Genomic DNA, 57671 nt, shown 5'->3' with positions numbered 1-57671 from the left:
TGCCTGAAATCATATCGAATATATCTTCCGATTTTTGTTTGCGTGTATGATGAACAATAAGCATTGAAACCTTGTAACTGTCTGCCAACGCTTTCAGCCTTGCCACAACATCATAATCACTTGCGTAGCTGTAATCTGCTCCGCCTGCTTCACGCACACGCTTTAAGGTGTCTATGATAATCAAGCCTGTGTCTGGGTGTTCCCTCATAAACCCTCTTATCTGTTCTTCCAGTCCGCCATTGACCGTTTTACATTCCGTTGCGAAATACAGATTGCCTGTCTCCTTTGCACCGAACATCTGAAACAATCGCTTCTGCAAACGTGGGTAATCATCTTCAAGGGCAAAATAAAGCACCGTTGCCTTACGCACCTTATACTCCCAAAGCGGTGTGCCTGTGCTGATATGATAGGCAAGCTGTGCCATCATAAAGCTCTTTCCCACTTTCGGGGAACCTACGAAAAGGTAAGTTCCCCTTTGGAGCAGACCGTCGATAAGTGGTGTCTGAACCTCAAACACCGTATCATACAGCGTTGTCATTGATACTGTTTTCAGATAGGAAGGGTCTAACTGTCTGAGTATTTCCCTTTGCATTTCTTCAAAAGATTGCTCGTACCCCTTGAAATCCGTATCCTGATTGACTATACTATTGTCAGTACATTTGGAAAGTGACTGTTCCGCATCTGTTGCCGCAGATACATTTGGAATAGTCATTTCTTTTTTATTCTCCATTCGCATCCTCTCCTTTCAAACCGCCGAGAATAATGGAAATCAGTTCTATTACACTCAGCAGTTCATCATCCACACCTTTTCCTGCTTCAATCCTTTTCAGTTCCGCAAGGACTGTGGCAAATTCCGTTTTCAACGCCTTATACACTCTCGGATTGCCCTGTACCACCACATCCTGATTTAAGCAACGGCGGTAACAATACTCCTGTTTTGGCAATCCTGATAGAGCTACAGCTCTGTTAATGAGTTCGTTTTCTTCGGGCGATACTCGAAACCCTACTGTGATATTCCTCCAACGATTTTTGTTATCTCTGTTCTTAGCTGACATTTTCAAAATCTCCTTTCCCTAAATCATCTAATTTTTCTGCCATCTCAATCTGCTTTGACGGAAAGAGGTGTGCGTACTGATAAGTAATATCAATACTTTCGTGACCAACTCGGTCAGCAATCGCCACCGCAGAAAAGCCCATATCAATCAAGAGTGAAATGTGGCTGTGACGGAGATCGTGAATGCGGATACGCTTCACGCCTGCCGCCTTTGCCCCTCTGTCCATCTCGTGATGAAGATAGCTTTTCGTCACCGTAAAGATACGGTCTTTCTTCTTCAATCCGTAAAGCATACCGAGATATTCTTTCATTTCCTCACACAGAAACTTCGGCATTTTAATCGTGCGGTTGCTCTTTTTCGTTTTCGGAGAAGTAATCACATCCTGCCCTTTCAAACGCTGATAGGATTTATTGATTGTGACTGTTTCCTTATCAAAGTTGAAATCTGCCGGAGTCAAAGCTAACAGCTCGCCCTCTCGGATACCGCACCAGTAAAGCATTTCAAACGCATAAAAGGAAACAGGCTTGTCCATCATCTCAAAAGAGAATTTCTTGTATTCTTCCTTTGTCCAGAACAGCATTTCCTTGTGTTCCTCACGTCCCATATTTCCCACCTTTGCCGCAGGATTGGAACGCAGTTCATAGTAGCGGACAGCGTGATTGAAAATGGCGGACAACTGATTGTGCAGCGTTTTCAGATACGTCTGTGAATAAGGCTTTTTCTTCTCATCACGATAGGCAAGCATTTCATTCTGCCAAGTAATAATCTCCTTTGTGGAAATCTCGCTGATTTTCAGTTTCCCGAAATACGGAAGTATCTTTGTGCGTATGATATGCTCTTTGGTAAGCCACGTGTTTTCCTTCAAACGGTTCTTCACATCATTGATATAAAGCTCCGTAAAGGCTTCAAAACTCATATCAAGGTCTGAAGAAGTCTGCAATTTGAACATTCTTTCCCATTCCTGTGCTTCTCGTTTGGTAGCAAAGCCACGCTTGCATTTCTGCTTGCGTTCCCCTTTCCAGTTCACATACCTTGCCATCACATACCAAGTACCGTTATCTTCATTCTTAAATACCGGCATTTACATTTCCCCCTTTCCTGCTCCGTAGAGCCTTTCGTAAAAATACTGGCGATTTACACGCCCTGCAATCGTAATAAAGCCCTTTGCTTTCAATTCCTCATTTAATTGTCTGATGAGTTTATATGCATAAGGTTTTGATACGTTTAGTTCCTGAGCCACATCTTCGGCTCGGATAAATCTGTTTTCCATATCCTTTTTCTTCCTTTCTTAAAATAATTTTTTGCTTGCCGCTTTCTCCGTGTTAAAGTTCCAACAGGCACTCCTGCTTGTCGGCAGGCGCTGTGCTGTCCCAATGCACCGCAGTACATCAGGCGCTCGCTCGTATAGGGGTTCCCGAAAAGTCGGAGACTTTTGGGGAAGAGGAGGAGCAGTGCAGCGAATGAGCTTTTGTGCTTGCACACAAGCGAACGATACGGAACTTGCTCCGACGAGGTCTTGGCGGTTTGGCTTTTCGGACGGTCATTCAGTTGTCGCATTAAGCATATTTGTTTAATTCGTAATTTATTTTACTAAACATATTTGCTATTGTCAAGTGGTTGCAAAGAAAATATTAAACATTTTTGTTTCGGTTTTTCTTGACTTCCACTAAACATTTCTGCTATACTTATTTCACTAAATATAAAAGGAGCGTATCATTATGGCTATCAGCGAAAGAATACATTTTTTCAGACTAATGCGTGGTATGACACAAAAGTATCTCGGTACAGCAATCGGTTTTCCAGAAAAGAGTGCTGATGTGCGTTTGGCACAGTACGAAACTGGTACACGCAAACCGAAAGCAGACCTTACAAATGCATTGGCACAGGTGCTTGATGTTTCTCCACAGGCTCTTGATGTTCCTGACATAGACAGCTATATCGGTCTTATGCACACTCTGTTTACCCTTGAAGATATTTACGGTCTTACTGTCAGTGAAGCAGACGGAGAGGTATGCTTAAAGGTCAACAAGGACAAAGGCAGAGAAGCATATGAACTCCTCAAAATGCTGTATGCTTGGAAAGAACAGGCAGACAAGCTATCTTCCGAAGAAATCAACAGAGAAGAATACGATAACTGGCGTTACCATTATCCAGAGTTCGACACCACACAGCGTTGGGCAAAAGTTCCATCACAGGAATTAAGTGACGCTCTCGTGGAAGCATTCAAAGACCACTTGAAAGATAAATAAGCACCTACAGGACCTGCCACTGGCAGCTCCCTACAGATGCTTTGGCAACGACAAAAAAGCCCTTAACTATGGTTATTAACCACAGCTAAGGGCTTAGTTTATAATATGGAATTTGTTCAGAGCCAAGCTCCGAACTTTAGTCTGCAAGCCACCTGTTAATTGTTCCGTTACCCATAAACCACTGGATAACAAGAATAATGGCACTTGCTATGACTGTTATCAATTTGTTATCAAAAGACTAATCGAAATCGCTGAAACCCGCATAAACACTGGCTTTTTTAAGCAACTCGATTTATTCAAACTCAATTGTTGCAGGGGGCTTACCTGTGCAATCGTACATGACACGATTTACGCCCTTTACTTCATTTACAATACGGTTCGTAACTTTGGCCAGGACTTCCCACGGGATCTGAGCGGCATCGGCAGTCATAAAATCAGAGGTGTTGACAGCACGAAGAGCAACTGCATAATCGTAGGTACGGAAATCACCCATAACACCTACGGAACGCATGTTGGTCAGGGCTGCGAAATACTGACCAAGACCTTTGTCGATTCCTGCTTTTGCGATCTCTTCGCGGTAGATGGCATCGGCTTCCTGAACGATTTTTACTTTTTCCTCGGTTACTTCTCCAATGATACGGATTCCAAGGCCGGGACCCGGGAAGGGCTGACGGTACACCAGATACTCGGGGATACCAAGCTCCAGACCGGCGCGCCGAACCTCATCTTTAAAAAGAAGACGTAAGGGCTCGATAATTTCTTTGAAATCAACTACGGACGGAAGTCCCCCTACATTATGATGAGATTTGATGACTGCGGATTTTCCAAGGCCGGACTCGATCACATCCGGATAAATGGTTCCCTGAACGAGATAATCCACGGCGCCAATCTTTTTTGCCTCTTCTTCAAATACGCGGATAAACTCTTCGCCAATGATCTTTCTCTTCTGCTCCGGCTCGGTAACACCTTTCAGCTTATCATAGTAACGCTGCTGGGCATTGACACGGATGAAATTCAGCTCGTAAGGGCCGTTGGGGCCGAAAACAGCTTCCACTTCATCTCCTTCATTTTTACGAAGAAGACCATGGTCAACAAAAACGCAGGTCAGCTGTTTGCCGATCGCTTTGGAAAGCAGAACGGCTGCAACAGAGGAATCCACGCCGCCGGACAGAGCGCAGAGCACCTTACCGGTACCGATCTTTTCACGAAGCTGTTTGATCGTGGTCTCCACGAAAGAAGCCATCTGCCAACTTCCGCTGCATCCGCAGACTTTATATACAAAGTTGCTGAGCATCTTCTTTCCTTCTGCTGTATGCATTACTTCCGGATGGAACTGCGTTGCATAAAACTTTTTCTCCGGACAGGACATGGCTGCTACCGGACATACACTGGTATGAGCCGTGATCTTAAAGCCCTCGGGAGCCTGCGCAATATAATCCGTATGGCTCATCCAAGCTACTGTTTCTTTGGAAACGCCATCAAACAGAATATCGTCGGTATCTACTGTCACATCTGTATGACCATACTCACTGACAGGCGCTGTCTCCACTTTTCCGCCAAGCATATAAGCCATCAGCTGAGAACCATAACAAATACCCAAAACAGGAATACCCAACTCAAAAATTTCTTTTGAACAGCGCGGTGAATCCTCACCATATACACTGTTCGGTCCACCTGTAAAAATAATCCCTTTCGGATTCATCTCTTTGATCTTTTCCAGGCTGAGTGTATAAGGATGCACCTCTGCATATACATTGCATTCTCTGACTCTTCTTGCAATCAACTGATTATACTGACCACCAAAGTCCAATACGATAATCATTTCCTTTTCCACTGATATTCCTCCATTTTTTCTTCTGAGAAGCGTTATTTCTAGTCTTAACCATTATAAAAGATTCATCAAATCATGACAAGCCATTTTTTTCGCTGTCAAGTCGCTTTTTGTCGAAATCTTTTCCTTCCCTTTTGCAAAATTTTCTGATATAATACAGTTGTCGTCAGGAAACGACAGCATTTACGAAAGAAAATTTTTCACAAGGCACAAAAGAATTTCTTACCAATGAGAAATCTTTCAAGATCAAAATACAAAAGAAAAGGCAGGGGATCATCGTTTGAAACGAAGATTCCCTTTTCATTTCTCTGATTATTCCTGAAGGATTACGCTCCAGGCCTCTTTCAGGCGATCCATCTGCCAGGCTGCATTGGCAGGACTTGTGGATGGAAGTTTTTCTATCGGACGGCCGGTCAGAGGAAAGGCATATTTCTGATAAAGCTCAAAAGCTTTTCCTCCATTGGCATAGATTTTCCGTATGGGTGCCGACTGAAGGATACGGTTCAGATCCGCCGGCACAACATTTCGGATGCTGCTGTCGCTGGATCCAATAATCTCACAACTGGCAACCACATCCCAGATGGCAATCTCATTTTCAAGCAATAATTTCTTTTTCTCCGGAATCGTCTGCGGCGTTTCATAACCAGTCAGTACTGCCAGAAGTTTCCAGAAACGATTCTGCGGATGACCGTAATAGAATTGCTGCTCCCGGGATTTTACGGACGGAAATGTCCCCAGAATCAGAATCCTGGAATTCTCATCATATACCGGCTCAAAAGTATGTGCCACTTTTTCATATGTTTTCGTCATTCTTTTATCCTCACAGGTCCGAACCCAGACCATCTGCAAAGGCAAGAAGGCGCTGCTGCTGTTCCGGAGTCATCTGTTCAAAAAGGTGCATCAGTTCTTCCTGATCTTCCGTAAAATAATCAAAACAACCATCCCGGAAAAAATCTGCAATTGTCGTTCCCATCGCTTCACAAATGATCTCCAGAGTAGAAAAATTGGGTGTGGTTCCGTTTTCATAGTTCTGCAGTGTGCTGTCAGGAATGCCAGTCCGTTTGCTTAAGGAATATCGGCTGATCCCTTTTTCTTTGCATATTCTGGATAGTTCTTTTGCTATGTCAGTTTTTTCATTCTTCATGGTCTGCAGTCCTTTCTCAGGATTTCTATAGTAGTATTTTCAGGCTCTCTGCCGGACTGTTTTCATTATAACCTTTGCCCCGATTTTTGGCAACATTCCGTATTTTTACGCAGGGGCAGTCTGATGTTCATGCAGATGAAGGTATTTCTCTTTTGTCGCCATTCCACCGCGGATATGGCGCTCGGATTTATTGACATCCAGAACTCTCCGTACCTCCGAGGCCAGGGAGGGATTGATTTCCCGCAGGCGCTCCACACAGTCTTTGTGAACGGTGCTTTTACTCACGCCAAACTTTTTTGCCGCCTGGCGCACGGTTGCGTTAGTTGCTATGATATAATCTGCGATCTCAACGGCTCGCTCTTCAATATAATCCTTCAAGAAAATCCCCCGATAGTGGCTGTTTTTACAGTGTATGCGGGGAATTTGGGAGTTACTATAAAATTTTATATTGTTTTCTATTCGGGAAATCCTGAACAATATGAGATTGCTTGAAATCCCTATTCTTTTACATCATTCTCATTTCTACTCACACGCCTATAAAAGGCGTGACTTCTCTGTAATCCATAACAGAAATTCCCCAGTCATTTCTACTCTCACGCCCTGTACCTTACCGATCATATTATCCACCATATCATTTCTACTCACATACTCGCAAAGGGAGTGACCATGCCTCATATAACTTAACACGTCCTTTTCTGCATTTCTACTCTTACGCCCATGTGGGACATGACAAGAGTCTGTTGATAATATTCCAGAGACTCTGAAATTTCTACTCACACGCCTGCTTGGGGCGTGACAACATTGTTTTTCCTTCCTTTCTATTCTCTTGTAATATTTCTACTCACATGCCCGCGGGGCGTGACGTTTCGGTGTCTCATCTGATACCTTACCGAACTGATTTCTACTCTCACGCCCGCAAGGGACGTGACAAATTCGCTGAAATATCCGGCAATCAATTCCGCGATCTTTACTCACACACCCACATGAGGCATGACCAGGACTTCCTGGCGGCGCAGACCGCATCCGTAATTTCTACTCTCACGCCCACAGGGGGCGTGACCGGACACGACGGCAACGTGTTCACTGATGATGGCATTTCTACTCACACGCCCGCGAGGGGCGTAACGTTAATAGCATTGGTGAGGTAAACCTTTTAGGAATTTCTACTCACACGCCCGCAAGGGGCGTGACCATTGGAATCCCGTACTGCGATATGTAGTTAATAATTTCTACTCACACGCCCGCGAGGGGCGTGACGAATGCATGAAATTTCTTGCAATCCACATCAAAATTTCTACTCACACGCCCGCGAGGGGCGTGACAAGGTTTAGCTGACACAGTAGACGAGACGTTTAGAATTTCTACTCACACGCCCGCGAGGGGCGTGACTCATACAGCATCTGCTTCGTTCCCCGGTTCCCGGCAATTTCTACTCACACGCCCGCGAGGGGCGTGACATGGAGCGTTATGGACGCAATCAACCGGAACAGCAATTTCTACTCACACGCCCGCGAGGGGCGTGACACGATCTACACGGTCAGAAGATACGGTGTGGAAAATTTCTACTCACACGCCCGCGAGGGGCGTGACGAAAAAACAGGCTGATGCTGAAAAAAAAGCTGTAGATTTCTACTCACACGCCCGCGAGGGGCGTGACCTGCTGTGGCTGGATGCAGGAATTTGGTCGAAAGATTTCTACTCACACGCCCGCGAGGGGCGTGACTGAACGGGGATATTTCCGGTCTGAAATCATTTCAATTTCTACTCACACGCCCGCGAGGGGCGTGACACCTATATTTTGTATTTTAGGGAGGTCACGCCACCATATAACGCAAGGCGGACTTATTTTTTTTTAATGATTCTTAATCATACTAGCATAAAAAACTATATTTTTCCAGGCGAACCTTCTAGAGATTTTGGAGTCATTGAAGGTTCGCTATTTTGTGAATGGATTAGCATATAATTTTTCATGTTTTAAATTTCTTGCTAAATAATAATAACCCCTTCTGGATTGTAAGTCTTCTTAGCGCCTACATGTTCTACCTTTCTTTCCCAGTTATTTCCGAGATAGTAGAAACGCAGACTGTCTTCCTCTGGATTTATTAACTTACAAAGGCGATCCTTCAGTTTTAAAAAGGATGAATAATCCAGATCAGCTTCAAAAACCGAATTTTGAACTCGTTGAGCGTGATTCTGACATTCTTTTGCTACTTTGCGAAGCCTCGTTTTTCCAGATGCACTTACCGTACTTACATCATAACTGATCAACACCATCATAATTTTTACCTACTTCAAAAGAAACACTGGATATTCTGCAATATCCCCACGCACATATTTAGCCAAAAGGTTACTTTGAACATAAGGAAGCAAGCCCAGCGGAATTTTCTGTTTCAGATACGGGTGCATCATATCCGTTCTCTTCTTCTCCTGCCAGCGTGCCAGGACTTTTTTTCTGCCTTCTTCATTTAGCCATACGGCTCCGGAGACCTGTTTTTCAAAATCTTTCTCTCCTAAAATCTGAAGATTTAACAGCGTAATGACAAAACGTTCCACAATGCATCTCGTTTCTTCTACCATATCACAAGCCAGAGATTTTCTTCCGCTTCTGAGCGCATGGCAATATCCTATATAGCTGTCTAACCCCACCGTTTCCAGGGCTGCTGCAAACTCATTTGTAGCCAGTGTATACACAAACGAGAGCACCGCGTTGATCGGATCCAGCGGAGGACGTTTTGTTCTCAGTTCAAAATGAAATGGAACTTTTTCATTTGTAAGCAATTTGTCAAAAATACCAAAATAACTTTCCGCACAATACCCTTCTATTCCCATCGCTTCTTCTATCGTTAAGGCTTGGAATATCTTGTTCATTCCTTCTTCCAGAACAGTTATAGCCTTTTTTATTTCCGCATCTTCTCTTAATTCTGCATTATCATGAAGTGTCCTTCGAATCAGCTGACGTGTATTACTAAATTTTGCAGCCAATGTATTCTGTGCCAAAGTCAATCCATTTTCCCGAAACTGTTCTATTTGTGCTACTCTTAAAAAGACATTTCCTTTTGTTTCTCCGCACACTTTTGCCCAAAACTTTCCCTGAGGTGAAATAAAGTTAATGGGTATTGTCTTTTCAACGCATTTTCCCATAAGTGCCGGTGAGCATCCCAGGTAGCTAAAACAGACTACATTTTCAATATTCTCAAAAGGAATCCTCAGCTTTTCTTTTCCTTCGATTTTACACACCAGATTTTCACCATCCAGCGTTAAGTAAGCTGTTTCATTTGTTACATAAATCGTATTTAAAAGCTTTCTCATATCCTCCCCCAAAAAGATCATTCGCCTTCATCCGCTAAAATCTTTTTCAGCTCTTTTTTGACATTCCATGATGGAGATGTTTTCGGCATGCAAAGATCTTTCATAGAACATCCGCTACATTTTTGTCCCTTTCGTATTTCCGGAATCTGGCCTGTTTCCAAGTAAGTTCTCATTTCATGTAAGAGTTCTTTCAGCTTTTTATCATATGCCTCAAAATTTTCCTTCACAGGTACATTGTATCTTTTCCTTACGTCAGCATAATAAATTACTGCATCACAGTCACCTCCAAACACAAAATCCACGCAAAGTTTCTGTGCAAATATCTGCATTTGATCGTCCGGCCTGATCTCCTCATTTTTTGGTTTTGTTGGCTTATATTCTACAATGCAAATCTGATATCTTCGGCCATCATCCCCGACAGAAACACCTTCTTTGCTTTCCGTCAGTTCCAGGCAGTCTGTTACTCCGTACAGATTGTGTTCTTCTCTGTCATTGTAAACGGGGACGGCTGTAAACACTTTTTTCCCTCTTGCAGTATAATTTTTCTCCGGATCATGTACCCGCTCATGCAGCAAATTTGCTTTTGTCACAAAAAAATTTTCTGCCCAGGCTTTGTCAATTTCCAGCAGTCCCCATCGATGAGGACAATACATATAATGCTGAATAGATCTTATAGCAATCTCCTCAGAAATCATAATTTTTCTATCAGTTCCACTCCTTCCGGCATTTCCCGATCAACTGTAATGTCATAATCCTTTATGGAACGGATCACATTCACATCTTCGCATTCTTTCACCTGAATCTTATCAAACAGGAGATGTGAAGGGCATACCCCGAGTACGTTATCATGCTTAAACACAAACAGTTTCCGCATACACATTTTTCCGCGTGCTGCACTGTGATCATTCTCAAACATATTCATAATCGCCGTCCATAAAAGCTCTACATCTTCTTCTGACAAATCAGTTACTTTGTTTGCCAAAGCTGCAGATATGTAGCCCTCCGCACGATATAATGCATAAGGGATAAAACTTTTTCTTCCTATTTCTGTATCGCCTGTCTCCGTTCTTTCGTCTGTTGTCCTTGCCTGCCTGGTAATCGCAATATCCTGAGGTTCAACCGGTGAAATACTTCTTGCAAAGTTAATCTGTACAGGTCCCCTTACAATTCCACAGGGATTATCACCTGTAGACATAACTGCACCAAAAGTTCTGACATCAAAATAGTTTTTGCACATATAATCCCGGGCCTTTACCATATCATCAGCCTTTTTTTCTCTACTGTCTTTTTTCGTAGATGTAAGTCCCAGTTCTTTATATGCTTCCGTAAATTTTGCATTCAAAGAACGATCTGGTTTGATCAGGATATTATATCCTTCCTCACCTTCTTTTACCAGTTCTACATAATTCCGAATTTTTCTTTTAAGGCAGACATCGGTAACATATCCATAACCTGATTCTGCATCCACGCGGGGAGCATTGCCTGCGTCCGGGTCTCCGTTTGGATTTCCATTTTCCACATCAAATAGCATCACAAAATCATATCTATTATTGATAGCCATAATCAATTTTCTCCTTTTCCTTTTTCATTTTCTTTATTTTTCTTCTCATACAAATCCTGCATCTGCTGGTAATATCCAACCATAAATTTACCCTGTTCCTTTAATGGCAGGCTTTCCGGATACTCATTTTTCATTTTACTATGGATCTCCTCCAACATTTTTTCATAGTAAAGCGAATATTCTGCTTTTTCCAATTTCTTTAAATGATGCTGCGCCAATCTCAACAATTTAGGAAAAACTGCTGCTGGTCTGGTAGATGCCATAGCAAAATATCCATCTCTGATTGTCCGATTCAACTTCCCAGAAGTTACTGAATCCTTCTGCAATTTTTCCAAAACAGCAAACATACGTCCACATAAATATGCAGAATTTTCATTTTCTAAATCCACTACCATTTTTAATTCCTCCTTCTCACTGTTTCTGTTTATAACTGCCTTAATAATCCCGATCCTGACAGAATTGATTTTTTCACTCCCTTCATCGGTTCTGATCCTTCTCAGCACTGTTTCCAACAAAGTCATCGGATATTTTCGTCCATAAAATGCAGCTTCCAGAAGTTTTGTCATCAAAGCAGGATTAACTTTATCATTTTTAACTTTAGGTGATATCAATTCATGTTTTATTCTTTGCAGAGAAATCGCATGTGGTTCTTTTGTCATTTGCAGATCATTCTGAAATCTTACAATATTCCATAAAACATCCGCATATCTCTTTCTATAGATAAACTTCAAAGCCAATCTGGAAGTATTCGGTTTTAATCCCAGCATATAAAAATCAACATCTTCTTGAATCAAATCCAGATTTTCCAATCTTTTTGCGGTAATCCTTCCTGTTGCTGAATCTTCCATGAGTTCTCTCAGCATCAAATCTGTCTGCTCTGTATTTATTTTATCAGATGCTCCAAAGAGCATTGCCATAACAAGATTTTCCTGCTTTTCACTTGTATTCATCGCCCAGAATACAATCGTCATATCATCCAGCATTATTTTATGTTTCTCACTGCTCAGAAGATAGTTCAAAGTTTCCGTATATTTCTTCATCACACTTTCAGAAATATTACTGTTATACGCCTGCTCGTTCCCATAAGAGCTTTCTGACGAATTATTGAAACCTATGAGTACACTTCCTGTTGCCAGACCACCGTAGACGCCTTTGATTTTGCTATGTATTCTTGCAATAGCAGCTGTTTCTCCACTGACAGCACATTGCGCTGTCGGCCCCTCTGAATTTTCATCTTGCTTTTTGCCCCAGTATTCCTGCCATTTTTCTTTAAACTCCGCTTCTTCATGCAACAATTTTTCTGGACTTCCTGTCAGACAAAATACAAATCCGGATTTCGCATACTCCTTACCCAGGGCTAATAACTGTGCATTCTGTGTTTCCTGCTCTGGTTTCCAGTTCTCAAGAAATTTTCGAAATGCCTGAATGAGCGGCGAACTCATTCCTTCTGTAAATTCCAAATTTGTTTTCACAAAAGCTTCATGGGATTTTTTTGCTTTTCCCGTTTTATCTTCCGGTGTCAGCTGATCTTTATCCAGATTTAAACCGAATAAGTAAAGCGGCCTGTGCTCTGCAATATTCGCTTCAATTCCGGTTTTTTCTGTTCTCGCAGGCAATAATTTCTCCTGAGGAGCAATTACCTCTTTAATCTTATCTTTTCCTGTTTTTATACTGTCCTTCTTTCTGAAGTCGATAATTTCATCTATTTTTCCATCTTCAGTTAAGGCTACTTTATAATGTATTTTTACCTTTGAGAAACCGTCTGGTGTTATTTCCCCTTTTGACGCCAGAATGTCATAATAATCGCTTAACGCTTTTATCAGCATCGCAGGCCCTCCCTGTATTTTCTCACATCAATCACTCCATTTATCATATGTGGACGATAGTAAAGCGTATTGGCCCGGTCAGAAAACTCTGGATTCTCCCAATCATCATTTATTGGCTTTCCTCCGTCTGCAAACTGCACTTTATAGCTCATGTAGCCAAGATCCACATCTTTCATATCTAAAATGTCTTTGTTGATAAGATTCTCATTAAAATCTTCTACAAGTTCTATTTTTTTTACGGGAAATTCACTGCAACCCAAACAGGGAACACGGAACCATTGTCCTTTTTCCAATCGTCTTTTTATGATATTGTAGTGTTTCTTCTCTGCATCTTCCTCCCTTTCGTTTTTCAAACCCGTCAATTCAAAATGAAATTCGATCCCATATTTCACATTTTTCAGAATCATAGAAGCTCTTTGACTCCTGCTCTCAGAAGTATAGATACAGGGATCTCCTCCTTTTCCATTCATCTGACTCTTTACCGCACTCAACAATACCTTCTCTTTTACTTCGTTTCTCCTGACATTCATGAAATCAATCTTATTGAACACGATAATTTTATCAATCGTATACTTTATAGACGGCTTCCAGTAGCAGCTTTTCAGCATTCCTTCCAGTGCGCCCGGAGGCGGAACGTCATAACTGACACGTTCCACCTTCAGCTCCGGTCTTGTAAAACAGGCATAATCTCCTTCCACCATGATTTTAAATCCATATGCCATCACTCTTCACCTTCTTTCATATGATGTAATCTTTTCCCTCAAAAAGAATTCCGAGATTTTCGTCATAATAATCATCACTTATCAGGCAGAAGATTCCTGTCCCATAGTCCTTTACCGCATGTTGTCTTATCAGATCATCTAATTCCGCCTGTGTTACAGAACAGACATAATTTTGGAATTTCCGAGGATTTCCTATCTGAGTCTTCTGCAGATCTTCTATCCTACGTTTCGCTTCCTCATTGCAGCCAACTACAACCGATTGAGTGTTAGATTCAATTAAATGGAATTTTTCAGCATAACTTTTAAAACCGATCTGACGAATATCTTTGTAATCATTATGAATCGCATGCTTCTCAATTTCTGTCTCTCTCAGCTTATACATACAGTTATAATATTCCCGTATACATTCCTGTGAAGAAACATCTGCATATTTTTTAAGCAATCCTCTCGTTTTATTCATTCGCTCATCTTCTTTTTGATCCTCTGACAGTTCAAAAACAAATGTCATTGCTCCTTGTCTTCTTCCTTCTCTGTTACAACGTCCGCCAGCCTGCAAAATACTGTCCAGGCCGGTAAGCTGTCGAAATACAACAGCCATGTCAAGATCAACTCCTGCTTCAATTAGCGAAGTAGATATCACGGTAATACGCCGATCTTCCGGAACTCCTTCAAGATTAGGATAATCCACCTCTAATTGCTTTAGTTCCTTTCGAATTTCATCTAAAATCCGTTTTCTGTCATATGCCGCCAGATAAGTAGACAAATGATATTTTTTGCCCGTACATTGCCTGTATAACTCCCTTGCTGTTCGCTTCTTGTTGACTACAATCAGGCTGGAAGCATATTCTCTGCTTTTACTTAACAGAGTTTCCTGTTCCATCTTTCCAATATAGCTAAACTTGCATTTCTTAAACTTTTCAAAGTCCGATGTATCTGTTACCAGATTAACTATCTTGCTGTTTTCCAAAGCATAGGTCTGAATCAAACTTGGAAAGTCCGGCATTGTTGCCGTCAGAAATACTGCACTGCTGTTCAAGTACCTTGTGAGAAATGCGATTCCCTGGAGACAGGGCTGTAAATATTCTACAGGCATCAAATGCGCTTCATCAAAAATGAGCACTGCATCTGCCATATTGTGAACCTTTCGCAGTTTTCCCCGCCGATTGGAATACAAGGAGCCGAGGAACTGAACCATAGTCGTCACGATAAAATCTGCACTCCAGTTCTCTGTCGCACGCTTTGCTGAAATACGATAATCCTCACTGAAATCTTCTGCATCGTCATAGGAAAAGGTAGACTGATGACGCAGAATCTGTGCATCCTTCCCAAAGAGATTTTCAAACATGCCAACCGTCTGATCTGCAACGCTCAAAAAATGGATCACATAAATAATTCTTTTTTTCTTTTCCGCAATTGCTTTTTCCAGAGCAAATTTCACACTACATAATGTTTTGCCGCTTCCTGTCGGCATGTTCATAAGATAAATCTCTGCTTTTTCACCTGTTTTATCAAATACCTGCTTCTGTAAAAGTGCTCTGGCTTTCTGAAGTTCAGTCTCAGCTTGAAAAGATTGCAGTTTTCGATTTACTTTTTCAAGGCAGCTCTGAAAATTTGTCTTCAGATCCTCTGGTAAAGTTCCATCTCCGCAAAACCTTGCAGTGTCTTCGGAATCTGCATCTACCAGACAGGAAAAACAATATCTTGTCAGAAAAGCGAATTTATCAATCAAAAAATCTATATCATTTTTGATATCCTGCGCGAAAAAATTTATTACTTTCTGCAGATCAATCTGTGGAATTTCCAGTTCCTCTTGGTAAGCACTGTAATCCTCCATCTCTCTTTGAAGCCTTGTATTCAGTGAATCCGGTCTGCCATTTTGAACTCCTCCGTCAGGAATCCCGGAATGGTGGCCAGCAATGCAATATTCCATTAAATACGCAAGCGCCAGGAATGGTTTCTCATACATTTTCTTTGCAATCTGTGCACCACATATGGAATGCTCAACCCGAATTTTTTCATCCTTCATTCTTCTCTGAAAAGAGTTTTGATATTTTCCAATATCATGTAACAATCCAATTATTCGATTGATTTCTTTAAGTTCTGGTATCGACATTTCCATACATAACCTGGCAGTATTTTCGCTGTGTTCTTTTATTGTCTGAATTTTTCCTTTTTCTTTGTTTTTATGTGCAATATATTTTTCTTTTTCTTCTATTTTTCTCACTCCTTCCTTGATCTCACTGTATCACCTTTTTTGTATCGCGTCAATGTATTTTCTTAATTTAGTTGGCTGTTATAAAAGCATTATATAAAAAGAGCTATATGCAAAAACTTAGCTCTGCATATAGCTCTTTCTCTTGTAACCTTAACAGCCAACAAAATTATTTCTACTCACGTATTCCCAATCTAATACGACTCAAACTCTATTGGTTACACATAAGTAATATAGCATACTTTTCATTTCCTGCCAATTTCTATTTTTTACCCCAAATACTCCCCCGAATACTTCACATACGCCCCATCGCACACACTCTGCACTTTATCCAGGGCTTCCTCTGCTTTTTCCTCTGTTTCGTATCTTCCGGCGGTGACGACATAGTAGGGCTCGGAGTTCAGGTTGCTCCAGTCACTGCTCAGGAGGACTTCCGGCTCCTCGCAGACAGACTCAAGATATTCTGCATAATTTTCGGCTTCGTCGGAATCTGTGGAGGCGTAACACCAGATTCCGTAGAAGGGTCGAGCCGCCAGTCCCTCTTCCAGGAGTTCTTCAAGTTCTTCAAAGTCGTCGTCGTCATCATCTTCGTCGTCATCATCTTCGTCGTAGTCACTGTCATCGTCATCCCAGCTTTCGAGGTCGAGATACCATTTACCGTCAATTTCGACTACAGGAATATCCAGATAACTGGTTGTACCGTCCTCCGAGAGTTCTTCGTGGACAAGCCGTGCGGCCGTCACATAGTAACCAAACTCCGCGTATGATTTCTGGAGTTCTGCAAGTGTTTCGCTGTCTACATCTTCCGAGGAAAGAGCCTGATAAAAAAGCTGGCGGTCTTTGAATTCCTCCTGAAACTCCTGCACAGCCTCATCCGCAACATTCTGGACAAGCCCGGTGAACACAGCAATCATTTTATCCCCCAAAATTTCCCTGTATTCTGTCGGAAGTTCCGGAAGAAGTTTCAGAAAGGCAGAACCATCACCGCTGATCAGAATCTGGATCAGACCATTGGCCACCTCCATGTCGCTGGAATTGATCTTGGAAAGTGCTGCTTCCTGCTTTTCCTTTTCAATCCGACCGGCATCGTAGGGAGCGATCTCACGCTGCAGTTCGAGAGTATCCGGATCGATCGCAGCTCCAGCCAGGAAAATATCATCAGAGTAGAGTTCAACGCTGACAAGCCAACGACCGGCTCCTTCCCAGAACCAGGGTTCACTGACATTACACCTGGTTATCGTAATATCTTCTGGAACGCCCAGCGATTTCCCCAAAGCAGCAATCTGCTCATCTGTGATGGTTTCATTTACAGTATTTCCATTTTCATCTTCTTTGGAATACTCGTAAGCCTGTTTTTCCTGACTTACGGTTTCTGCTTTTGTCTGTCCTGCTGCTATGTTTCCTGCCAGACACAGGACTGCAGTGGCCATAAATAGAGCTCGCTTTTTCATAAAATTCTCCTTTAACATCCAAAAAGTGTAAAATCTGCTCCTTCTCTTCTTCCCACATTCCCCGTGGCCGCTGCATAACAACGAAGTTTATTCGGTTCGGAACGATACCAGCGGTAGTTTTCATATCCTTCAATGCTGATAAAATAACCATAGGATGTTTTCTGTACTTTCCGGATCTTGTATTTCCCGGTCTGCTCGCCATAGGTATTGCCCGTTAAAACATACCCGTTATAGAAACCGATACTCGTCCGCCAGCCGGAATCCCACCAGGAACCTTTCTGGACTTTTTTCAGAAAGTCTTTCATTGCTGTGTTTTTTGACGGAGTTTTTGTTGAAAATCCCTGAACCGTTACAACACAGCTATCCTCTGTTCCCAGACATTTTTTGCCGCTGCCATCTACCAGATAAGCTTTTACGGTAACTTTTCCATTTTTCTTCGGTGTAATCTTCCCTTTCTGATCTACTGCCGCGATTGATGAATCGGAGGAAGAAAATCTCACTTTCAGACTTCCCCGGCCCAGATTTTTCAAGATATAGCTGACTTTCTTTGTCTGACCTTTTTTCATCGTCAGGCTTTTCTTCAGAAACTTAACATGTGATAACTGAATCAGCTTCAAATTTCCCAGTTCTCTATTTCCACTAGAAATATTCGGCTGGTTGTACCAGGCCAGAATCTTATGATTATTTCTGGCTGCCACAAACCACTCCGCACAGGAAACACAACCATCCTTGTTTTCATCTGCCCAAAAAAATTTCCATTTTGTGGAAACGGCATCTGTAAGAGCCGCGGTAAACTGGGTTCCAAACTCTTCCACCTTTTCATTAGAGGATGCGATAAAAATGAAATCTCTGTCTATTCGGCTTCGTTGGCTGCCTTTCAGTTCTGCTGCTGCTTTTCGAATGAGATCCGCATTGCAACTATCAATGATGACAATGAATTTCCCTTTATACTTCAGAAGTGTCTGTAAAAGTTCATTGCAGCTTACCCGGGTTTTCCGAAGTTCTTTATTTACCACATCCCCCAGATAAATTCCACCGTAGCCTTCTGCTGTGGCAGCTGCACCTCCGTGACCTCCGTAATAAAAGAGATTCAGATCACTCTTGGTGCTGCCTTTAAAAGCATTGTCAATACTTGCGAAAATATCCTGTCGCTTTGTCTTTTTATGGCTTTCATAAAAGAGCTTTTTGATGTTCTGTCCGGAAACTTTGTACTCCGGTATCTTTGTTTTTTTCAGCAGGTTATAAAAATCGTTTGCGTTTTTCCTGCTCAAGATCCGTCCGCTCATCACCAGGGCATGAAGATTTCCCTGGGTCCGGGCCTGAACCGGAAGCGAAATAAAAAGAATACAACACAGGAAAAGACAGAACTTCATCATTTTTTTCATAACAGTTTTCTCCCTCATATAAAGCGAGGGGCAATGTCTTCCACGCAAACATCCCCCCTCGGACCAATCAGTTATTTGGTTGTTTCTTATACATCACCACATACCAGCAAGCCATATGTGCCAACGCCGTGATCGTCCAGGTGATCGGATAGGACAGGTACAGCGTAAACAGGGAGCGATGCCACTGAAATACTGTGAAAATCCAGACAACACGGAGACCGCAGGCTCCAATGAGGGAAACGATCATTGGCAGGAAGGAATATCCCATTCCTCTCATACTTCCTACCATGACGTCCATCAGACCACAGAGGAAATAGGGTGCACAGATAAGATGCATCCGGTTCAGGCCGTATTGGATCACTTCCGGGTCGGAAGAGTAAATGCCAAGAAGCTGTTCTCCGAAAAAGACAAATCCGTTTCCCATGATAAGTCCAACGGCACTTACGAAAACCAGACAGATCGCAAGGATCTTTTTCATGCGCTGTCGGTTTCCTGCTCCCATGTTCTGACTGGTAAAGCTTAAGTTTGTCTGGTATACCGAGTTCATGGAGGTATACACAAAGCCTTCCAGGTTTCCGGCAGCTGTGTTTCCAGCCATGGCGATGGCTCCGAAAGAGTTTACCGAGGACTGGATCAGCACGTTGGAGATAGAGAAAATAGCTCCCTGCAGTCCTGCCGGAAGACCGATCCTGGCAATGTTCAGCAGTTTATCCTTGTGGATGGCCAGCTTGTGAAGTTCCAGGCGGCACATGCCATCCAGTCCCATCAGGCATTTTAAGACCATGCCTGCGGAAATGACCTGAGAGATCACGGTAGCCGTTGCCACGCCTGCCACACCCATGCGGAAAATGATCACAAAGATCAGATTTAAGATCACATTGACCACACCGGAGATCAGCAAATAATACAGCGGACGCCGGGTGTCTCCTATAGCCCGTAAAATAGCCGCACCAAAGTTATATGCCATCATGGCCGGCATGCCGATGAAATAGATCTTCATATAAAGAGCTGCCTGTCCCAGAACTTCTTCCGGTGTAGCCATGAGTTCCAGCAGAGGTCTGGAAAACAGGACTCCGGCCACGATAAGGATCACGCCGCTCACCAGGCTTAAAAGAACAGATGTATGTACCGTATCGCTGACATCTTCCTCATTCCGGGCTCCGTACCCCTGGGCCGTCAGTACGTTGGTGCCGATGGAAAGGCCCATGAACACATTGACCAAAAGGTTGATCAGTGCACTGGTGGAGCCCACGGCTGCCAGTGCGTGGGCTCCGGAAAAGCGCCCCACCACAACAATATCCGCCGCATTAAAAAGCAGCTGCAGCACACCGGAAAGCATCAGAGGAAAAGTAAAAACCAGGATTTTCCCCAACAGCGGACCATTGCACATATCCATTTCATATGATTTTTTCAAAACTCATTCCTCCGGTTTTCAGATCTCACGTATGCAGACCATGTAGGAGTCATAATTGCAGGCAGGTTTCGGAATCAGAAGGCCGCCTCTCATCAGTGCGGCTCCTGTATACACGGTTCCGTCCACATCGTAGGAGGCGTCTTTTTTCAGGCCTTTCAGTTTCACGCGAACCGGTTTGGGATTGCCGTGAAGGTCTGTGTAGATCACACTTAAGGATGCTTTTCTCTGATCCTTTGAAACATAACTCCAGGCTGTGTAGTCATGATTCTCCATGGGAGAGTTCAGTCGATAGTAGGAACCAGACTGGAAAAGCTCCCAGTTTTCATTGTACACAGCAATCTGCCGTCTGGCTTCTGCTTTATCTTCCTCAGAAAGTTTGCTGAGATCCAGCTCATAACCGAAGGAACCCTGCATTGCACAGATGCCTCTGGTCTTGAACGGCGTTACCCGGCCGTTCTGATGGTTCGGGCAAACGGACACATGGGCAGACACGGAAGACATAGGATAACCGAAGGAGGTTCCATAATGAATACGGAGTCTCTCAATGGCATCTGTGTTGTCGCTGCACCAGATCTGGGGTGCATAATACAGCATTCCGGCATCAAAACGTCCGCCGCCACCGCTGCAGCCTTCCAGCAGAAGGTCCGGATGACGGGTCAGCATATCTTCCATTACCTCATAAAGGCCAAGGACATATTTATGGCGGACCGCCCCCTGGCTGAGTGTGGGATCTGCGGCACTGTATACGTTATCCACGCTCCGGTTCATATCCCATTTTACATAGGAAATGTTTGCACAGGAAAGGGTATCGTTGATAAATTTCTTCATGTATTCCCGTACTTCTTTTCTGGAAAGATCCAGGACCAGCTGGTTACGACTGCGGTTGGGCTCCCTTCCCGGAATCTGGAGTACCCAGTCGGGGTGCATCCGGTAAAGCTCACTGTCCTCAGAAACCATCTCCGGCTCCAGCCAGATACCAAATTTCAGGCCAAGGGCATTCACCCGGTCTACCAATTCTTTCATGGTGCAGCCCAGTTTTTTCTCATTTACAAACCAGTCACCAAGGCCGGAATTGTCATCGTCTCTTTTTCCAAACCAGCCGTCATCCAGCACCAGCATATCCAGCCCAAGGTCTGCTGCCTCACCGGCGATCTTCAGAAGCTTCTCCGCATCGAAGCCAAAATAGGTGGCTTCCCAGTTATTTACCAGAGTCGGACGTTTTTTATCCTTCCACGGGCTGCGGATCAGATTGGCATGATAAGCCTTCTGGAACTGATCAGAAAGTGCGGTCAGACCGTTTTCACTGTAGCTTAAGGCTGCTTCCGGTGTCACAAAGCTCTCACCCGGAGCCAGTTTCCAGAGAAATTCCTCGTCATCTATGCCGCACACCAGACGGATGCCGTCCACCTGGTCTTTTTCCATCTGGATTCGGAAGCCTCCGCTGTAAATGAAGGAGATGCCATAGGCATTTCCGAAATCCTCTGTGGTATCTCTGTCGCAAAGGATCACAAACGGGTTGTGGTGATGGCTGGAGGTGCCGCGGCTGCTGCTGATCTCCGTGATGCCGTGGGGCAGATTTCTGCGTTCAAACTGGCGCTCACCGGCGTGTTTTCCATAAAAATGGATAAGATCCATGTCACCTTCCATGAAATCCAGACCAAGGCTCAGTGCACGTTTCAGCACCACATTTTTTCCGGAACGGTTCTCAATGGAAGCGGCACGGGTGATGATGTTTTTCTTCTCAAAAATGCCGTAGAAAAGTGTCACATAGATCTCTTCCACCCGATCCTTTAACGTGATCTTCAGCGTTTCTGCCTCTTCTGCCTCCGCCTCAAAAAGTGCCGGAAGACCGGGAAGACTGTATTTGCCTTTTCCCTGTTCGTAAGAAACAAAACGCAGATCCAACGCCGGAACTTCTCCCTCGAAACCAGCCTTCAGCGCTTTCACACGGAAATCACCGTTTCCCTGTACCGGATACTCCAACGGGTAGTAATCCATGGAATAGGTGCGGTTCTTTTTTTCGTCCCCCGGCTGTCCGGAAAAGCCTCTGTCTTCCGGTCCGATCAGATAAGAAAAGTCTGTTTCATCTGCTGCCGCCCCATAGTAAGTGTGAAGAAGAACCCCGTGATCGTCTACCTTCATCTGATAAGTGCTGTCCGTAGTCTGAAGTGTAAATAAATTCTTCTTTTCATCAAATCTGACTGCCATTTTCTTTCTCCCTTCGCATATATGTATTGTATTTTTATTATATCGGTTCCTGCAATGGAAGTCTATCACTTTTTATGACTGACGAAAGGAAAGTCCTGTGATATAATAAGGGCTGTGTAACGTTTCTGTCCGGCCCTGCAGCATGCGGAAGAGCCGGAATTTACAGATTCTCAGGAGGTATGATACATATGATAGGTGCAGTTCTTCTGCTGATATTTTTAATCTTTTTAAATTCTGTTTTTTCCAGTGCGGAAATTGCCATCGTCTCCCTTACCGAGGCCAATATCCACAAACTGGAAGAAGACGGTGACAGACGGGCCAGGAAGCTCTCGAAGATCACAAAGCAGCCGGCCCGTTTTCTGATGACGATCCAGGCGGCTGTCACCATCATCAGTTTCCTAGTCAGCGCCCTGGCGGCAGATGCTTTCGCGGGACCGCTGATAAAAGTCCTGAAGCGCACCGGACTTTTTCATTCCGAGCAGCTTCTCCATCCCGTGGCTGTGGTGCTGATCACTCTGATCCTTGCCTATTTCACCATGGTTTTCGGAAAAATGATCCCCCAGAAAAGAGCAGTAAAAAAAGCGGATTCCACTGCTCTTCATATGGCCTGGCTTCTCTACCTGACTTCCATTATCCTTACTCCGCTGGTCGTACTTCTCACCGTTTCCAGCAATCTGGTGCTTCGCCTCTTCGGGATCGATCCTTATGAAAATGAAGAGCAGGTGACAGAGGAAGAGATCCGGATGATGCTGGTGGAGGGAACCGAGCAGGGAACAATCCCGGAAGAAGAACACGATCTGATCCAGCATGTTTTTGACTTCAATGACATTACCGTAGAAAAGATCTGTACCCACCGTCCGGATATCGTCTGGCTCTCTCTGGATGATGACAGCAGTGTCTGGGAAAAGACCATCAAGGAAAGCCGTCATACCCATTATCTCATCTGCCAGGAAAATCTGGATAACGTGGTAGCCGTCCTTGATACCAGGGATTATTTCCGTGCTCCCCAACGTACCCGGAAATACATTATGGAAAATCTGGCTGACAAGGCTTCCTTTGTTCCGGAAAGCATGAAGGCCAACACCATGTTCCGGCAGATGAAAGAAAGCAGACAGTATTTCAATGTCATTGTCAATGAATACGGCGGTGTCTGCGGCATCATCACGCTCCATGATATTATGGAAGCTCTGGTGGGTGATCTTGCCGATCAGGAGGAGGCCGCCAAACCAGATGATATCATCCAGCTTTCTGAACGGGAGTGGAAGATCCAGGGAGCTGCCTCATTGGAAGAAGTGGAGGAAAAACTTCAGGTGGAATTGCCGCATGACGGCTCGGAAACCTTCAACGGTTTCATCTGCGGTCTCACCGGCCGGATCCCAAGAGATGGCGAAAGCTTTCTCTGCAGCTGCGGACCGCTTCATATCCATGTGCTGGACGTAAACCAACATGTGGTAGTCGAGGGAATTGTGACAAAAGATGCGGAGGCTCCCGCAGAAGAAGAATAAGAAGACAAAAAAAGAACCGGAAACACTGTTAATCCAATGTTTCCGGCGCCCCTGCCAAGGAATCGATGCGACAAGATTTGAACTTGCGGTCTCGCCTCCGGCTCGGTCGGTGCTAAACGCGTGCCACTGGCACGCAGCACCCTCTGCGTCCCGAACAGCGGTAAAGCGGACATTCTCAATCCGCTTCGCTACTTGCTCATGAACGCAGTCGCAAAGACAAAAAAAAACCGGAAACACTGTTAATCCAATGTTTCCGGCGCCCCTGCCAAGGAATCGATGCGACAAGATTTGAACTTGCGACCTCTGCGTCCCGAACGCAGCGCTCTACCAAGCTGAGCCACGCATCGCTGATTCGATGTACATTATAACATCAAAACTCCCTGATTTCAAGGTATTTTTCAATAAAAATAGAAAATTATTTTCCTGCGAGGAAATCACGGACTTCAAAAAGATCTTTGAAGATCCTGTAGGCTTTCTCTCCCATCTCTTCTGTCGGAGGAAGGAGATCCGGCACCATAAGGGGTTTCATTCCGGCACTGTAGGAAGAACGAATGCCGTTATAGGAATCCTCCACCGCATAGGCTGACTTCGGATCAATGCCCAGTTTTTCACAGGCTTTCAGGTAAATTTCCGGATCCGGTTTGCTGTGGCTGATCTGGTCTCCGCCGGTGATGGCATGGAAGTAATCTACAAGACCGGCATCGGTAAGCTCCTGTACCACGATATCATATGCCGTAGATGAAGCAAGACCAACCGTGGCTTCATTTTCCTTCAGCCAGGCCAGCAACTCTCTGGCGCCTTTTTTCACCGGTATTCCTTCTTCTCTCTCGATCCTTCGGAATTCCTTCTGTGCGTCTTTATCAAAGGCATCCACCGGAAAATCTTCTCCCAGCTGTTCCCGGAAAACCTCTCGCATATGCTGTTTGTTTCCGCCAATACATGGCATAAGCAGTGCGTCCATATCTTTAATGTTATATTTTTCGGCACAGGCTCTCCAGGCCCGCAGGCAAATAGCCTCCGTATCAAAGATCACACCATCCATGTCAAAAATTACTGCCAGCATTTTTCATCCTCCTGTTATGTTTGATTTTCGCTAACGATCCTCCGGTCTGTTCCGTTTTGGATCTGGAATTTCCCGTAATACCAGCCGGTGACGCCTCGCTTCCGCACCATGGTACCCTCCGGCGTTTCCTGCAGGATCGATACTCTGTCACCTTTTTTCAGCGGGATCTGATAATCCGTATATTCCCAGCAGGTGTTTTCTTTCCCTTTTACCGGTGGTTCTTCCAGAAAGCCATTGTAAATTTTCAGCTGATACCCTGTTTTTACATGCTCAGCCAGAGAGAAAACCGGACCTGGTTCCAGAATCTTAAGCCCGCTTTCATAATAGCGGATATTGATCGAAGTGTTTCCTGCTTTCTGATCTTCCAGAATAATGGCTTCCGGGAAATCATCCACGCTCTCCCATTCCGTTTCTTCCGTATAGAGATCCGGAATAATCAGGGCGTTGAGCTGATCATCCCGCTTGATCCCACAGCCTCCGTCAATCGAGATGATTTTCTGTTCCCTGCTGATGTACGGAGCAGAACACTCGATATCTGAACGGTAAAGGCAGACAGGCCAGTGCCCGACAACCACATATTTATCAAAATGCTTTCCCTGGCTGATAAAATCATCGTTTTTCAAAAGCGAAAAAGGCGGAAGTTCAAAATTGTCTTCCAGTTTTTCATGGACCAGACCACCATGTACAAAGAGGAAGGACGGTGTCACGAGAATGGAAGGCAATTCCTTCATAAAATCCAGTTCTTTCTGAAATCCGGAAAGGATCGCCGCTTTCGCCGCCGGAATATCCTCCGGCCGTTCCACGGTCACACCTGCTTCCCGGCAGAGATCCTGAAAAAAGGTATTTTTCCAATACTGACGCATCCGTTCATTTGTCTCATAAAGCTCTTTATCCAGGCTTCCGTCCTCTGCAAGCAGCATCTCGATCCTCCAGAGATCCACATTTCCCATCATAGGATAGACGGTATGTTTTTCGCAGAGCTGCATGATATATCGGATCGTTTCCAGACTTTCCGGTCCTTTTTCGATCATATCTCCAAGGATGATCAACATATCCTTTTCACTGAAATCGATCTTTTTCAAAAGTCTTTCCAGCCAGCTTCTGTGCGCGTGGATGTCACTGATCACAATGGTCCGCCGTCCATGCTCCGGCTGCTCCAAGAACTGCACTTTTGTATGAAATTCCATACTCTTTTCCCTTTCTCTTCTGTCGTCGCGCACGGCTCTGTGCATACAGACGCACTACAAATATCTTTGGATCCCCTGAATTTCTTCTATATATACACAATATTTTGCCGCCGGATCCTGAAGGATTTTCTCCAGTTCTCCGATCTCCACCCAGAAAACCTCATCCACTTCTTCTTTCTGAAGCTGAAGTTTTGTGATGTCCACCGGTTTTTCATAAAGATAAACCGCTGCACGTTCTCTGTCAATGACTTTCTGACCATGGAATACGGTCTCTACACTACGGGTAATGAAAAAGCAGAAGCGAAGCTCTCCTTTTTCCGCCCGGATACCGAGTTCTTCATAAAGCTCCCGATAAGCGGCCGCCTCGTAATCGTCTCCTGCATCGAGATGCCCGGCCGAAGAAATATCGCAGTAACCCGGGAAATTATCTTTGTCCTGGCTGCGTTTCTGGATCAGAAGACGGTATTTTCCATCCGGTGTGCGATCCACCACCCACATATGGACCGTCCCATGCCAGTCTCCGTCCCGATGTACCAGACTTCGGAGTTTTACCTCCCCTGTAAGGCTTCCATCCTCGCGGCGGACGTCGAAAAATTCACCGGCTTTTTCCACCTGAATGGAAGGAAGATACTGTTCAAAATCCGCCCGTTCACAAACGGCTGTTCCAGGTTTGATGAGAGAACCTGCGGCTGCCGCCTGAGCATAGCAGAGAAGCTTCCTCGCAAAGGAGGAGTCCTCCGGCAGGGAAGCCTTTGAGGCAGAATCTGATTTACCGGCATTTAAGTGATACTCATGGAAAGCCAGACAGAAGCCAGCCACCAGAGAATCACCAGCTCCCTGAAGTCCCCGGACTTCTACATCCGGTGCCGGTGAATAGAGTGCTTCTTTTTCATCTACCAGAAGAGCGCCCTCCGCACCAAGAGAAACGCAGACATAGGGAATTCCCCGGCTGACAATTTCTCTGGCTGCCTGAATGACCTCTTCCCGAGAGTGAAATTCCCGTCCAAGAGTCATGGAAAGCTCGTCAATATTCGGCTTGATGAGCCAGGGTCTGCCCTCAATCCCATTAAGAAGAAGCGGACCGGAAGCATCCAGAATGACGGGAAGAGCAAAAACTCTGGCTTTTTCCAGAAGAATTTTATAAATATCTGTTGAAACTCCCGGCGGCACACTTCCTGCCAGAACGAGAAGTTCTGCCTCTCCAAAATGAGAAACGATGCGGTCTGTCATCTGTTTTACTGCATCCTCAGTCACCGGACAGCCCTTGTCATTGAGTTCACTCATAGTCCGGCTGGACTCATCAAAAATTTTGATATTCACGCGAAGCTCACCTGGAATTTCTTCCAGATCACAGGGAATGGAAACCGCATCCAGGGCTGCTTTCAGATCGGATCCGCCTTTTTCATGAGAAAAACCAAGACAGAGGGTATCTGCACCGAGGTTTTTCAAAACCCGGCTGACATTCAGCCCCTTACCGCCGATTTCTGCGCGTGAACCGGACACGGCAGTTGTGCCGCCCACCCGGAAATCAGAAACATTGAGGGTACGATCGATGCAGGGGTTTAAAGTAACGGTAAGTATCATAAGAAACTCCTTCTTATACATCTTCTTAATAATAATATTATTGCGAGGGCACGCTTAAAAATAGGGTGCGTACGTCGGACGTGACGTATCGCCTGCCTTCGCTTTTTGACAACAATTACGGAAATATAGCCTACTTCAGGCGTATTAGCCACATAACAGCACTTGCACCGCAAATACTGAAAAAGCACGCTTTCCTTCAGGTGTCACTCACAACACCCTCCCAGTCTGACATAAGCCCCTTATTTTCTAAGCGGGCCCGTTGTGAGGAGTGCAGAGGAGGGCGGCGGGCTCGCGACTCCGAGCCGCCCTCCTTTGCAAAGGGTTTCCACGCGCTTTCCCAAAGCCCTGATTCTTAAGAAAGTATACCACACTTTCCAAAGAATCTAAGAAACTCTTTATACTTTTCTCAAACTTTCTACACAGAATGGACACATTCCTTTTGTAAGATAGAATCAAACAAAGCCAATACAGCTTTTTCATATAGATTCTCTTTTTCATAACTCAAGCCGGATGTCTGATGACACCCGGCCCTCCTTTTTTTCAGAGTATTTTTTCTTCCAGCTGTTTTTTCTCGATCCGGCGGATGACCGTCCTTCCGAGGCAGTTTCCGTCTTCTTTCCCTCCGGCACAGTAAGCAAGAAGCAGAGAAGTTTCTGTAAAATGCAGAGCACAATAGCAGTAACCGCGGTCCGGCTCTTCTTCAAAGGCCACCGGTTCTGTAAACGTCTTTCCGTTATCTTTGCTCACAGCAATGACGAGAGGCGTTCTTCCTCCTGTGAAAAATTCTTTGTCGATCTCTCTTCCATTGTAGACAGGTACCGGATTCCAGATCGCATAGATGTTCTCATCCCATCCTCTTTTCATACATAGCGGACTTAAGGGAGAAGTGAAACGGGACGGCTGGCTGGCCGTCCAGGTATCGCCGCCGTCATGGGAAAACATTTCATACTGCCGTCCGATATCCGTCCTGGCCCAGCCCCATAGGATATTGGGAGCAAGCTCCAGGATACCAGGTTCCTGGAGGCCGGAATCACAACAGGGGATTCCCGGAAGATTGCATTTTCCTGCTGCCATTTTCCAGTTTTCTCCATCATCATCCGAATAAAAGAACAGGGACTCGGAGCGGGTATCGATATAACCCTCGGCTACCGCATGACGCGCTGCCGGAATCACGATCCTTCCTGACAAAAGCCGACGCACCCGGTCATTATTGACCACATAGTAGCCGTCCTCCGGCATACAGAGTATTCTCTCGCTCCAGTTTTCTCCACCATCTGCAGATCTCCGGAGATACATCCGCATATGTGTATAGGTCTGACGCACCAGATAAAAAAGACCTACATCTCCATTCTTCATTTCAAGGAAAGAAAGAGACATGATATTCACAGCTTTTTCGCTCTCACAGGTCATGATCGTCTTTTCTTCCCCGAAAGAACGACCATTATCTTTGGAACGGAGAAGGCAGATATCCGCACTGGCGAAATCCGCATTGCTTTTTCCCTTAAATTTACTGTACGCAAACAGGATGTCACCATTTTTCAGGGTGAAAAAGGCTCCTTCACTGTTTCTCGGATTATTTTTTGAAAGATCCGGCCGGATATCCGCGGAAAGCTTTCCTAATTCTACTGATCTCATAAATGTTTCCTTTCTGTAACAGATAACGAATTGGGAATTTCTATTGGCATAGTCTCATTTCTGCCTGTAAATGATACAGTGCGCCCAGCATGCCTGCATGGTTCTGATAAGCAGCCATACAAACCGTGGTATGCTTCCAGATCTGCGGCACCAGATATTTTTCCAGTGCAGCTTCGATCCTTGGCTTCATATAAGCTTCCTGTTCCATGATCCCGCCGCCCAGGATCACACGTTCCGGATTGACCACAAAGCAGATATTGGCAATGCCCATCCCCAGAAGCTTCGCCAGGCGATCCAGTTCTTCACAACAGATGGGATCTCCCGCCTTTGCCGCCTCAAAGATCCGGAATCCATCCCAGACTTCCGACGGCTCTCCATCTTCTGCCAGCTGTCTTTCTGCTTTTTTCCGTTCTTCTACTCTCCGCACCAGGGCACTGGCAGCTGCTTCATCCTGAAAAACACCCTGCTCCAGATGCATATAGCCCACTTCGCAGGCACTGTTGGAGATTCCGTGAAACACTTTCCCGTCTACAACGAGACAGCCGCCGATCCCAGTTCCAACAGTCAGGCAGAGATTGATCCTGCTTCCTTTTCCGGCACCGGAAACACTCTCCGCCAGGCCGGCACAGTTTACATCATTTTCCACCGCACAGGGCAGATGAAACCGTTCTTCCATGTAGGCTTTGTAATTGATTCCTGCATAACCCGGAATGGCATCGGAAGCATGAAGAATAATCCCTGTCTTCGGATCCACCATGCCTGCCGTAGAGATCGCGATACCGGAAGGCTTCTGCTCTTCTTTTTCCAGATAATCTTCCACAAGCTTCACTGCCTGTTCAAAAACTGCCTGCCCGCCTTCCTTTGCCCGGGTAGGGATTTTCCCTGTGGTAAGGATCTCTCCATTTTCTGTGAGAAGGCCGTGTTTGATATAGGTTCCGCCAATATCCAGGCAGATGTATCTCTTCCCGCTGCTCATCGGATAAAAGCCTCCATTGCTTTGTCGATGAGCTCTGCCGCATGATCGATGACCGGCTGATCCTCCGGGATCACGGCTGCCTGCGGTTTCCGTACACCGCCGATATCAAGCCCTTCCCGTTTTTTCATTACTTCTTTGATGACGGCATACATGCTTCCGTGACCGGAACAGAGAGCAGAAATGATCTCGTTTACCGCATACTGGATCGGAGTTGCTTTTTCTGCCTCTCCGGCACGGATGTACGCATCCATTTTGAGGAAAAGCTCCGGCATTGCACCATAGGTGCCGCCAATCCCTCCATCTGCTCCCATGAGCCGTCCGCCGACAAACTGCTCATCCGGTCCGTTGAAGACAATGCTCTCCTCGCCGCCCAGCGCTTTAAAGATCTGGATATCCTGCACGGGCATGGAAGAATTTTTTACACCGATCACATTGGGATTTTCCCTCATTTTCCTGAAAAGTGACGGACTTAAGGCCACACCGGCCAGCTGCGGGATATTGTAGATCACAAAATCCGTGTGAGGAGCAGCCGCACTGATATCGTTCCAGTACTCTGCAATGGCATGATCCGGAAGATGGAAATAAATGGGAGGGATCGCTGCAATGGCATCCACACCCAGTTTTTCCGCATGAGCCGCCAGTTCCACGCTGTCTTTCGTGTTGTTGCAGGCCACATGTGCAATGATCGTGAGTTTTCCGCCCACCACTTTCATCACATGCTCGAGAACCTTTTTCCGATCCTCCACACTCTGGTAAATACACTCACCGGAAGAACCGTTGACATAAAGACCTTTTACCCCTTTTTTCAAAAAATGCAGCGCCAGTGCCTCCGTTCTTTCCCCACTGATTTCTCCGTCCTCATCGTAGCAGGCATAAAATGCCGGAATGACTCCTCTGTATTTCTCCAGATCTCTCATAAACGCCTTCTCCTTTTCTATTTTTCCGCAGAATCCACAGCCTCTGCATAGCCTTTTGTGATCAGCTGCGGGCGCGTGATACTGCTTCCGACCACAACTGCATAAGAACCCAGTTCGATCACTCTTTTTGCCTTTTCCGGAGAGTTCACATTTCCTTCTGCGATCACCGGATGCTTTACTTTTTTCAGGATCGTCCGTAAAATCTCAAAATCATTCGCTTCGATCTTCATTCCCCGGCTCTGCGGCGTGTAGCCGACCATCGTTGTCCCGATGAAATCAAAACCCAGTTCATCAGCAAAAAAAGCCTCCTCGATCGTAGAGCAGTCTGCCATCAGCTTCTGCTCCGGATATTTTTCCTTAATCTGATGGAAAAAGTCCGCCAGCGTCACATTTCCGGGGCGCAGGGCACCGGTGGCATCGATGGCAATGATCTCCGGCTTTACCTCCATGAGTTCCTCGATCTCCTTCATGGTCGGCGTGATGTAAACCGCGCTGTCCGGATAATCCCGTTTCACAATACCGATAACAGGAAGGCCGGTCACCTCCTGGATCTCTTTGATATCTTCTTTTGTGTTGGCACGGATCCCGGCGGCTCCGCCCTCTTTCGCTGCTCTGGCCATTCTTCCCATGATAAAGGAGGAATGAAGAGGCTCCTGAGGCAGCGCCTGACAGGAAACAATGAGTTTCCCTTTCAGTGCCCTGATTCTGTCTTCTGTTCCCATGTTTTCTCTCCTTTGCTCGGATGAAATCTGCTGTATAAGCTGTCTTCATTATACAACAGTCCCCTCCCTGTGGACAGGTTTTCTCTTTGCACTATTGGCCCGTTTTTTTATATCGGTCTGCCACGAAAAAACGCCGGTCATCCGAAGACGAACCGGCGTTGCAGTACTTTTATTTTTTTGGTGTCACGCGGAAAGTGCGGATCTCGTAAGGACGTACGGTCACTTTGAGTTCTCCGTTATGTTCTTCGCCTTCCGGATTTTCCATCAGGTCCGTTTCCTGCCAGGAAGCTACCGGGAAACCAAAGTGCAGAGTTACAGGACCGCGCATGCCTTCATACTCGTGGAAACGAACGATCAGATCTTCCGAATCTTCCGCCTTCTTCACACAGTCGATCGCTACATGGTCGGTATCTGCCTTACAGAAAGCACTCTCTGTATCCACGGCTCCTGTCACTGTCCAGAACGGATTGTTCAGTCTCCATGCACTCTTCTGCACACCGGACTCCTGCCAGCTTCCTTTGTGAGGATAAAGAGCATAGGTAAAGTCATGGCTTCCCTGATCTGCCGCATAATCCGGATAGATCCCACATTTGATCAGTGACATGCCAAGGACATGGCCTCTCGCACTGTAGCCGTATTTGCAGTCATTCATCAGGCTGACGCCGTAGCCGGTCTCGGAATAATCTGCCCACTGATGACCGACAGTCTCAAATTTTGCCATATCCCAGCTGGTATTCTCATACGTCGGACGTTTCACGTTTCCATACTGGATATCAAAGGTTGCTTCGCTGGTGCGGATATCAAGCGGAAAAAGCACCCGTAAAAGCTGCTGATGCTCATGCCAGTCTGCATGAGTGACAAAGTCGATCCGGCGGTCATCGTTATAAAGCCGGATTTCCTGAGAGATCACGGAATCCTCGTAATCCCAGGTCATTTTTACCTTTGTCATAAGGGAAGACTTCTCCACGGAAACGTCTCTCAGATCGTCCACCTCATACCCCTTTTCCTGGTAATAAATATCAATATCCCAGGCATCGAAGTTCATCGGGCGGTCTTCGTAAACTACCAGACGGTTTCCGGTCTCGCCTGCCTTTAAGATCTCACGGTCGTTTTCCTTATCAAAAACAGAGGTCATGCGGCCGCTTTCATCCCAGGTGATGTGATAGAACGGGGTATCGATCTCTCTGGTCCAGTCCGCTTTAGAAAAGCTCTCAGCGCCGGTTCCCTCTTTGAAAGTCAAAGTTGTAAAGCCAGTAGGCTCCATGCCGGAAATCTTCACAAGCCAGCCGTCTTCCGTACGGACAGCAGGCAGCTCTTTGCCGTCAGCAGAAAGCCAGCTTCCCTCTTTGTCCCCGAAGCCGTTTACCGTCACGATGCCTTCGCCCGCAAAGCTGCTGTTGTTCACAACAGTCACAGTGGAAGCCTCGTCTCTGGTCAGAACCTTCAGGGCATTTTTCTCGATGGTGTCCAGAATCTCGTTGGCTTTTGCATACTCTGCCGTGGAATCCTCGTATACCTCATGAATGGAGGAACCGGGGATAATGTCATGGAACTGGTTTCTGAGAGCGATCTTCCAGGCCTCATGAAACTCCTTTGCCGGATAGGAAGAAAGATCACCTGTTTTTACAGCAGCTTCACTGGCCAGCCATTCTGCCTCGCGAAGCTTCAGTTCCGTCTTCCTGTTGTTCTTCTTATTCCGGGCCTGTGAGGTATAGGTACCTCTGTGGTACTCCAGATAAAGTTCCCCATCCCAGGTGGGTACATGACGATCGGTTTTGGCAACGGTCTTTTGAAGTTTTTCAAAATAGTCATAAGCTGTTCCCGGAGTAACCCTTGGAAGTCCGGGCATTGCTTTCAGATGACGGCCCATTTCCAGCATATCACGGTTGACTCCACCGCCGCCGTCTCCGTTTCCATAGGCCAGAAGAAGCTCCTGATTAATCTCTTTGTCATGATAGAGATCCCATTCTCCCTTGACAGATACCGGGTCGATCACACCATTATAGGTATATCCGCCGCTGTCAGAAATAGCCGGCGTACTCATGAAATGAGTCAGAACTTCGGAACCATCCACTCCGATCCAGCGGAAGGTATCATGTGGCATATGGTTGTACTGGTTCCAGCTGATCTTGATGGTCATGAAATTGTCAATGCCGGAACGTTTCAGGATCTGTGGCAGAGCCCAGCTGTAACCGAATACATCCGGAAGCCAGAGTACGTTGGAGGTCGCACCAAACTCTTCCTTAAAGAAACGCTGGCCATTCAGGATCTGACGCACCAGAGCCTCACCGGAAGAGATGTTGCAGTCTGCTTCCACCCACATGGCACCGTTTGGCTCCCAGTTGCCGGATCTCACCGTTTTCCGGATCCGCTCATAAATATCCGGATAGTCGGTCTTGATGTAATCGTAGAGCTGAGGCTGAGACTGGATAAAGGTAAATTCCGGATACTGCTCCATCAGCGTACACATGGTAGAAAATGTACGGGCTGCTTTTTCTCTGGTGTGTTTCAGCTGCCACAGCCAGGCTACATCGATATGAGAATGGCCCACGGTGCGAACAGTCACGGGACTGGTATAGGAAATTTGGGAAACCTCCTCGTTCCAGACAGCAAGTGCTTTTTTCAGAGACTCATAAAAAGCATCGGAACCCGGCTTTCTCCAGTCGATCGCCAGATGCGCCCGGTCGATGGCTGTCAGAAGTTCTCTTCTCACAGAATCATTCTCATCCAACACACGTACCGTCTCAACGGCTGCACGGCTGCTGTAGTAAAAATCATCGGCACTTTCATCCAGAATGGCAAGCTCCGCCTGTTTGAACTGATGGGTCTGAGGAGTGGGCACACCGCCGCCCTCCAGACCAGCCCAGAGACGGATGGCAAACTCTACCTTGGTTCCTGCCAGTTCAGATGGGAAGATCACTTCCTCATGATACGAACCGGTCTCACAGTAAGGAGAACCGTTGACATAAATCAGCCCCTCAAAACCGGAATTCAGTCCGTCACCTGTTTTTCCGATATTAAAAAGGCCGGCAATCTTCTTTCCCGCCCATTCTGCCGGGATATCCACGGACTGGCGGATCCACATATAGGTGCCTCTTCCGATCCAGAAATCTCCTTTTTTCAGACTGCCTGTATAAACGACACTCTCCGGTCGTTTTCCTACCGGTTCTTCCTCCGGTGTACTTGCATCAAATACCGGAATCTCCATCCGTTCTCTGTAGCGGAGATCCTTCAGTTTTTTTGTGCTTCTTTCCAGCTTTTCCAGTGTAAAAAACATACGGTTTCCTCCTTTTCTGCCGGTATCACATTTTTCCTTGCTTTATTATAAAGTTCCTTATTTGACATGTCAATATATGTTTTATATAAATATGATATCTTTTTTCAGGTACATTGCATGATGGTTTCATCTTTCCCTTGCAACAAATTGATATATATAGTATACTTTATTTGCAGCTATTCAGATGCAGGCAGCTTTTCATTCAGAAATGGAATCCTGCTTGCCATCAAGATAGGCTCTGAATCGTTGCAATATGTACGGAGGATAGAAATTTATGGATGAACCCTTATACCTGAAAATATATCAGTCTCTCAAACAGGACATCGAAAATGGTGTCTATAAACCAGGTGATCAGGTTCCGACGGAAGGCGGTCTGGCCGACCTTTTTCATGTGAGCAAGATCACCAGCAAACGGGCTCTGAATATGCTGGCAGAAGAAGGAATCCTTTCCCGTCAAAAAGGACGTGGAACGTTTGTCAGCCATAGCACTTCTTCCCTGACAGGAGGAAGTCCCGTTAAAGCGTCTCTGTTTTCCGGCGACTTGCTTCCCCGGATCGGCCTGATCTATCCGGAATTAAACGATCATTTTGGTCTTGAAACAGTCACCGCCATCACAGACGCCTGCCATGGAAAAGCACACTTTTTCTTTTCTCTTTCCCATGATGATCCCAAGCGTGAAGAGGAAGCCATCCTCAGCATGAGCAGTGCTCCGGTAGACGGACTGATCGTTTTCCCGGGAACTTCTCAGTTTTTGAATCCCCGACTGCTTCAGATGGTTATCGACAAATATCCACTGGTCCTCATTGACCAGAATATTCAGGTGATCCGGCAGACCTCTGTTGGAACCGACAATGTGCTGGCAGTTTCCCAGGGGCTTTCCTATATCACTTCTCATGGACATAGAAATATAGGATTCCTCCTTCCCAACGTCGATAACAGTGTACTCCAGGAACGCTGCGATGCTGTTTTCCAGTACAGTGCTATTACCGGTTTTCCCTTGAACCAGAAACTCTGGATTAAAAATCTTGGTTCTTCTTCCGATCATATCACAGAGGAAATGATCCATCGGATCGCCTGTCATCTTACGGAGCATCCGGAGATTACTGCTCTTTTTGCTCTCCAGTATTCTCTGGCAGTAGCGGCAGAACAGGCTGCCCAGCGGGTAGGACGTGTCATTGGAAAAGATCTTTCCATTCTCTGTTTCGACTCGCCTCTTCCTCTTTTTGGAAAGCCAAGGTTCACACACCTGCACCAGGATGAACGGGCGATCGGCGAAAAGGCCGTGGAACTGCTGCTGGAACTCATCCAGCATCCCGGTCAGCCTCCTCAGAATATCAAAATACCTGCGAAGCTGATAGAGGGAGAATCCTTCTTCGCCTTATAAAATGTGTAAAAAAGCGTATGACCAGTTTTTAAAGACTGACCATACGCTTTTCTTTTCACAGTGCTTTTCGCACATAAATCGCTTTTTTCGGGCACATTTCCTGACAACAGAAGCAGGAGATGCAGCCTTTTTTCCGGAATTTTGCCTTTTTGTTTTCGATGCGGATGATACCCGCCGGACAGCTTTCCGCACATTTACCGCAGCCCACACAGAGTTTCGGATCCACCTGTGGATAGGATTTCAATAAGCGGGAAGCCACAAAAACAAACGGCTTTTTCAGAAAGCCCGGCACATTTGCAGTAAAGTCCAGGCTGATGGAATCCGGCTTTTGAAAAGGAGTGAGTGCTTCCGGTACCGGATCTCCCACCAGCTTCATCTCATCCGGTTTTGCCAGACCTTTTTCCACGGCCTGCCGGATCATGACGATCTCCATGGGATCCAGGCCCATAAGGCCTGCTGCAAAATAATCCTGGGTCCAGATGTCACGGGAAGCCAGAAGAAGATGCAGCGGATGGGAAGTTCCGCCGGTAGGACCGTTTCCTTCCATGGCATCGATGGCATCAATGATCGTGAGATCCGGACTTACGGTTTCTGCGAGCTCTACCAGCATCCGGGAGAAATCCTCAATCTCCGGCCAGCGGTAATGCATCTGCGGTTTTTCAAGACCCGGAATGGTTCCAAAGAGATTTTTGATACCGCCGGAATATCCGGTCATGGCATGGGTTTTGAGTTTGCAGATATTGATGATATAATCTGCCTTCACAATCGGCGTGATGAGATGAAAGCTGTGATTGGCAAAGCCGTCCCTGGTATTCACCGTTTCTGCGGAGCAATCCTCATTCAGGTGAATGCTGTCACCAATGGTATCCATACCACAGACGTGATAGATCCGCTTCATATGCTCCGGCGTATAGGGGCCGCCAGAACTCTCTGCCAGGGTAATATCTTCAATCCCCTGCTCCCGAAGCCATTCTGCCACGGCTTTCACTACCAGAGGATGCGTTGTCACCGGAGCTGTCTCCGGTTTCTTCGCCATGACAAGGTTTGGTTTGATGACTACCTTCATGCCGGGCTTCAAGTCTTTGGAAATATCCAAGGCATTCAACATCTCGCGGATGGCCGGACGGATCAGTTCCTCTTTATATTCTTTTACGTTTTTCAGTGTCTGTATCATAAAATAGGTTCTCCTGTCATGCCCCTTTGAAACGAGGCGTCTGCCCTATTTTAGCACGTTCAGAAGCTGTCGTACAAGGCGTAAATCGATGGAGTTTTTCTGAAACAGAAGTAAAAAGCAGAGACCCCCTCGTCCGGGGAATTTCCTCCTAAGAAATATTTTTCAGCGGTTTTATATTTTATTTGACCGCTCATACTTTCACTCTATTTTACGCACCTGTTTTTGTCAAGGGTAAGTTCTGATCTCTCATGGTTTATTCATTTCATTTTTCGAACCACACCAGGACACTGATCCAGAACCTTCATAATATTACTTTTGTTCACCCGATATTTTACTGCTGTAAGATTCTCAGGGATAACCTCCTCAATCCGCTTTTTAGCTTTGAAGTTTGCCGCCTCTTTTTTCTTCTGCATATCGGCTACTCTTTTTCCTATGTATACCTGCTCTACATCTTTACAGAACCAGACAAATTCATAGCCTTTATCCTTGCAGAATTTTTCAGCATCTTCAAGAAATTTCAGGTCTTCCTGTTTGCTGTCATAATCATCGCAGTCAAAACAGCAGATTACTTTTGACTGATTTGTTTTTGATGTGGTTCGGTACTGAGAAATCAAAGAGTCTATCTCTTTTTGCTTCTTTTTACTGCTGTAGTTTCCTTTTCCGTCCAGATATACCACACTGAGTTTAAGCTGTGTACGCTCATATGCATAAAAATGCTCCACCGTATCTTTAATGTAGATCCAGTCAGAATTACATTTTTTATTGGTTTCAACGGCAAAGATCAGCTGAACTCCCATGATTCATCCTCCTCACCCGAACCAAATACACTGATAAAATCAATGGAATCTATATTAAACGGAGAACCCTCAATCATGCCATTCCTGTAAAGTCTGGAAGGTGAATAATTACCGCTTTTTGTCCACGGATAAATCTTATGATCCTCCGACAAAAAATCGATGGATTTCTTGCGCTGTTTTAAGACATCCATGGGGCCTACATTGTGGGTCGTAAAGCAAAGCTGTCCTTTTCCATATTCCATCAGATATTCCAGCAAGGCACAGAGATAAACGTCATGAAGGTTCGAGTCAAACTCATCAATAAACACAATCCCGCCGCGAACCATTTCGTTTAAATAGGCAAACAGGCGGACTAATTTCTTAATGCCTGTGCTTTCATATTCTGCATGAATCTTATAGGAATCATAGACCATAACCAGATCACAGATAAAAAAATTCTGATTTTCTTTTTTGTCGATTTCTATGTTCTGTAAATCTGACTTAAAAATATGGAGAAACTCATATAAGCGATGGATCGTTTTTTCAAATTGCGCATATTTTTCTTTTGAAATAAGGTTCTTCGTAACGGATATGACACTGAGGATATTTTTGTCTATTTTTAAGTACTTATCAATCTTTAAATAGTATGCAAAAATTGAAGCATGTACATTGTCATATTCATAGTCTTCTAAGAGGTTTTTTCTTATAAATTCTCTATGATCGTCTGATTGATCCAGATAAACATGTAATTTATGTCCCAAAATATAAAGGCTACAGGTGCTAACAAAGAAAAAAATCTGTTTTTCCTGAATTTTCTTCCTGTTTTCGTATGAAAACTTTCCACAAAGCAACGCACACATGGAAGCTGTCGACAATAAATTCATCGTTCTATTTATGATAGCAGTAGAAAAGGAATCCTCTTTTTCTTCTCCATAAAGAAAGTCCACTTTACCGGCAGTTACCTCAAAAATCATTCCCATCTCATCACTTTTCGACACAGCTTTCCGAACAGACAATGATTCCTGTGAAATTACATATTTTCCAGACACATCCTTTGCCAGAGTTACACAATATCGAAAACAAAACAAGTCATTTTTCAGGTCAACCAGATAATCAGCTTCCATAAACAGTTCTTTTGTTTTCTTATTTACAATCCCATCCAGATTTTTCTGAGTGATTGGATTATTTAAGTAATTCGGATCAATCAAAAGATTTTTGAGAATCGAGACAGAGGTGATAATTCCTGACTTACCAGAACCATTCATGCCATAAATTCCTTTGATATTATATTCCTGCGTATCCATATCTCTGGAAATCGTCTTTTTATAAAAGGATAGCGAAACCAGCTGATCCAAGGTCTTTATTCCCTTGACAGAATAATTGAGTAAATAAATATCATTCATGATGTTTTCCCCCATTCTTAATTCCACTATATCACATGGTTCCAGAAAAATAAATACAAAATGTATTTTTATTATATCTGAATTTACCGTTCTTATTCCATAAAAAACAGAAACCTCTTTTTGAGATTCCTGTTTTTCAAACCTGCTCCTGTTATGCCAGCCCGATCATCCTTCTGGCTTCGGTCAGGCGGCGGTCAAATTCTTCGTAAAAATCACCTGTAAAGGGAAGAAGGAAGAAGTTCTGAAGGATGTAAAGGTTGATCTTTTTGGCAGTGGCTTCGTTGGAGAGATCACCGATGATGTGTTCTACAGCCTCCAGGAAATAGTGCCAGTCATTGACAAATTTTTCATAGCGAGCAAGATCCGGTGTATCGAGCCACTTTTTCAGTTTCACTTTTGTTTTGGGCTCTTTTCTGCACTCTCCGGTCTGCAGAAAGTAGCGGAAACCGCCTCCTTCGTAGTAACGCCCCATAGGGAACAGACGGCAGACGCCGGGACGGATGCTGTGAATGCTGCAGCGGCCTTCCTTGTTTAAAAAGGTGCAGACTTCTTCCGTCCCGGCCTCCAGAAGATTGGGCAGGATCACACCATCCACCACGTTAAGCTCCAGATGGCTTCCGATCAGCTGCTGGAAATCCACATGGAGGCCTTGTGTGAGCCGGCAGACATCCAACGGGTCCAGAATGATCGTTTTTCCCATGCCTTTGCAGCAGTCAGAGCAGCCGCTGCACTCGCCGCAGCCGGCCTTTACCATATCTCCTGGACCATAAAAGCGGCCATCCCAGATTTCTTCAATACTTACCTGTCGTTTCATTTTTATTTCCTCTCTTTGTCCTGTCTTTGGTTGACGTTCTGGCCTCCTGAGCTTATACTGAAATCGATACTGATCCAATCTTTGAAGGAGACTTTTTTATGTCATATAAAGAAACCATTGAATCTTTTATTTACGATTATCCGATCCTGGAATTTCATTATCTGAACCGGAAGGATCTGATCTTTTCTGAAAAAGTCCGTTTTATCTGTGAGCATGAATGTGAACATTACGGTCATTCCTGGGCCTGCCCGCCAGCCATCGGTTCCATCCAGAGCTGCATCCGGGAATGTGAAAAATATTCCCGTGCTTTTCTTTTTTCCACCATTGCCCAGGTGGAAGACAGCCTGAATTTTGAAGCCTGCCTGAAAGCCCGAAGGCAGCATGAAGACCTGACTCTCAAACTTCGTGAACGCTTCCGTCAGGAGTTCGGCGATGTGCTGGCTCTTTCTACCGGCTGCATGCAGTGCGAGACCTGTGCCTATCCGGACTCTCCCTGCCGCCATCCGGACAAACGGGTTGCCACGGTAGAAAGCCACGGGATCATGCTCATGCAGACCGTGGAGGCCATGAATATCTGCTTCAATTACGGAAACGATACGGTCACTTATTTCACGCTGCTGTTCTTTAATGCCTGAGACCGCTCCCTGCAGCATTTAGGATGGCCGATAAAAATGCCCCCTTATCTCATTACAGGGGGCTCTTTTTCATTGCTGTCATCGTTTCGTGTTCTTTTTTTAATTCCTGATAAAGCATTCTGGAGGTCCACTGGATATTGTGGGGTGTGATCACAGCTTTTAATGGAATCTGTAGCTTTCGCTCCCTCAGCCCCGCCAGCAGAAGATCCATCGCCTCACGGTCCAGACCGCAGAAAACCAGCATCTCACTGCCCAGTTTTCCTTCCGTATCTCTGATGCCGCTTTTCTTAAAACCGGCGATCCCGGCCACATAGCCTAGCGGATCGCCATAATTAGAGCTGCCCACTATTTTCACCTGATGGCCCAGAGCTGCTGCCAGATCTTTTAGTTCCCGTTCTGTTCCTTTTTCCAGTTCATATGCCAGTAACATTCCCATTGCTGTCCCTCCTATTCTGTTTCCGATTCTTCTGCCTGCTCCCAGACCTCTCCGGAACCTGCCGGGGCTGTTTCTCCGGTTTCATCCGTCTCTGGACTTTTCACCGTCACTTCCACCACACAGTTGGTCGCTTCGCCGTCATACAACACAGGCACTGTATACATCCCCTGCGTATTGACATCCAGTGCGGAGGTATCATAAGTCACCTTCTCATAATCAAAATGATTCTTCGGGAAGAAAACCTCGGTCCGAAGTTCCGGCATCTGTCCCTCATATACCTCCCGGTATAGAGTGATGGCATTATTCTTTTTCAGAAGGGGATTTTCATCCCTATGCCACAGCGGAAAGGCCAGTGCCAGAAGGATCAGAAGAGCCATCAGCCCGAAACGGGTGGGCTTTAATTTTAAGAATCTCCGGATTTTGCTATCCTGTTTTTTCTTTTGCTCCTTTTTCATAGACCTTCTCCTATGTCATTTTTTCCTCATATTTTACCTTAATTCTCCCACGTTGCATCTTTACTGTCAACAGAAAAAAACCGCTTATCCCGGGTTTTTCCAGAATAGCGGTTTGATTTTACAGCATAAAGCTTAAAGCTCCCAGAACACCATTGCTGATCAGTGCCATGATCACGCCTGCCAGGAGAACGCCACACATAACTGCAATAACGCTGGACTTAAAATCCATATCCAGAAGGCTGGCTGCCAGGGTACCTGTCCATGCTCCGGTTCCCGGAAGAGGGATACCCACGAAGAGAAGTAAGGCAACAAAAAGACCTCTGCCTGCTTTTGCCTGCAGTTTCTTACCGCCTTTTTCTCCCTTTTCCAGACAGAAAGTGAAGAATTTTCCGATAACCGGTTTATCTGCACCCCATATCAGGACTTTCCGTGCAAAGAAATAAATAAAAGGTACCGGGAGCATATTTCCGATGATGCAAATGATGTACGATGGGATCAGGGGCAGTCCCATTCCCACAGCTACGGGAATGGCCCCTCTCAGTTCAATGATGGGTACCATGGAAATCAGAAATACCCATAAATATTTTCCGATCAAAATGTTTCCTCCTTGTTTTCTGTACTGCTATTATTTACTGATACCTGCGAATCCCAGGTTCAAAAGTCTTATCGTGCAGGTACGAACGACTCTTTGACCTTTTGACCCTAAATCATTCTATACGAAATGTGATTCTTGTACAACCGTTTTCTTTTGAACTCTGTCTGTTTCTGGCAAACTTTATTTCAGAAAGAGGAGAACGATCACAAGAAGAACTGCTGCCGCAAGCAGGATTTTTCCGGCAAGATTACTGCTTTCCCCGGATTTTTTTCCCGTCAAAGTCTGTTCTCCCGCCTGCCAGGCCCGGATAATGGCTCTGGCCTGCTCTTCCTTCTCTTCCTCCACCTGGATTTTTCTTCCGTAAGCGCCGTTTCCACCGTAAATATCATGGTAGACCTGCTCTCCCAAGCTTTTCTCCTCAGCCTCAATCCCGTTGGCCTGAAGCACCGTCCGGACGCGGGCGGCCACGTCGGCATCTTTGGCATAATATACCGTTGTTTTCTTATCCATTGATTCCTCCCGTATTACACCCCGATTTTCGGGCAGATGTCCTTCAGGCAGCAGCGGTCGCAGTAAGGTTTCGTGCGGGCGGTACAGACTTCGCGGCCGTGCATAACCAGGCGGTGGCAGAAATCGCTGCCTTCCTCCGGGGGAATGATTTTCCAGAGAGCCATCTCGACTTTCTTCGGCTCCTTGATACCGTCCACGAGACCCATGCGATTGGTCAGGCGAATGCAGTGGGTGTCTGTGACAATAGCAGGCTTGCCAAAAACGTCACCCATGATGAGGTTGGCGCTTTTTCTTCCCACACCGGGCAGTTTTAAGAGAGTATTAAAATCATCGGGTACTTTTCCATCATACTCATCCCGCAGCATACGCATACAGGCACTGATGTCCCGGGCTTTGCTTTTCCCCAGGCCACAGGGTCTTACGATGGCTTCGATCTCCTCGGGCTCGGCCTCGGCCAGGGCTTCGACTGTCGGGTATTTCGCATAGAGATCCTGCACCACCACATTGACTCTGGCATCGGTGCACTGGGCTGCCAGACGCACACTCACCAGAAGCTTCCAGGCTTCATTATAATCCAGGGTGCAGCCCGCATCCGGATACGCTTCCTTCAGACGCTGGATGATCTCCAGCGCCAGTTCTTTTTTTGTCATTGATATTCTCCTGTTTTTCTGTTCAGGGCTATCTAGTACAGTGAAAATTAAGTATCTGCTATATTGACGCAGGGTGATTTCTTCATATGCAAGGCGGAGGAATGAGGCGTAGCGGTGGCTACGTCGATTGACGACAACGCAGCAGATGAAAGATCAGACAAGTCAATATGGCGGTTACTTAATATTCACTGTACTAGGCCCTAAAACGTTCCTCATTTACTTTCGAAGACCGCTCTGTGCTCTGCACCTTTACAGTCTTTCTCGATTCTATCACACCACGGTCTTTCTCTCAACAACACTTTTATATAAAAAATACCCTGGCAGGATCCCTAGGATATTTTTTCAGTAAAACGGCCATTCACGATCCACTTTCGTTACTTACTCATGAACACAGGCACACCGGTGTCGGTACCTCAAAGGTCTGTGTCAACGTCAGTTTCCCTGTTTCCGTGTCGATCCTGTGAACAGCTACGGTGTCACTGTTCTGCCCTCCGGCCAGCAGCCATTTGCCGCTGGGGTCAATGGCAAAGTTCCGCGGAGTCTTCACCCCGGCAGGGACAATCTCCACCAGGGAGAGCAGGTCGTCCTCCTGTACCTGATAAACGGCGATTGTATCCTCGCCCCGGCTGGAGACATAGAGGAATTTTTCATCCTTGGAAAGGTGGATATCCGCGGCGGTATTCTCCGGGGACCAGCCATTTTTCAGTGTGGAGAGAGTCTGAAGAAGCGTAAAGTTTCCATTTTCATAAGATAAAACCAGTACCTCGCAGCTGAGCTCGCAGGCAACATAGCAGCGATCTCCTGTCTGATTAAAAAGCGTAAGCCTCGGACCTTTCTCCTTGCCCGTACGGAAGATGGTTTTCTCCTCCTCTTTTAAACGGCCCTCTTCCTTGTCCACGGGATAAAGCACCAGCTCATCCAGGCCGAGATCTGCCGCCACTGCGTATTTTTCATCCCGGGTAAAGGTGATGGAATGGACATGAGGTCCTTCCTGGCGAACAGGATTTCTGCCTTTTCCCGTATGCTGAATCACCTGAGCTTCTCCCACCGGCGCTCCGTCTTTGTCCAGGGGCCAGACTGCCAAACTTCCACCGGAATAATTGGATACCAGTACCATTTTTCTCTCCCGGTCTGTCACCACATGGCAGGGATCCTCGCCACCGGTGGCTTTCTGAGAAAGTAATGTCAGTTCTCCGTTTTCTGCCCGGCGATAGGTATTGAGCGCACCACCCTTTTTTCCTTCAAACGTCGTCAGCTCGTTGACGGCATAGAGAAGCTTTTTATCTGCGGAAAGGCTGACAAAAGAAGGATTGGCAGTTTCTGTCGGGGCTCCCTCCTCCATCAGAGTTCCTTTTTCCATATCAAAAAGGTATGGATGGATGCCCTTTCCTTTTCCTTCAAAAACCTCACCTGTCCCAAAAATCAATGGACGGCTGTATGTTCCCACATAAAATCTTGCGATCTGATCCATCTTCTATACTCCTTGTATCTGTCAATGATTTCTGTAAAATATCATGTCTGGTTGATACTTTGATATCTTCCAAAATCATATACCCACTTTTATAATGGCGCAAGTATCAAGAAGCTTTTCATTTCTATTTTTTAAGACGAAACCTCTCTACTTTCCCTTTTCACCCTCAGCGCATAATTTGATAAGTTTATCTTACTCCTTTTGAAAAATCTTTCTATTATAAAATCCAACAAATATATTACGATTCCAAACCTGACACCTGCTCATATAATTTGTAACAGTTCAGAACATCAGTGGAATGTAAAATCAAACTATGCAAACTTGTTTGCAATAGGATGAATTTTTATTTCGGAATGACGGAACAGCACTAAGTCCCGGTTGGACTCGTTTGGCACCGCCCGAAGCAGCGCATAGACCTGTGATCTGTTGTTTTGAACGTCCTGAACAGTTACACAATTTTTTTAATCTGTATGCCTGAACAAAAATAGACTGCTCCCATATCCATTTTGTATCTTGAAAAATCATGGATTTTCCCTATACTGAAAGTACAAACATTGACTACTTAAGGAGGATTTACACGATTATGGACATGAAACAATGGTTCAAAGAAGCACAGTATGGAATGATGGTACACTGGGGACTGTACTCTCTGCTGGGCGGCGAATACAAAGACCGTTACAGTGGTATTTACGCAGAGTGGATCCAGGCTCACCTGGCCATCCCCAATGCAGAATACGGCAAACTGACGAAAGCCTTCAATCCTGTATTCTTCGATGCTGAGGAATGGGTAAAGCTGGCAAAAGACTGCGGAATGAAATACTTCGTAGTGACCAGTAAACACCATGACGGTTTCGCTATGTTCCATTCCAAAGTAGACAAATACAACGTTGCGGACGCAACTCCTTTTGGTCGTGACGTTGTTGCCGAAATCGGTGAGGCCTGCTACAAACACGGATTGAAAATGGGTCTTTACTACTCTCAGGATCTGGACTGGCATGATCCCAACGGCGGCGGATATCTTTCCAACCACATCCCCTGCCAGGGGGTTACCTGGGAGAACAGCTGGGATTTTCCGGATGCCGCTCACAAGAACTTTGATCTCTGCTTTGAGAACAAGATCTACCCGCAGGTAGAGGAACTCCTCCGCAACTACGGTGATCTTTGCCTGATCTGGTTCGATATGCCCATGACTCTGAAAGAGAATCAGAGCCGTGCCCTCTTCGATGCCATCAAGAAGTATCAGCCGAACTGTCTCATCAATTCCCGTCTTGGTAACGGTGCTTATGACTATGTCTCTCTTGGCGACAACGAGATCCCCGATTCCATGCCGGAAAATGTAGAGTTTGACCCGTCCCTGATGAACGGCATCGAAGGCTTCAAACCCTCTCCCTACGGCCTGTATGAGACCGCTGCTACCATAAACGATTCCTGGGGCTTCTGTGCAAGAGACCAGCATTGGAAGAGTGCGGCTGAGATCGCAGCCAACAAGAAAAAACTGAATGGTATGGGAATCAACTACCTCTTAAACGTAGGTCCGGATGGCCTGGGACGCATCCCCCTGGCCAGCCAGAAGATCCTTCGCGAGGTTGCAAAAACCCTGTAATGGAACGTGAAAAAAGCCCCCGTAAGACATGTGTGTACATGGTCTGCGGGGGCTTTTTCTTATTTAAATTTTATATTTTCTCCGTTTTCACTATAATCGATTTCATAGGTCAGAGTTTCAAAATCGACTACCAGCTGTGCATATTCTCCATCTTTTTCCCAACGGAGTCCCAATGTATGCTCATCTGTATCCAGCAGGACAAACTCTCCGTCAAAAGCAGGATGGGAATTTCGAAGCTTCATCAGCCGGTTCATTTTCTGAACTACAGGCCGTTTGAATTCCTCTTCGATTTCATCCATACCATAATAATGACGGTTGATATCTCTGGGCTGTCTGGTTTCACGATAAAAATCCCAGTCGTTTCTTCCTGCAAAGAGTCCCACATAATAAACCTGCGGAATTCCCGGAGCAAAAAACTGTACAGCTCTGGCGATCAGATAACGCTCATCCTCCGATCCAAGTGCATCATAATAGGTACAGCAGATCTGGTAGGTGTCAAATTTTGAGAAATTCACTTTTGTGTTTCCATGTGTGTGAACCTCTGTAATGTCCGGATTTGCATCAAACACCTTTTTCTTTGTTGCAAGCACTTCTTCATCAGGCATCAGATAACGAACATCTACAACTCCAATTCCATCATGCGTATCCAGCGTTGTAAACTGCTTTCTCGGACAAAGCTTCATCCAGTCTTTAAGATAAAGTGTTCTGCCAAAATATACTGCATTCAGGATCAACATTGGCAGCTGAAAGTCATAAGTATATACATTTTTCTCTTCCAGCTTTTTCTGAATAAAGTAATTTTCATGGATTTCAGGAAGGATCTCAGAATCTGTTCCCTCCAGTGCTTTTTCACACTGATCCACAATTTTCCAGATTTCTGGCTCTACAAAGAAACAATTGGTATCTTCTCTCTTGGAAGCATAGGCAAGAGCATCCAGCCGGATCAAAGAAGCACCGTGGTCACTGAGGAATTTGAGTTTTTCTTCCAGATATTCTTTTGCCTTTTCTGAACCAAGGCAGTTGATGTCAATCTGCTCCGGACTGAAAGTACACCAGAGTTTTTCCTTGGTTCCATCTGCAAATTCTGCCTCGATATACGGCTGTTCTTTTCTCAGATAGATTTTGGAAATCTGTTCTTCTGTCGGTTCTCCGTTTTTCCAGAAATCTTTAAAACGAATAAAGAAATCCCGATACTCCGAAGCATCTTTCTTTTCCAGAAAATCATGATAAATCTCACTATGAGCAGAAATATGATTGATCATATAATCATACATCAGATAATATTTCTCAGAGAGTTTTTTCATGTCATCCCAATCACCAAACTGAGGATCAACGATATCATAAGTTGTCGGTGCAAACCCTCTGTCCGCCGAAGACGGAAAAAACGGAAGGATGTGCAATCCATAAACAGCACCATCCAGATATTTATCCAGAACCGTGTTTAAATCTTTTAAATCATGTCCCATGCAGTCCGCATAGGTGATCAGCATGATTTTATTTGATACTTTTTTCATAGAACATACACCTCTTCTTTGTTTTCATAAACGTTCAGTATGCAGGGTGTGTGTCCCTTTATGTCTGAACTGTTATGTCGTTTTTCTTTCGATCAATTCCACGGGTACTACAGTTACATCATCCACTTTTTCCCCGTTGATCTGTGCAAGTACATTTTCCAAAGCCGTTTCTGCAAGAACACGGTAATTCTGACGAATGGTCGTCAGCGGCGGATAAATCAGAGAGCTGATATAAATATCATCATAACCGATAATACGGAGATCATCCGGTATACGAAGCCCCTGCGACAATGCAAAAGCAATGCATTGAGCTGCCAGAATATCATTACTCAGAAACATTCCATCCATATCCGGCTGCTCATAGAAAACTTTATTTACAAGCTTCTGCAGCTCCTCCAGCTTAGTAATATCAATCGTATTCTGATATACATAACAGTCTACATTCCGCCTTTTTGCTTCTTCCACAAAAGCATAGGTTCTGTCATCTGCTTCTTTATAATAGGAAAGATTTCCACTGATATGAACAAGTTTTTTACAGCCTTTTGCAATCAGATGGCGTGCTGCCAAAAGCCCTCCCTGTTTATCATCGGAAATCACAGAAGGATCACAATCAGAAACATTTACCATAAAAGCAACCGGTAAATTAAACTTTTTCTTTGCTTCTTTCCAAAAAGCAGAATCCGGATAAGCACAGACAATGATACCATTTACCTGCCTGGATATTAAATATTCTAAAGCTTTTTGTTTTTCCTCTAAAGTTCCCAGGAAACAGGTAAACAGTACATTGTACCCTTTTCTCTTTGCTTCTTCTTCCATTTTCTGTAATAATTCGCTCCAAAACGGATGATCATAAGATGGAACAAGCACTCCAATGGTATTATTTTTTCCACTGGCAAGAGACCTGGCAAGAACATTGGGATGGTAAGCCAGCTTTTCCACCGCCTCATTTACCTTTTGAATCGTTTTTTCACTGAGAGGTCCTTTCTTGTTTAATACTCGTGAAACCGTGGCTGTAGATACTCCCGCATATTTTGCGACATCCTTTATTGTAGACATGCTTTTATCCTGCTTTCTGTATGATTTCGATATGTAAACGTTTTCTCACATCATAACATACTTTATTCAAAAAGTCCTGCACGTTTCACAATAAATTTTAAAGTAAACCGAGTTATTTTCTCATGATTTTACAGCACCTGCAACCACTCCGCCAACAATGTACTTCTGCAGGAAAATATAAACCACAATGACAGGAAACACAGTCATTACAAGAGCCGCCATCATATTTCCAAAATCACTGGAAAATGTACCTACAAAAGTTCGGATCGCAATAGGCAATGTATAGGTTGCCGGTTTTCCAAGAACCAGACTCGGAAGGAGATAGTCATTCCAGAGACCCAAAAACTGTAATACCATAATTGTAGATAAGATTGGCTTCAGTAATGGAAATACAATGAAGAAAAAGATCTGAAATGGCCCACACCCATCAATCAAAGCAGCCTCTTCCAATGCGACCGGAACGCTGGTTTTTATAAAACCATGACATAAAAATACTGCAAAACAGGTGCCAAAGCCAAAATTCATCAGTATCAACGTTAACCTGGAATTCAGAACTCCGAGTTTATTTCCATAAATAGAAAGTAATGGAATCATGATAACCTGGAAGGGAACCACCATATAGGAAACCAGAAGCAGGAACAAAACCTTACAGGCCAGGTACTCTTTCCGTACCAGAATATAGGCACACATGGAGGAAAAGATGATCAAGAGTGCCACTGAACAGGCTACTACCATGATAGAATTTCCGAATGCCTTCAAAAATTGCATCTCCTGAAAGGCTTCGCTGTAATTTACAAATTGAAAACCTTTGTCATCAACCAGAGATAATGGCGTCTTTACAATACTAATTTTTCTTTTTAGTGAATTAATAATCACGAGCAGAAAAGGAATCATATAGAGTAGAAACAATACAAAAGCAGCCACTGTTTTTCCAATATCTTTGGCAACTCTCTTATTGCCTCCAATCTTTTTTACAGTATTCGTTTTCATGCTTCCACCTCCTTACGTTTTCCTGAAACCACCTGAATAATAGCTACTACCAATATGATCAGGAAGAAAATGATTGCTTCTGCCTGACCCAGACCATAATTATGTGAAGTAAATGCTTTCTCAAAAATCGTCATAGCTGCCATCTTTGTAGTTCCATAAGGACCTCCATCTGTCAGGGACAGGTTCAGGTCATATACTTTGAACGCAGATGTCAGAGTCAGAAAGAAACAGATTACAAAGGACTGTGCCATCAACGGCAGGCGGATATGCCTTGTGATCTGTCCTGCAGTTGCTCCGTCGATTTCCGCTGCTTCAATATAATCCTGGGGAACTCCGACAAAACCGGCAATATAGATCAAAAGCATATAGCCGGACTGCTGCCAGGTTGCAACGATTACGATCGCCCAGAAGGCTTTACTCGGACTGCTTAACCAGGACTGTTCAAATCCGGGGATCGCCATAAGTACTTCTGGAAATACGCGGTTAAAAACAAACTGCCAGATAAAGCCAAGAACAATTCCTCCTATCAGATTCGGCGTGAAAAATCCTGCTCGGAGAAAATTTTCCCCTTTTACACCGCTTGTCAAAAGCCATGCCAGTAAAAACGCAGTAAGATTAACTAAAATGACTACACAAATTACATATTTGAATGTCAAAAAAATAGAACCCCAAAATTCTGTATCCTGAAAAGCTTTGATATAATTTTGGATTCCCACAAAATTTTTCTGTGCAGAAAATCCATCCCAGTCTGTCATCGTAAGATAAATACCATAGAGAAAGGGCAAAATAACAACGCACAAAAAAGCCACAAGTGAAGGTCCTGCAAACATCAGGAACAATTTGGTTTTTCTTAATGGACTTTCTTTCCTATTCATGGTCTGTCACCTCTTTTTCCTGCCTTTCTGAACATTTATCATTCAGCAGTCAATCTCTTTTTTTAGCTGCGGCGACAGTTTATTCCTCTATCGCCGCAGTTTTTTGTCTACTTATTTCGGATTACGTGTACTCCAGTAGTCTTCGATATCCTTCGCAAGATCATCTACATTTTCCTGTCCTACTACATAGGCCTGCATATGCGGTCCCATAACAGCATTTCCGTCTGTCGGACCGGAATACGGAGCATTATTTACCGTATTTCCAGAATCAATATAAGTTTTCAGATTCTCATTGATCGGATTTACCGGAGCATTGGGATTATTGGTGAATGCTACCACGAATCCAAACTGATTTACCATCGCATCCTGGCCTTCCTCTGAATATACTAACCAATCGAGGAACTCCAGAGCTGCCTTCTGCTGCTCTTCTGTTGCCATTTCTTTGTCGATTGCAATATCTTTGGATGCAAATGCGTAAATTTTGTTCTGCATACTTTCATCCGTTTTCGGGATCGGCATAATGCCAAAGTCAGTAGAATCATCTACATATTCCTGCATATCCGGCCATACCCAGCTTCCGTTTACCCAGAAAGCTGCATCTCCCTCTGCCAGATAAGCAGCATTCATATCATAGTCCGCTGCCAGAGGATCTTTTTTATTGATATTGTACTCAATAAACATATCCAGATCTGTGATCAGATTCTGGAACATTGCATTATCTTTTACCGGCACTCCTTCTTGAGTATCCTTTACAAACTTATAGCTTCCATCTGCTGTACCATCCTGGAATACATAAAGATTACCAAGGAGATGACCGCCTAAGGACCAGATTTCCTGGTTCAGAATGATGGGATTTTCCATTCCGCCAGCTCTGAGTTCCTTCAGCAGCTCTTCGAATTTTTCCGGAGTTGCATAATCATCTGCAACAAACTCTCTGCCAAGAATATCTTCAATAGCTGTTTTATTGTAGACCATTCCAGCTGCCTCTACACAGACGGGGAAACCATAGAGTACTCCATTGACTTTGGTTCCTAATGTATCTCCACCATCAGCAACCCATTTCTCATTTGAAAGATCCAGGAATTTTTCTTCCCCCATCTCCGTTACATTTCCCGGATCACAGATGGAAATAACCGGTGCATCTCCGGAAGCATATTTCTGAGCCAGTGTATCCTGAGGTGCATCTGTCTTATAAACATCGAAGGTAACGTTATGTTCCGCCCCCCACTCGGAAGTTACTTTTTCCAGTGCATTCTGAATCTCCGGTTTAGAGTTCATAAGAGTAAGAGTGATCCCACCGTAATCAGTCGTACTCTCTTCAGCAGATACGGCCGGTGCTCCCATAGATGCTGCCATCAGTGCCACTGCTGCAATGCTTGTGATCTGTTTCGCTTTCATAAGAAATCCTCCTTTTTATTCGCCGGTACATTACCGGTGCTCGTTTTTCTTGATGCCCCTATCCTACCATCATTTTGTTATAATGTCAACGTTTACATTATATTTTTTTGTACAAAATGCACTTTATTTTTTTGTAAAATTTGACTAACAGCCGTGTTTTTCCCTATTCCTTCGGTGTTTTCAGCTTTTATAGTTTCTTTTTTCGTATTTATCTCAATTTTTCCTATTGACTTTTCTTGTTTTTCATGTTTATGATATAAGCGTTTACATTACATCGCACATAAACACGATAAGGAGGATCATCAACTATGAAAAAGCATATTCTTGGAAACAGCAATGTATCTGTTTCTGAACAGGTCTTCGGATGCTGGGCTATCGGAGGTACTTATTTTACCGGAGCAAAGGATGAACTTTCTATTGCTGCCATCCGTCAGGCCATTGATTCTGGCATCACAACTCTTGACACTGCTTACATTTATGGAAATGGACATTCTGAAAATCTGGTTGGCAGAGCAATCACCGGATATGATCGTTCTGATCTTACTGTTATTTCCAAATTATGGAAAACCTGGATGGCTAAAGATCAGGTGGAAGTTGCCTGTGATGCCAGTTTGAAGCAGCTTGCAACCGATTACATTGATGTTTATTTCATTCATTATCCTTCCGATTCCGGAATTCCTATTGAAGATACCATGGAAGGAATGATGAAATTAAAAGAGAAAGGAAAAATCCGTGCGATCGGAGTTTCCAATTTCAGCAAAGACCAGCTGATCGAAGCAAGAAAATATGGTGAAATTGATGTTATACAGCCATGCTACAGTCTTGTATGGCGTTTCCTTGACCATGAAGAAATGAATTACTGTATTGATAACAATATCGGTATCATTTCCTACTCTACACTTGCTCAGGGAATTCTTACAGGTAAATTCACAAAAGACACTGTATTTCCATCAGAAGATGGTAGAAGCCGCGTTCCTCTTTTTCAGTCTCCTCATTATGAAGGTGCTCTGGATGTTGTGGAAAAACTTCGCCCCTTTGCAGAAAAATACGATGTAACCCTGGCACAGCTTGCGATTCGCTGGGTTATCCAGCAGAAAGGGATCACAGCTCCCATCGTAGGTGCAAAAAATCCGTCCCAGGTTCTGGACAATGTAAAAGCCTGCAATTTTGTTATTTCTGATGAGGATTTCAAAGCGATCGATAAGATCAGCCAGGCATTTGCCTATGAACTGCCACATTTTCAGACGTTTTTCCGTGCATAACCCAAACAATTATTAGGAGGTTTCTATCATGGCACTTATAAAAGTAAAGGATCTTTTAAAACACGCAGAAGAAAATGGTTATGGTGTTCCCGCCATTAATGTTTTCGATTATAACAGCATTAAATTTGCAGTAATGGCTGCCGAAGAAGCTCATATGCCTTTGATCATCCAGTATTATCCTGGTTTTAAAGAGCATGCTCCTCTTCGTGATATCCGCGATATGGCTGTAGCAATGGCTCAGCGCGCTTCTGTTCCTATCGCTGTTCATTTGGATCACTCCAAAGATTTTGATATTGCAGTCGAAGGTTTAGGTGCCGGATTCCCGTCTGTAATGGTCGATGGGTCTGCACTTCCCTATGAGGAAAATGTAGCTCTCACTCAGGATGTCTGCCGTTGTGCTCATGCAATGGGTGTTGACGTGGAAGCCGAACTGGGTCACGTAGGCGTCGGAATGCAGCTGGAAGATATGACAAACACTGATTTCTTTACAGATCCGGATCAGGCTGTTGAGTTTGTGAAGAGAACTTCTGTAGACTCTCTTGCCATTGCTGTCGGTAATGCACATGGCAACTATATCCGCACACCGGAGCTGGATTTTGACCGTATTGCAAAACTCCGTGAAGTTCTGGATATTCCTCTTGTTATGCATGGCGGTTCTGATATTCCTACCGATCAGCTGATCCGTGCCGTACGCTGCGGTATGTCCAAATTCAACATTGCAACCGAATATCAGCGAGCATTTTATACAAGTATGGAAGCATTCTTTGAAGATAAGAGCCATCCCGGCGCTTACTACAGAGCTCTGCGTGCCATTGAACGTCCTTGTATTGATTTTGTAAAAGAAAAAATCCAGATTCTGAATCCGGATCATTATTCTCTTGCATAAAATTTCTGCAATTCAGAAAGGAAAATATTATGGATACCAAGAAATTTGACGTGATCGGTATTGGTCATCCCTGTGTAGATTATCTTGCCCATATTGACAGCCTTCCTGCATCCAACGAGTCCAGAGCAGTTCTTAACGGCAGCTGGCAGTGCGGTGGGAAAATTCCCACCGGGCTTGCTGCAGCTGCCCGCTGTGGGCTGTCCTGCGCTTTGATCGGAGCGATGGGAGACGATTTATTTGGCCAGTACTGTTATAAAGATTTTGAAGATCATGGAATTGATCTCTCACACACCCTTATCAGAAAGGATGCAACTACAGATATTGGTGTGGTTCTTTCTGATGATAAAACCCATGGAAGAAACATCATCTACAGAAGAGGTTCTTATCAGCATCTTTCTCAAGAAGAAATTGATTTCTCTTTTCTCTGTCAGGCAGATTACTTTTTCGTCTCAAGAATGGATGATCTCCATGTAACGGCTGCCAAATATGCACATGAACACGGGATTAAAGTGCTTATTGATGCAGATAATCAGCCTCTCAGGGAATATCAGAAAATTCTTCCCTACATTGACTATTTTATTGCTTCAGAATTTGTCTACAATGAAAGTTTTCAAGACACTGATTACCGCCGACATATGGAAGAAATTCAGGAACTTGGCCCAAAAACAGTTGTCTTCACCTTCGGAGAAGATGGCTGCCGTGCTTTATCAGAAGAGGGTTACTTTGAGATTCCAGCTTTCAAAGTAAATGTTCTTGATACTGTCGGTGCTGGTGATACTTTCCATGGAGCCTTTTTTTATGGACTGGTACACAAGCTCTCTTTAAAGGATACTGCTACTTTCGCCAGTGCCGTAAGTGCGATCAAATGCACCTGCATTGGAGGCCGTGCCGGCATCCCTACTCCAGATATCACTCTCGACTTTATCCGCACCGGAGTTATCCATGACTCGGAATTGAAAGCACGTGAGAATCGATATTCCTGGGGATTAAACAATTTTTTCCAGGAGATCACTCATGGCACAGTTGAAAAATAGTACTCTTTCTTCAGGTGACATACATTCTGCGGATACTGTTATCTCACCTGGAAAATGTTCTCCAGTTTTACTTTTACTGATTAATTCTTTCCTTTATATTTCTGTTGCACTTTATTCCCCATTTTTAAGTGCATATTACAGGCAAAACGGAATTACTTCTTCTCAGATCGGTATTTTGATGACAGTAGCCCCTCTGGCTTCTGTCATCATTCAACCTTTCTGGGCAAAACGCAGTGATGAAAGTGGTAAAGCAAAAAAATACGTTTGTGCTATCATTTTAGGTATTATAGTTTCTTTATACACCTTTTATCTTGGTCATTCTTTTACCACTTTTCTTATTGCAAGCATCCTGCTTGCCCTGTTTTCCACTTCCGTCAATCCTATGATTGATGCTATTGTTATTCGAAATGCTAATTATTTCCAGTATAATTTTGCAACCATTCGAATGGGTGGTACTGTAGGTTATGCGGTGATTGTCCTTCTGGTTGGTGTTTATCTGCGTAAAAATCCTTCTGCTCAGTTTTTTCTGGCAAGTATTGGATATCTGATTCTTCTACTGCTCCTGTTAAGACTTCCCGAGAGTGAAAATCATCAACCGATAGCTATTAAAAAAGCACTTCCTTTCTGGCAACAGTTCAAGCTTTCTGAAATATTCGTTGACAAAACCATCTATTTTGTTTTGGCTTTTGCTTTTATCTATCAGCTTGGTGCCAGTTTTTTAGGATCCTTTTTAGGCGTCTATACAGTAGAACTTGGCTACGGTCAGGCTCAGGTAGGCCTGTTGAGCTGCGTTCAGGCATGCAGTGAAATTCCAGTTCTGCTGTTGATCCAAAAGCTTTCAAAAAAGTTTGGCACTCTGCATTTGATTGCAGCTGCTACTTTTCTCATGGGTGCTCGTCTTATCACGGCTTCCGGAGGTTCCCTGCTGTTTCTGATCCTTGCTCAGGCTATGCAGGGCATCACTTATATGATCGTACATTTTTGTTGTGCAACTTATATTGCCTCTCACGCAAAAGAAGGAAAAGCCTCCCAGGGACAAAGTGTTCTTTACATTGTCCAGACAGGAATCGCCAGCATTCTCGGAAATATTTTAGGAGGAAAGATCATTGACCATATCGGAATCCAGTTTTCCTATCGCTATTTCGGTATTGTGATCTTTATCATTGCAGCAGTTATTGCATGCTGTCTTTTCTGGCGCGAACATTCTATGCAAAAAAGTGTAGTCAGTAAATGACCTGATTAATCCCCGTATTTTGAAGTACGGGGATTTTTTAGCCAACAAAACACATAAAAAAAGAACCACTCTCACGAATGATTCCTCTTTTTATTAGTCGATGCGACAAGATTTGAACTTGCGACCTCTGCGTCCCGAACGCAGCGCTCTACCAAGCTGAGCCACGCATCGATTCTTTATAGCACACAATCTGGAAAACTTGTTTTCCAGATCAGTGAAGGTTTTATGTACCTTCAAAACCACACACAGAAATTTATTTCTTCCATCCGAATCTTTCCTACCC

The 57671-nt window shown here is 44.7% G+C and carries 51 protein-coding genes, 2 tRNA genes and 1 CRISPR repeat array (1 of these 54 running past the window's edge); of the genes, 9 read left to right on the top strand and 44 right to left on the bottom strand.

Annotated features, from left to right (window positions below; all coding sequences use genetic code 11):
- The 4 genes in view from DXA57_RS13975 to DXA57_RS13960 are tightly spaced (each overlapping or abutting the next) and all read right to left on the bottom strand, a layout consistent with a single transcriptional unit that may run on beyond the window.
- On the bottom strand, positions 1–730 hold the 5' portion of the coding sequence (locus DXA57_RS13975) for an AAA family ATPase (RefSeq protein ID WP_009247525.1). 425 nt of this gene lie to the left of the window's left edge; 730 of the gene's 1155 nt are visible here — the first part of the coding sequence; its start codon is at positions 728–730; its stop codon lies beyond the left edge, outside the window.
- Entirely contained in the window at positions 720–1055 is a 336-nt protein-coding gene (locus tag DXA57_RS13970) for a plasmid mobilization protein (protein WP_009247526.1), read from the bottom strand. The genes DXA57_RS13975 and DXA57_RS13970 overlap by 11 nt, the downstream gene beginning before the upstream one ends.
- On the bottom strand, positions 1045–2136 hold the full coding sequence (locus DXA57_RS13965) for a site-specific integrase (RefSeq protein ID WP_009247527.1): 1092 nt from the start codon (positions 2134–2136) through the stop codon (positions 1045–1047). Before DXA57_RS13965 ends, DXA57_RS13970 begins: the two co-directional genes overlap by 11 nt.
- Positions 2137–2325, bottom strand: coding sequence for a transcriptional regulator (locus DXA57_RS13960; RefSeq protein WP_009247528.1), 189 nt, complete (start codon positions 2323–2325; stop codon positions 2137–2139). It lies immediately after the preceding gene.
- 448 nt (positions 2326–2773) lie between these two features.
- Here DXA57_RS13960 and DXA57_RS13955 point away from each other — a divergent pair, with 448 nt between their 5' ends.
- Positions 2774–3304 (top strand): helix-turn-helix domain-containing protein, encoded by a 531-nt coding sequence (locus tag DXA57_RS13955; RefSeq protein WP_009247529.1) that lies wholly within the window; start codon positions 2774–2776, stop codon positions 3302–3304.
- A gap of 292 nt (positions 3305–3596) precedes the next feature.
- Here DXA57_RS13955 and guaA read toward each other — a convergent pair whose 3' ends face one another.
- From guaA to DXA57_RS13880, 15 genes are all read right to left on the bottom strand, one after another.
- A complete protein-coding gene (gene guaA / locus DXA57_RS13950; RefSeq protein ID WP_117767923.1) occupies positions 3597–5138 on the bottom strand; it encodes a glutamine-hydrolyzing GMP synthase in 1542 nt (513 codons plus the stop codon).
- A 309-nt stretch (positions 5139–5447) separates the two neighbouring features.
- Complete coding sequence (locus DXA57_RS13945) at positions 5448–5945, bottom strand: DNA-deoxyinosine glycosylase (protein ID WP_117767922.1); 498 nt, start codon at positions 5943–5945, stop codon at positions 5448–5450.
- Between the two features lie 10 nt (positions 5946–5955).
- On the bottom strand, positions 5956–6279 hold the full coding sequence (locus DXA57_RS13940; protein ID WP_117767921.1) for a helix-turn-helix domain-containing protein: 324 nt from the start codon (positions 6277–6279) through the stop codon (positions 5956–5958).
- A 105-nt stretch (positions 6280–6384) separates the two neighbouring features.
- Entirely contained in the window at positions 6385–6657 is a 273-nt protein-coding gene (gene spoIIID, locus DXA57_RS13935; RefSeq protein ID WP_117767920.1) for a sporulation transcriptional regulator SpoIIID, read from the bottom strand.
- Between the two features lie 649 nt (positions 6658–7306).
- A CRISPR array of direct repeats spans positions 7307–8068; the repeat unit is 33 nt; unit sequence AATTTCTACTCACACGCCCGCGAGGGGCGTGAC.
- 197 nt (positions 8069–8265) lie between these two features.
- Positions 8266–8556: a CRISPR-associated endonuclease Cas2 gene (cas2, locus tag DXA57_RS13930; protein ID WP_117767919.1), complete on the bottom strand. Its 291-nt coding sequence runs from the start codon at positions 8554–8556 to the stop codon at positions 8266–8268.
- Positions 8557–8565: 9 nt separating this feature from the next.
- Positions 8566–9588 carry a type I-C CRISPR-associated endonuclease Cas1c gene (gene cas1c / locus DXA57_RS13925; protein ID WP_117767934.1) on the bottom strand — a complete coding sequence of 341 codons (1023 nt, stop codon included), beginning with the start codon at positions 9586–9588 and terminating at the stop codon, positions 8566–8568.
- 17 nt (positions 9589–9605) lie between these two features.
- Complete coding sequence (locus DXA57_RS13920; protein ID WP_117767918.1) at positions 9606–10283, bottom strand: CRISPR-associated protein Cas4; 678 nt, start codon at positions 10281–10283, stop codon at positions 9606–9608.
- Entirely contained in the window at positions 10280–11155 is an 876-nt protein-coding gene (gene cas7c / locus DXA57_RS13915; protein WP_117767917.1) for a type I-C CRISPR-associated protein Cas7/Csd2, read from the bottom strand. Before cas7c ends, DXA57_RS13920 begins: the two co-directional genes overlap by 4 nt.
- Positions 11152–12975: a type I-C CRISPR-associated protein Cas8c/Csd1 gene (gene cas8c / locus DXA57_RS13910; RefSeq protein WP_117767916.1), complete on the bottom strand. Its 1824-nt coding sequence runs from the start codon at positions 12973–12975 to the stop codon at positions 11152–11154. Before cas8c ends, cas7c begins: the two co-directional genes overlap by 4 nt.
- Positions 12969–13697 (bottom strand): type I-C CRISPR-associated protein Cas5c, encoded by a 729-nt coding sequence (cas5c, locus tag DXA57_RS13905; RefSeq protein ID WP_117767915.1) that lies wholly within the window; start codon positions 13695–13697, stop codon positions 12969–12971. Before cas5c ends, cas8c begins: the two co-directional genes overlap by 7 nt.
- A gap of 16 nt (positions 13698–13713) precedes the next feature.
- Positions 13714–15921, bottom strand: a complete 2208-nt coding sequence (gene cas3 / locus DXA57_RS13900) for a CRISPR-associated helicase Cas3' (protein ID WP_243005804.1) — start codon at positions 15919–15921, stop codon at positions 13714–13716.
- A 257-nt stretch (positions 15922–16178) separates the two neighbouring features.
- On the bottom strand, positions 16179–17360 hold the full coding sequence (locus DXA57_RS17340; protein WP_199612743.1) for a hypothetical protein: 1182 nt from the start codon (positions 17358–17360) through the stop codon (positions 16179–16181).
- An 11-nt stretch (positions 17361–17371) separates the two neighbouring features.
- A complete protein-coding gene (locus tag DXA57_RS13890) occupies positions 17372–18745 on the bottom strand; it encodes an Ig-like domain-containing protein (RefSeq protein ID WP_158571335.1) in 1374 nt (457 codons plus the stop codon).
- 67 nt (positions 18746–18812) lie between these two features.
- On the bottom strand, positions 18813–20159 hold the full coding sequence (locus DXA57_RS13885) for an MATE family efflux transporter (protein ID WP_117767913.1): 1347 nt from the start codon (positions 20157–20159) through the stop codon (positions 18813–18815).
- A gap of 18 nt (positions 20160–20177) precedes the next feature.
- Positions 20178–22367, bottom strand: coding sequence for an alpha-galactosidase (locus DXA57_RS13880; protein WP_117767912.1), 2190 nt, complete (start codon positions 22365–22367; stop codon positions 20178–20180).
- Between the two features lie 188 nt (positions 22368–22555).
- On the opposite strand from DXA57_RS13880, the gene DXA57_RS13875 reads away from it, so the two are divergent.
- Positions 22556–23872: a hemolysin family protein gene (locus DXA57_RS13875; protein ID WP_117767911.1), complete on the top strand. Its 1317-nt coding sequence runs from the start codon at positions 22556–22558 to the stop codon at positions 23870–23872.
- 273 nt (positions 23873–24145) lie between these two features.
- Here DXA57_RS13875 and DXA57_RS13870 read toward each other — a convergent pair.
- From DXA57_RS13870 to DXA57_RS13825, 9 genes are all read right to left on the bottom strand, one after another.
- Positions 24146–24219 (bottom strand) — tRNA-Pro (locus DXA57_RS13870).
- Positions 24220–24287: 68 nt separating this feature from the next.
- The gene (locus tag DXA57_RS13865) at positions 24288–24935 is read right to left on the bottom strand and encodes an HAD family hydrolase (protein ID WP_117767910.1); all 648 of its coding nucleotides are present in this window, start codon (positions 24933–24935) and stop codon (positions 24288–24290) included.
- A gap of 14 nt (positions 24936–24949) precedes the next feature.
- On the bottom strand, positions 24950–26122 hold the full coding sequence (locus tag DXA57_RS13860) for a metallophosphoesterase (RefSeq protein WP_158571334.1): 1173 nt from the start codon (positions 26120–26122) through the stop codon (positions 24950–24952).
- Between the two features lie 54 nt (positions 26123–26176).
- Entirely contained in the window at positions 26177–27706 is a 1530-nt protein-coding gene (locus DXA57_RS13855; RefSeq protein ID WP_158571333.1) for a hexose kinase, read from the bottom strand.
- Between the two features lie 540 nt (positions 27707–28246).
- Positions 28247–29341, bottom strand: a complete 1095-nt coding sequence (locus DXA57_RS13845) for a sialidase family protein (RefSeq protein ID WP_117767906.1) — start codon at positions 29339–29341, stop codon at positions 28247–28249.
- A 40-nt stretch (positions 29342–29381) separates the two neighbouring features.
- Positions 29382–30317 (bottom strand): ROK family protein, encoded by a 936-nt coding sequence (locus DXA57_RS13840; protein WP_117767905.1) that lies wholly within the window; start codon positions 30315–30317, stop codon positions 29382–29384.
- On the bottom strand, positions 30314–31234 hold the full coding sequence (locus DXA57_RS13835) for a dihydrodipicolinate synthase family protein (protein ID WP_117767904.1): 921 nt from the start codon (positions 31232–31234) through the stop codon (positions 30314–30316). The genes DXA57_RS13840 and DXA57_RS13835 overlap by 4 nt, the downstream gene beginning before the upstream one ends.
- A gap of 17 nt (positions 31235–31251) precedes the next feature.
- Positions 31252–31956: an N-acetylmannosamine-6-phosphate 2-epimerase gene (locus tag DXA57_RS13830; protein WP_117767903.1), complete on the bottom strand. Its 705-nt coding sequence runs from the start codon at positions 31954–31956 to the stop codon at positions 31252–31254.
- A 169-nt stretch (positions 31957–32125) separates the two neighbouring features.
- Positions 32126–35233, bottom strand: coding sequence for an alpha-mannosidase (locus DXA57_RS13825; RefSeq protein WP_117767902.1), 3108 nt, complete (start codon positions 35231–35233; stop codon positions 32126–32128).
- 274 nt (positions 35234–35507) lie between these two features.
- On the opposite strand from DXA57_RS13825, the gene DXA57_RS13820 reads away from it, so the two are divergent.
- Complete coding sequence (locus tag DXA57_RS13820; protein WP_117767901.1) at positions 35508–36617, top strand: GntR family transcriptional regulator; 1110 nt, start codon at positions 35508–35510, stop codon at positions 36615–36617.
- A gap of 55 nt (positions 36618–36672) precedes the next feature.
- On the opposite strand, the gene DXA57_RS13815 is transcribed toward DXA57_RS13820, so the two are convergent.
- From DXA57_RS13815 to DXA57_RS13800, 4 genes are all read right to left on the bottom strand, one after another.
- Positions 36673–37791 carry a DUF362 domain-containing protein gene (locus tag DXA57_RS13815; RefSeq protein WP_117767900.1) on the bottom strand — a complete coding sequence of 373 codons (1119 nt, stop codon included), beginning with the start codon at positions 37789–37791 and terminating at the stop codon, positions 36673–36675.
- Positions 37792–38048: 257 nt separating this feature from the next.
- Entirely contained in the window at positions 38049–38588 is a 540-nt protein-coding gene (locus DXA57_RS13810; RefSeq protein ID WP_117767899.1) for a hypothetical protein, read from the bottom strand.
- The gene (locus tag DXA57_RS13805) at positions 38573–39970 is read right to left on the bottom strand and encodes an AAA family ATPase (protein WP_147345702.1); all 1398 of its coding nucleotides are present in this window, start codon (positions 39968–39970) and stop codon (positions 38573–38575) included. Before DXA57_RS13805 ends, DXA57_RS13810 begins: the two co-directional genes overlap by 16 nt.
- A 151-nt stretch (positions 39971–40121) precedes the next feature.
- Positions 40122–40784 (bottom strand): YkgJ family cysteine cluster protein, encoded by a 663-nt coding sequence (locus tag DXA57_RS13800; protein ID WP_117767897.1) that lies wholly within the window; start codon positions 40782–40784, stop codon positions 40122–40124.
- A gap of 98 nt (positions 40785–40882) precedes the next feature.
- Here DXA57_RS13800 and DXA57_RS13795 point away from each other — a divergent pair, with 98 nt between their 5' ends.
- Positions 40883–41419, top strand: coding sequence for a DUF2284 domain-containing protein (locus tag DXA57_RS13795; protein WP_117767896.1), 537 nt, complete (start codon positions 40883–40885; stop codon positions 41417–41419).
- 52 nt (positions 41420–41471) lie between these two features.
- Here DXA57_RS13795 and DXA57_RS13790 read toward each other — a convergent pair whose 3' ends face one another.
- The 6 genes from DXA57_RS13790 to DXA57_RS13765 all read right to left on the bottom strand — a co-directional run bounded on the left by DXA57_RS13790 (position 41472) and on the right by DXA57_RS13765 (position 45536).
- A complete protein-coding gene (locus tag DXA57_RS13790) occupies positions 41472–41855 on the bottom strand; it encodes a DUF3783 domain-containing protein (RefSeq protein ID WP_117767895.1) in 384 nt (127 codons plus the stop codon).
- Between the two features lie 11 nt (positions 41856–41866).
- Entirely contained in the window at positions 41867–42310 is a 444-nt protein-coding gene (locus DXA57_RS13785; protein ID WP_117767894.1) for a hypothetical protein, read from the bottom strand.
- Between the two features lie 118 nt (positions 42311–42428).
- Positions 42429–42869 carry a COG2426 family protein gene (locus DXA57_RS13780; RefSeq protein WP_442857678.1) on the bottom strand — a complete coding sequence of 147 codons (441 nt, stop codon included), beginning with the start codon at positions 42867–42869 and terminating at the stop codon, positions 42429–42431.
- Positions 42870–43085: 216 nt separating this feature from the next.
- Entirely contained in the window at positions 43086–43415 is a 330-nt protein-coding gene (locus DXA57_RS13775) for a putative signal transducing protein (RefSeq protein WP_117767892.1), read from the bottom strand.
- Between the two features lie 14 nt (positions 43416–43429).
- A complete protein-coding gene (locus DXA57_RS13770; protein ID WP_117767891.1) occupies positions 43430–44065 on the bottom strand; it encodes an endonuclease III domain-containing protein in 636 nt (211 codons plus the stop codon).
- A 382-nt stretch (positions 44066–44447) separates the two neighbouring features.
- A complete protein-coding gene (locus tag DXA57_RS13765) occupies positions 44448–45536 on the bottom strand; it encodes a lactonase family protein (RefSeq protein WP_117767890.1) in 1089 nt (362 codons plus the stop codon).
- A 583-nt stretch (positions 45537–46119) separates the two neighbouring features.
- Here DXA57_RS13765 and DXA57_RS13760 point away from each other — a divergent pair.
- On the top strand, positions 46120–47139 hold the full coding sequence (locus tag DXA57_RS13760) for an alpha-L-fucosidase (protein ID WP_117767889.1): 1020 nt from the start codon (positions 46120–46122) through the stop codon (positions 47137–47139).
- A gap of 59 nt (positions 47140–47198) precedes the next feature.
- Here DXA57_RS13760 and gtfA read toward each other — a convergent pair whose 3' ends face one another.
- The 5 genes from gtfA to DXA57_RS13735 form a co-directional block, all read right to left on the bottom strand.
- A complete protein-coding gene (gene gtfA, locus DXA57_RS13755) occupies positions 47199–48653 on the bottom strand; it encodes a sucrose phosphorylase (protein WP_117767888.1) in 1455 nt (484 codons plus the stop codon).
- A gap of 72 nt (positions 48654–48725) precedes the next feature.
- Positions 48726–49742, bottom strand: a complete 1017-nt coding sequence (locus DXA57_RS13750) for a LacI family DNA-binding transcriptional regulator (RefSeq protein ID WP_278309151.1) — start codon at positions 49740–49742, stop codon at positions 48726–48728.
- Between the two features lie 87 nt (positions 49743–49829).
- Positions 49830–50699 (bottom strand): carbohydrate ABC transporter permease, encoded by an 870-nt coding sequence (locus DXA57_RS13745; RefSeq protein WP_117767886.1) that lies wholly within the window; start codon positions 50697–50699, stop codon positions 49830–49832.
- Positions 50696–51574 carry a carbohydrate ABC transporter permease gene (locus tag DXA57_RS13740; protein ID WP_117767885.1) on the bottom strand — a complete coding sequence of 293 codons (879 nt, stop codon included), beginning with the start codon at positions 51572–51574 and terminating at the stop codon, positions 50696–50698. The genes DXA57_RS13745 and DXA57_RS13740 overlap by 4 nt, the downstream gene beginning before the upstream one ends.
- Positions 51575–51685: 111 nt before the next feature.
- Positions 51686–52972, bottom strand: coding sequence for an ABC transporter substrate-binding protein (locus DXA57_RS13735; RefSeq protein WP_117767884.1), 1287 nt, complete (start codon positions 52970–52972; stop codon positions 51686–51688).
- A gap of 308 nt (positions 52973–53280) precedes the next feature.
- On the opposite strand from DXA57_RS13735, the gene DXA57_RS13730 reads away from it, so the two are divergent.
- The 4 genes from DXA57_RS13730 to DXA57_RS13715 are packed head-to-tail and all read left to right on the top strand — an operon-like array spanning position 53281 to position 57388.
- Positions 53281–54234 carry an aldo/keto reductase gene (locus DXA57_RS13730; RefSeq protein WP_117767883.1) on the top strand — a complete coding sequence of 318 codons (954 nt, stop codon included), beginning with the start codon at positions 53281–53283 and terminating at the stop codon, positions 54232–54234.
- Positions 54235–54262: 28 nt separating this feature from the next.
- A complete protein-coding gene (locus tag DXA57_RS13725; protein ID WP_117767882.1) occupies positions 54263–55120 on the top strand; it encodes a class II fructose-bisphosphate aldolase in 858 nt (285 codons plus the stop codon).
- 29 nt (positions 55121–55149) lie between these two features.
- On the top strand, positions 55150–56154 hold the full coding sequence (locus tag DXA57_RS13720) for a carbohydrate kinase family protein (RefSeq protein ID WP_117767881.1): 1005 nt from the start codon (positions 55150–55152) through the stop codon (positions 56152–56154).
- Positions 56135–57388, top strand: a complete 1254-nt coding sequence (locus DXA57_RS13715; protein ID WP_117767880.1) for an MFS transporter — start codon at positions 56135–56137, stop codon at positions 57386–57388. Before DXA57_RS13720 ends, DXA57_RS13715 begins: the two co-directional genes overlap by 20 nt.
- Positions 57389–57485: 97 nt before the next feature.
- Here DXA57_RS13715 and DXA57_RS13710 read toward each other — a convergent pair.
- Positions 57486–57559, bottom strand: a tRNA-Pro gene (locus DXA57_RS13710).
- Positions 57560–57671 lie beyond the last annotated feature (112 nt).

It is taken from the genome of Blautia sp. OF03-15BH, assembly GCF_003463065.1.
Classification (GTDB): domain Bacteria; phylum Bacillota; class Clostridia; order Lachnospirales; family Lachnospiraceae; genus Limivivens.
Note: the sequence above shows the minus strand (reverse complement) of the source record. Positions and strands in the feature narration are given on the sequence as shown.

Coding starts and splice junctions, on each gene's coding strand:
- DXA57_RS13875 (WP_117767911.1), top strand. CDS start 22,556: ATGATAGGTGCAGTTCTTCTGCTGATATTTTTAATCTTTTTAAATTCT.
- DXA57_RS13780 (WP_442857678.1), bottom strand. CDS start 42,869: ATGGTACCCATCATTGAACTGAGAGGGGCCATTCCCGTAGCTGTGGGA.
- DXA57_RS13970 (WP_009247526.1), bottom strand. CDS start 1,055: ATGTCAGCTAAGAACAGAGATAACAAAAATCGTTGGAGGAATATCACA.
- DXA57_RS13830 (WP_117767903.1), bottom strand. CDS start 31,956: ATGGGAACAGAAGACAGAATCAGGGCACTGAAAGGGAAACTCATTGTT.
- DXA57_RS13715 (WP_117767880.1), top strand. CDS start 56,135: ATGGCACAGTTGAAAAATAGTACTCTTTCTTCAGGTGACATACATTCT.
- DXA57_RS13965 (WP_009247527.1), bottom strand. CDS start 2,136: ATGCCGGTATTTAAGAATGAAGATAACGGTACTTGGTATGTGATGGCA.
- DXA57_RS13855 (WP_158571333.1), bottom strand. CDS start 27,706: ATGATACTTACCGTTACTTTAAACCCCTGCATCGATCGTACCCTCAAT.
- DXA57_RS13745 (WP_117767886.1), bottom strand. CDS start 50,699: ATGAAAACGAATACTGTAAAAAAGATTGGAGGCAATAAGAGAGTTGCC.
- DXA57_RS13940 (WP_117767921.1), bottom strand. CDS start 6,279: ATGAAGAATGAAAAAACTGACATAGCAAAAGAACTATCCAGAATATGC.
- DXA57_RS13835 (WP_117767904.1), bottom strand. CDS start 31,234: ATGAGAGATCTGGAGAAATACAGAGGAGTCATTCCGGCATTTTATGCC.
- DXA57_RS13945 (WP_117767922.1), bottom strand. CDS start 5,945: ATGACGAAAACATATGAAAAAGTGGCACATACTTTTGAGCCGGTATAT.
- DXA57_RS13790 (WP_117767895.1), bottom strand. CDS start 41,855: ATGGGAATGTTACTGGCATATGAACTGGAAAAAGGAACAGAACGGGAA.
- DXA57_RS13770 (WP_117767891.1), bottom strand. CDS start 44,065: ATGACAAAAAAAGAACTGGCGCTGGAGATCATCCAGCGTCTGAAGGAA.
- cas5c (WP_117767915.1), bottom strand. CDS start 13,697: ATGGCATATGGATTTAAAATCATGGTGGAAGGAGATTATGCCTGTTTT.
- DXA57_RS13735 (WP_117767884.1), bottom strand. CDS start 52,972: ATGAAAGCGAAACAGATCACAAGCATTGCAGCAGTGGCACTGATGGCA.
- cas2 (WP_117767919.1), bottom strand. CDS start 8,556: ATGATGGTGTTGATCAGTTATGATGTAAGTACGGTAAGTGCATCTGGA.
- DXA57_RS13785 (WP_117767894.1), bottom strand. CDS start 42,310: ATGAAAAAGGAGCAAAAGAAAAAACAGGATAGCAAAATCCGGAGATTC.
- DXA57_RS13820 (WP_117767901.1), top strand. CDS start 35,508: ATGGATGAACCCTTATACCTGAAAATATATCAGTCTCTCAAACAGGAC.
- DXA57_RS13760 (WP_117767889.1), top strand. CDS start 46,120: ATGGACATGAAACAATGGTTCAAAGAAGCACAGTATGGAATGATGGTA.
- DXA57_RS13880 (WP_117767912.1), bottom strand. CDS start 22,367: ATGGCAGTCAGATTTGATGAAAAGAAGAATTTATTTACACTTCAGACT.
- cas8c (WP_117767916.1), bottom strand. CDS start 12,975: ATGCTGATAAAAGCGTTAAGCGATTATTATGACATTCTGGCGTCAAAA.
- DXA57_RS13865 (WP_117767910.1), bottom strand. CDS start 24,935: ATGCTGGCAGTAATTTTTGACATGGATGGTGTGATCTTTGATACGGAG.
- DXA57_RS13730 (WP_117767883.1), top strand. CDS start 53,281: ATGAAAAAGCATATTCTTGGAAACAGCAATGTATCTGTTTCTGAACAG.
- DXA57_RS13890 (WP_158571335.1), bottom strand. CDS start 18,745: ATGAAAAAAATGATGAAGTTCTGTCTTTTCCTGTGTTGTATTCTTTTT.
- DXA57_RS13795 (WP_117767896.1), top strand. CDS start 40,883: ATGTCATATAAAGAAACCATTGAATCTTTTATTTACGATTATCCGATC.
- DXA57_RS13810 (WP_117767899.1), bottom strand. CDS start 38,588: ATGGGAGTTCAGCTGATCTTTGCCGTTGAAACCAATAAAAAATGTAAT.
- DXA57_RS13725 (WP_117767882.1), top strand. CDS start 54,263: ATGGCACTTATAAAAGTAAAGGATCTTTTAAAACACGCAGAAGAAAAT.
- DXA57_RS13740 (WP_117767885.1), bottom strand. CDS start 51,574: ATGAATAGGAAAGAAAGTCCATTAAGAAAAACCAAATTGTTCCTGATG.
- DXA57_RS13765 (WP_117767890.1), bottom strand. CDS start 45,536: ATGGATCAGATCGCAAGATTTTATGTGGGAACATACAGCCGTCCATTG.
- DXA57_RS13845 (WP_117767906.1), bottom strand. CDS start 29,341: ATGAGATCAGTAGAATTAGGAAAGCTTTCCGCGGATATCCGGCCGGAT.
- DXA57_RS13960 (WP_009247528.1), bottom strand. CDS start 2,325: ATGGAAAACAGATTTATCCGAGCCGAAGATGTGGCTCAGGAACTAAAC.
- DXA57_RS13825 (WP_117767902.1), bottom strand. CDS start 35,233: ATGTTTTTTACACTGGAAAAGCTGGAAAGAAGCACAAAAAAACTGAAG.
- DXA57_RS13815 (WP_117767900.1), bottom strand. CDS start 37,791: ATGATACAGACACTGAAAAACGTAAAAGAATATAAAGAGGAACTGATC.
- DXA57_RS13840 (WP_117767905.1), bottom strand. CDS start 30,317: ATGAGCAGCGGGAAGAGATACATCTGCCTGGATATTGGCGGAACCTAT.
- DXA57_RS13860 (WP_158571334.1), bottom strand. CDS start 26,122: ATGGAATTTCATACAAAAGTGCAGTTCTTGGAGCAGCCGGAGCATGGA.
- gtfA (WP_117767888.1), bottom strand. CDS start 48,653: ATGAAAAAAGTATCAAATAAAATCATGCTGATCACCTATGCGGACTGC.
- DXA57_RS13955 (WP_009247529.1), top strand. CDS start 2,774: ATGGCTATCAGCGAAAGAATACATTTTTTCAGACTAATGCGTGGTATG.
- DXA57_RS13920 (WP_117767918.1), bottom strand. CDS start 10,283: ATGATTTCTGAGGAGATTGCTATAAGATCTATTCAGCATTATATGTAT.
- DXA57_RS13720 (WP_117767881.1), top strand. CDS start 55,150: ATGGATACCAAGAAATTTGACGTGATCGGTATTGGTCATCCCTGTGTA.
- DXA57_RS13800 (WP_117767897.1), bottom strand. CDS start 40,784: ATGAAACGACAGGTAAGTATTGAAGAAATCTGGGATGGCCGCTTTTAT.
- DXA57_RS13805 (WP_147345702.1), bottom strand. CDS start 39,970: ATGAATGATATTTATTTACTCAATTATTCTGTCAAGGGAATAAAGACC.
- cas1c (WP_117767934.1), bottom strand. CDS start 9,588: ATGAGAAAGCTTTTAAATACGATTTATGTAACAAATGAAACAGCTTAC.
- DXA57_RS13775 (WP_117767892.1), bottom strand. CDS start 43,415: ATGGATAAGAAAACAACGGTATATTATGCCAAAGATGCCGACGTGGCC.
- DXA57_RS17340 (WP_199612743.1), bottom strand. CDS start 17,360: ATGAAAAAGCGAGCTCTATTTATGGCCACTGCAGTCCTGTGTCTGGCA.